Here is a 53,862-nt window from a genome sequence, read left to right as displayed (position 1 = left end):
CGAGGAGATCGGCGGCAACTCATCACCGAATACCTCGCGCACCGCACCCAGCTCCGTAATGTCTCCCAACGGCGTCGAGGTGCCGTGCGTGTTGAGGTAATCAACGCGACGATCCAGACCTGACAACGACATCTGCATGCAGCGTACCGTGTGTCATGGAGCACTCAGTCGGTGCGCTTGCCTTCCATCATGCGGTCACGGTTGGCCCTGAACGGGTTGCCCGGGTACCAGTTGGGCCAGCTCTCACCACCGGCCAGTTCCCTGCCGACGCCATACAGCAGTTCGAGGTCCTCCATGGTGCCGTCGAGTTTCCAGGTGGCAGGGTCGTACGCGTCGCGGGGGCTGTGGTAGCGGTCGCGGCCATAGGCTTCGGCAGCTCTTCTGCCTGCCTCGATGCCGCCTTCCAGAAGATCCTGGCCGCCGCCGGCGTAGAGCGCGGGCACGCCGGCCTTGGCGAAGTTGAAATGGTCTGAGCGGAAGTAGAAGCCACTCTGCACCGAAGATTCTGCATGCAGGGTCCGATTCTGCCTGGCCGCCAGCGGCTTGAGGATGTCCTCCAGCCCGGAGCTGCCATAGCCGGTGACGGTCATGTCGCGGGCGCGGCCGTTGACCGACATCGCATCGATGTTGATCACGCCAGCGATCTTGTCCAGCGGGAAGGTGGGGTGGTTGACGTAGTACTGGGAGCCGAGCAGGCCCGATTCCTCCAGCGTCACGGCGAGGAACACCACCGAGCGCTGCGGTGCCGGTTGCTGATGGGCCATGGCGTCGGCGATCTCGAGGATGCCTGCCACGCCGGTGGCGTTGTCCACCGCACCGTTGTAGATGTCATCGTCTCCATCGGTGCCGTGCGCCTCGCCCCCGTGCCTGCCCAGGTGATCCCAGTGCGCCATGTAGAGCACTGCCTCATCGGCGCGCTTGCTGCCGGGCAGGACGCCAACGACGTTGCGCGATTTCTTTTCGGCGATGTGGCTCTTCAGGTCGAGCGACAGCGTGGTGTGCAGCGGCACCGGCTTGAAGCCGCGTTTGCCGGCATCACGATAGGCCTTGTCCAGATCGAGGCCGGCACCGGTGAACAGCTGCCGGGCCGCTTCCGCGCTCAACCAGCCCTGGGCCTGCAGGCGCGGTTCCTTGTCTTCGGCTGCCGGCAGGTCGTATTGCGCGCCGCCCCAGGAGCTCCTGACCACGTCCCAGCCATACGAGGCGCCGGCGGTGTCGTGCACGATCAGCGCCGCAGCGGCGCCCTTGCGCGCGGCTTCTTCGAACTTGTAGGTCCAGCGCCCGTAGTAGGTCATGCGCTTGCCTTCGAACAAGCCGGCGTCATCCGCATGGAAGCCGGGGTCGTTGACGAACATCACCACGGTCTTGCCTTTCCAGTCCTGGCCGTCGTAGTCGTTCCAGTCCTGTTCGGGTGCGTCCACGCCGTAGCCGACGAACACCATGTCGCTGGCGTCGATCTTCACTTCCGGCTGGCCGCTGCGGGTGCCGATCACCATGTCGCCGCCGAATCCGAGTGTGCGGCTGGCATCGCCGTGGCGGAGTGTGAGCACGGTCGAGGGATCGGCGATGGTCTCGGTCATCGGCACATCCTGGAACCAGCTGTCGCCGTTGCCTGGCTGCAGTCCGATGCGCTGCATCTGGTCACGGATGTACGCGACGGTCAGCTCTTCCCCACGACTGCCAGGCGCGCGTCCCTCGAACTCGTCCGACGCCAGTGTCTTCACCAGCTCGGCGAAGTCCGCGGCGTTGATGTCGCTGGAGAAGATGTGCGCCGGCGGTGGCGCCTGCGCGGGAGCCGGAGGAGGAGCGGCCTCCGGCTGGCAGGCGGCCAGTGCCGCGCTCGCGGCGAGGCACAACAGGATCTTGCGGGACATGGAACCGGGCTCCGGATGAGGGGCGAAGCCCGATTCTAGGCAGATGCGCGGGGAAGCGCTCAGTCCTTCGGCGCGGCTTCGGTGTCGAAGCGGCGTACGGTGGCGCCGCTGACCGGGCCGATGGAGGCGCTGTCATGCACGTACAAAGTCACCTCCCGTTCGAAGTTCAGCGCTCCGTCGACCGTTGCGTTCGGGCCGATGATGATCCGCGGCTTGCGGGGAGGCGTCAGCGACAGGCTGAACGACGGCTTGGTCACGCGGATGCCGCCCTTCACGTGCGAACCAATGCCCACGGTGATGTCGCCATTGACGGTTTCGATATTGCGCCCGACCTCGGTGCCGACCAGCCCGATCCCGCCATTGACGGTTTCCACGCCGCCGCCGATGCGGCCGCCCTGGTCGATGAAGATGCTGCCGTTGACCGTCTCCACGCCGCCGGACAGGACCAGCCCGCGTCCGGCGCGGACGGCGCCATTCACGGTTTCCAGGCTGCGCGCCTGCACATCGTCGTCGGCATTGATGCTGCCGTTGACGGTCTCCACGCCGCGCGCCTGCACGCCCTTTGCCAGATGGATGCTGCCGTTGACCGTGTCCAGGTCGCGGTAGGCGGTGCCGGCTTCGGTGTGGATGCTCCCGTTCACCTTGCTGATGTCGTCAGACGCCATCGCCAGCGGGCTGGCCAGCCCCAGGGCTAGCAGAAGAAGGAATCGTTTCATCGCGCGTCTCCGTCGGGAATTCCTGTGGACGAGGATGGATGGCAGCATGGCTGGGTACAATCCGCATCTGCCTGAAGTCACTGGAATGCCATTGCGACAATACCGCCGCCACCGTCAGCCCGTCCGCTCTCCGGCATTGCCGGCCCGGGTTGCCGGCTGTCTGTTGGCATTGTCGCTGGTCGCCCCCCTCGTGCAGGCGCAGAGCAACTCCCGCGATGCGGAGAAGAAGCTGCAGCAGGTGCGTGGCGAACTGAAGAACGTGGCGCAGGAGCGTCAGCGCCTGGAAAGCGAACGGGACGCGGCGTCCCGGCGCCTGCGCGAAGCCGACCAGAAGGTGGCACGCAGCGGCCGGGCAGTAGCCGATACCGAGGCGGCAATGCGTCGTGAGCAGCAGACGCTGGTCGAACTGCAGCAGCGCCGCGCCTCCCTGGAGGCGAACCTGGGGCGGCAGCGCCAGCAGCTCACCGCGCTGCTGCGCGGGGCCTACCAACTGGGCAACCACGCGCCGTTGAAGCTGTTGCTGTCGCAGGACCGCGTGGCCGATGCCAACCGCGACCTGGCTTATCACCGCTACCTGCAGCGCGAGCGGGCGCGGACCATCGCCTCGCTCACCGGCGATCTGCAGGCGCTGTCGTCGAACGAGCAGGAGATCCTGGCGCGCAGCCGCGAACTGGAACAGGCGCGCGCACAGCAGCGCGAACAGGCCACGGCGTTGGCCGAGGATCGCCGCAAGCGGGCGCAGGTGGCGACGGAACTGGACCAGCGCTACCAGGATCGCAGCGAGCGGGAGAAGGTGCTGGGCAAGGACGCGCGGGCGCTCGAGCAACTGCTGTCCAGCCTGCGCGCGGCGGCCGCACGCGCCGAGGCCGAGCGCAGGGCGGCCGCGCGCCGCGCCGAAGCCGAGCAGTCGCGCCAGGTGGCCACGGGGGCGGCGAGGCCCGCGCCGGGCAAGGTGCCGCCGCGGGTCACTGCGAACGCGCCCGCACCGAAGGTCGGGGGGCTGGGCTGGCCGCTGTCGGGCAACCTGCTGGCGCGTTACGGCGGGCGCCTGCCGGACGGCCGCACCAGCAGTGGCGTGCTGATCGGTGCGCCTCCCGGCACCACGGTGACCGCGGTCGCCGACGGTACGGTGGTCTTTTCCGACTGGATGACCGGTTACGGCATGATCCTGATCGTGGATCACGGCAATGGCTACATGAGCCTGTACGCCCACAACGACACGCTGCTGCGCGACTCGGGGGTGCGCGTGCGCCGCGGCGAGGCGGTCGCGCGGGTCGGAAACTCCGGCGGGCAGGGCGTGACGGCGCTCTACTTCGAGCTGCGCCGCAACGGCCAGCCGGTGGACCCGGCCACCTGGCTGCAGCGCCAGTGACCGCCCGCTGAGCGGGCGGTGCGGCCGATGCCCCGCGTTCAACGGGAATTCGGCCGGGCTTCGCGCATAATCGACCCGACGCGCATGGTGCGCATCCGTTTTTCATGGAGTGGTTCATGCGTGTAGCCGGCCTTGCTGCTGCCCTGCTGTTCGCACTGTCGCCGGCCGTCGGCCTGGCGCAGAGCGCCCCGGACAAGACGCCGAAGGCGGACGACCCCGATGCCAAGGAATCGGTCACCTCGCGCGTGCCGCTCGAGGAAATCCGCCGCTTCGTCGCCGTCTACAACGCGGTGCGCGCAGCCTATGTCGATCCGGTGGATGACAGGAAGCTGATGCAGTCGGCCGTGCGCGGCCTGCTGCTGGACCTGGACCCGCACAGCACCTATTTCGACAAGGAAGACGCCGAGGCTTTCGACGAGCAGGCCACCGGTGCCTATGAGGGCATCGGCGTGGAACTGCTGCAGCAGGATGGCGCGCTCAAAGTGGTCTCGCCGATCGACGACACGCCCGCCGCCCGCGCCGGGCTGCGTGCAGGCGACCTCATCGTGGCCATCGACGGCAAGCCGATCAGCGCGATCGAGGCGATGGAGCCGCTGCGTGGTCCGGCCGGCAGCGAGGTGGTGCTGACCATCGAGCGCGGCGAGGACAAGCCGTTCGACGTCACCGTCACCCGCGAGACCATCCGCGTCACCAGCGTGCGCAGCAAGCTGCTCGAACCGGGTTATGGCTATGTGCGCATCAGCACCTTCCAGGCCGATACCGGCGCCGATTTCCAGAAGCATGTCGCGCAGTTGCAGGCGCAGGCCGGTGGCAAGTTGAAGGGCCTGGTCCTGGACCTGCGCAGCAATCCGGGCGGCCTGCTCACCGCGGCGGTACAGGTGGCCGACGATCTGCTGGAGAAGGGCGTGATCGTGAGCACGCGCGGCCGCATCTCGGTCAGCGATGCAAAATTCGAGGCCACGCCGGGCGACCTGATGAAGGGTGCGCCGGTGGTGGTGCTGGTGGACGCAGGTTCGGCCAGCGCCTCGGAAGTGCTCGCCGGCGCGTTGCACGACAACCGGCGCGCGCGCATCGTCGGCAGTCGCACCTTTGGCAAGGGCTCGGTGCAGACCGTGCTGCCGCTGGACAACGGGGATTCGGTCAAGCTGACCACCGCGCGCTACTACACGCCCAGCGGCCGATCGATCCAGGCCACCGGCATCGTGCCGGACGTGGAGCTGGCGCCGGATCCGGCCAATGCTGTCAAGGACATGCCGGCTTCCATCGCTGACTTCAGCGAGGCCAAGCTGCCGGGCCATCTGCGTGGCGACGACGAGGCCAGCGGAGGCGCCACCGGCGTGGTGCTGCCGGGCGACGGGCCGATCCAGTCGGCCTTGCGCGAACTCAAGCAGCCGGGTTCGCTCGCCGCAAAGGCTGCGGCCGCACCGCGGCCGGCAGCTCCAGCGAAACCGGAAGTGGCTCCGGCGCCTGCGGGCGTGACCGTGCCGGCCAAGCCGCAGGAGCCCAGGCCGGAAGCCGAGGACAGCGGCAAGTAACGACGTCTGCCTGGCGGCGGCGGGTCACCTGACTTCGTTGTCGCGCGGCAGGGCGCCCGCACTGGCGGCGTTGAGGAAGTCCCTCTTCCGCCGGGAAGGCGTTGGTGAAGCCTGGTGACAAGTAACGGATGTGCGAGCTTCGCCCAACCTTCATGCCGCGCTTCACGCCACTGCATGGATGCAGGCAGGGCGTACCGGGCAAGCGCGCGCCGCGCCCCGGAAGAAACCCTCAGCGCGGCCTGGCAGGCATCGGGAATGGCGTGACCACCTTCTCCCCGGTGGTCGCATCGCGGATGGCCGACTGGCCCTTCTTCTCCACTTCCTCGATGCGCACGATGCTCTGCATCGGCAGGTGCAGCACCCTGGTGTCGCCGAATTCTTCGCGCAGCCGCTCCTCGGTGGGATCGACCACCAGGCCGTCATGAAGATCGAACACCAGCTCGGCGATTTCGTTGAATCCCCACAGGTGACTGCTGCCCACGCGCCGGGCATACAGCTCGTAGACCTTGCCGTGGTTGAGGAACGTGATCTTGTACAGGGGCTTGTTGCTCATCGCCCGATTATAATTATAAGGACGGCGCGCAGGCGCGACCGCGCCTAGAAGCCATGTCGCTTGCGCAGCCGCCGGGCGATCGCGGCACGCACGTACAACCCATAGACGATGCCGAACAGAAAGCCGGCGACGTGCGCCGACCAGGCGACCATGCCGAAGCTCGGGCCGATATAGGCGAATACCACCTGCAGCGCCGCCCATACCCCGATCAGCAGGTAGGCAGGGGCGCGCACGAACTCCAGGAACAGACCCAGCGGCACCACCACGCCCAGCCGCGCGCCCGGGAACAGCGCCAGGTAAGCCCCCAGTAGCGCCGACACCGCTCCGCTGGCGCCGATGATGATCTGGTCCGGCGATCCCATGGCATACAACGCGGCAAGGTTGGCCGCGGCGCCACCCAGCAGGAACAGCAGCAACAGTCGCCATGGTCCGAGCACCCTTTCGGCCGGCAGCCCGAAGATCAGCAGGAACACCAGGTTGCCGAGCAGGTGCGACCAGTCCGCGTGCAGGAACAGGGCGGTGAACAGACGCAGCACGCTGCCGTCGCGCAGCGCGGCCCACCAGTCCTGGGGATTGCCCAGGCCGGTGGACAGTGCACCCCAGTCCATCCACAGCGACCGCCGGGCCTCGTCCGGCCGTGAGATCGACCAGAGGAAGGCCAGCCAGATCGCCGCGAACAGCAGCGGTACTGCCCAGCGCAGTCCGGGTTTGTTGCGGGAGGGAAGGGAAATGAACATGGGCGCGCAAGCCTACCCCGTGACAGCCCCGGACAGGGTGATGGAGCGAGCGGAAATGAATGCGGGCAGCGTTATTGTTTAGTTAACAAGCTTGATGGATACTGCATACGGCGTCGTATGTCGGGAGGGGAATCCGGCGCACCGCAGGGCCGCTTGGCGGTACTGGGGTGCAGGCGCACCAACGAATCACCACCGTCCTACGGAGAGAGCATCCAACATGCATACCGCTTCCACCCTCGCACGCGTCACCGCCCTGGCCGTCGGCATCGCTGGTGCCCTGGCTTTCAGCCACGCTGACGCTGCCGCGTTCCAGCTCAAGGAAAACAGCGCCAAGGGCCTGGGCCGTGCCTTTGCTGGTTCCACTTCCGCCTGGGACGACGCTTCCGTGGTCGCTACCAACCCGGCCTCGATGCGCCTGCTCAACGGTCGCCAGTTCCAGGCCGACCTGAGCGCGATCAGCTTCTCGGCCAAGATGGAAGACATCTACAGCGCCCGCAATGCCGGCCCGACCGGCGCAGGCAAGGGCTCGCCGATTTCCGGCGGCAACGGCGGCGACGCCGGCATGATCGCCCCGGTTCCGGCCGCATACTTCCACGTGCCGTTCGGCGAGAACGACAACATGCACTTCGGCCTGTCGCTGACCGCGCCGTTCGGCTTCAAGACCGACTACGACCGCAACTGGGTGGGCCGCTACCACGGCACCAAGACCGACCTGAAGGCCGTCGACCTGGGCGCGGCGTTCTCGTATGACGTCAACCCGTACGTGTCGTTCGGCGCCAGCGTGTTCGTCGAGCACCTGACCATCGAACTGGGCCAGGCTGTGGACTTCGGCGCCGTGGCTTTCAGCGCCAGCAAGGGCGCGAGCGCCGGGCTGGGCATCGTCCCGGGCAGCGCGGATGGCTCTTCCACCATCGAGGGCAACAACAACGCCGTCGGCTATGTGATCGGCGGCACCTTCAGCCCGACCGAAAACACCAACATCGCGCTGAGCTATCGCTCCAAGGTCGAGCACAAGATCACTGGTGGCAAGGCCCGCTTCGACGTGCCGGGCAATGTCGAAGCCCTGCTGCACCTGAAGGCTCTGGGCCAGTTCGTCGACACCAGTGGCAAGGCCACCGTGACCCTGCCGGCTTCGGCCACCCTGAGCGTGACCCACAAGATCAACGACCGCTGGATGGTGATGGGCGACGTGTCGCGCACCGCATGGGCACCGGCGTTCGATACGGTGACCGTGGACTTCGCTTCCAACCAGGCGGACAGCGTGCTGGCGTTCAAGTACAAGGACACCACCTTCGGCTCGCTGGGTACCGAGTACAAGCTGTCCGACACCATCACCCTGCGTGGCGGTGTGGCCTATGACGAATCCCCGACCAGCTACGCGCACCGCGACGTGCGCGTTCCGGACGTGACCCGCAAGTGGCTGTCGTTCGGCCTGGGCTGGACCCCGAAGGAGAACACCGAGTTCAACTTCGGCTACACCCACCTGTTCACCAACGAGCCGGCGATCAATGCCACCACGGCCACCGGCAATGTGCTGCAGGGCAAGTACAAGGTGGCTGGCGACATCCTGGCCGCTTCGATCAACTACAAGTTCTGATCCTGGCCTGTACTTGATGCCGTAACCTGGAAGGCCCCGCGCAAGCGGGGCCTTCTGCGTTGATGCCGGGCGCACACCCGGCTTCATCTGCGTGGCCCTGTGCTGCGCCGCGGGCGACAATAGGGCATGAACCTGTCCGATCCCGCCTTCCAGCTCGAGCTGGCCGCCAATATCGCCGTCGCCGGCTCGATCCTGCTTGCCGGCCGCAACAACGTGCACACCTGGTGGCTGGGTATCGTCGGCTGCGCGCTGTTCGCGCTGGTGTTCGAGCAATCGCACCTGTACGCGGACATGGTCCTGCAGTTCTTCTTCATCGCTGTCAGCGTGCTGGGCTGGTGGCAGTGGCTGCGGGGCGACCATGGCACACCGCTGCCGATCAGCCGCCTGCCTCCGCGATCCTGGATATGGCTGGTGCCGCTGGCGGTGCTTGCCACCTCCGGCTACGGCTGGATGCTGACGCGGCTGACCAATGCCTATGCGCCCTATGTCGATTCGGCGGTGCTGGTGCTGAGCATGATCGCGCAGCTGCTGATGATGCGGCGCAAGCTGGAATCGTGGTGGCTGTGGCTGCTGGTGAACAGCATCGCGGTGCCGCTGTACTACAGCCGTGGGCTGCACCTGACCTCGATCCTCTATGTCGGCTTCTGGATCAACGCCCTGGTGGCGCTGCGCCATTGGCGGCATCTGATGCGCGACGAGGCCGGAGCGCGGGCGGCCGATGCGGTCGCCTGAGCGGATTCCACGTGGGCTGGTGGTCGGCAAGTTCTGCCCGCTGCATCGCGGGCATGAACGCCTGATCGAATTCGCCGCCGCGCGTTGCGGGCAACTCCTGGTGATCGGCTGGTCGCAGCCCGGCTTCGCCGGTTACAGCGCGGCGCACCGCGAGCGCTGGTTGCGTGCGCGCTTCCCGCAGGTCCAGGCGACGGTGCTCGACGACGCGAGGCTGGCGGTGCTGTGCACGCGCCACGGCGTGCCGGTACGTGCACTGCCGCCGGACGACGCCAGTGTCCACTTGCAGCGCGAATTCACTGCGTGGCTGTGCCTCGCGCTGTTCGGCGGACCGGTGCAGGCGGTGTTCACCGGCGAGGACTATGGCGACGGTTTCGCCCAGACGCTGGCCGGATTTTTTGGCGCGCGCGTGGTGCACCAGCGGTTGGACCGTGCACTCGACCAGGGCCAGGCCAGCGGCACGCAGCTGCGTGGCGATCCGCATGTGCATCGCGACAGTCTTGGCCCTGGCGTATATGCCGACCATGTGCGGCGTGTGGCCTTCATCGGCGGAGAATCCACCGGCAAGACCACGCTGGCACGGACAATGGCGGAGCGTCTGGAGACGGCATGGGTGCCGGAATACGGCCGCACGCTGTGGGAGAGGCAGGGTGGCATATTGCAGCCACAGGACCTGGCGCGGATCGCCACTACGCAACTGCAGCATGAAAGCGCCACCGTCCTGCGCGCCCATCGTTGGCTGTTCTGCGACACCACGCCGCTGGTGACCCTGGGCTACAGCGGCTGGATGTTCGATGGCAGCGCCCGGGAGGTGCTGCGACAAGCGGCGGCGCGTCCCTACGATCTGCTGTTCCTGTGCGCGCCGGATATTCCGTTCGAGCAGGACGGCACCCGCGTTGGCACCGGGTTCCGGGAGCGGCAGCACGCGTGGTACCAGCAGCAACTGCGCGAGCGTGGCGTGGAATACGTGTTGTTGGAAGGTCCGCTGGAAGCACGCATCGCACGCGTGCAGGCGGAGCTGGCGCGCGTGCCGACGAGTGGTTTGAGCGCGGCAGCGGGCTTCTGAATCCCGTACTTTCCTGACCCTGCCGGTTCCGCGGGTCGCACCGCGTCGCCCGCGGAACGGCCGTCCTCACGGCGAAGCCGCCGAAAGGGCGGCGCACACGGATATGCGCCATGAAAAACCCCGCTTTCGCGGGGTTTTTCGCTTGTCGCAATGGGGCGTCCGGAATCAGTCGCCGAGGGTAAGCAGCGATGCATTGCCGCCGGCCGCGGTGGTGTTCACCGTCACGGTCTTCTCGGTGGCGAAACGCAGCAGGTAATGCGGACCACCGGCCTTGGGGCCGGTGCCGGACAGGCCCTGGCCGCCGAACGGCTGCACGCCGACCACCGCGCCGATCTGGTTGCGGTTGACGTAGACGTTGCCGACATTGACGCGCGAGGCGATGCGGTCGACGGTCTCGTCGATGCGCGAATGCACGCCCAAGGTGAGGCCGTAGCCGGTGGCGTTGATCTGGTCGATCACCGCGTCCAGCTGGTCGGCCTTCCAGCGGATCAGGTGCAGCACCGGTCCGAAGATCTCTCTGTGCAGCTGGCCCAGGTCCTTCAGCTCATAGGCGCGCGGCGCGAAGAAGGTGCCGTGCGCGGCGGCATCGGACAGCGGTGCGGCGGCGATCAGGCGTGCTTCCTTGTCCATGCGTGCGGCGTGGTCTTCGAGGATGCGCAGCGCATCGGTGTCGATGACCGGGCCGACGTCGGTGGAGAGTTCGCCCGGGTTGCCGACCTTCAGTTCGGCCATCGCGCCGGACAGCATGCCCATCACCTTGTCGGCGATGTCGTCCTGCACGAACAGCACGCGCGCGGCCGAGCAGCGCTGGCCGGCGGAGGTGAAGGCCGAGCCGATCGCGTCCTTGACCAGCTGTTCCGGCAGTGCCGAGGAGTCGGCGATGAAGGCGTTCTGGCCGCCGGTCTCGGCGATCAGCACGCCGATGGCGGCATCGCGCGCAGCCATGGCGCGGTTGATGGCGCGGGCGGTCTCGGTGGAGCCGGTGAAGGCCACGCCGGCCACGCGCGGGTCGGCAGTGAGCGCGGCACCGACGGTGGCGCCGTCGCCGGGCAGGAACTGCAGTACCTCGGCCGGCACGCCGGCGTCGTGCAGCAGCTTCACTGCGTAATAGCCGACCAGGTTGGTCTGCTCGGCCGGCTTGGCGATGACGCTGTTGCCGGCGGCCAGCGCGGCGCTGACCTGGCCCAGGAAGATCGCCAGCGGGAAGTTCCACGGGCTGATGCAGACGAACACGCCGCGGCCATGCAGCTGCAGTTCGTTGCTCTCGCCGGTCGGGCTCGGCAGCTTCTCGGCGTTGCCGAACTGCTCGCGCGCCTGCTTGGCGTAGTAGCGCAGGAAGTCCACCGCTTCGCGCACCTCGGCGATGCTGTCCGGCAGGCTCTTGCCGGCTTCCTTCACGCACAGCGCCATGAACTCGGCGATGCGGGCTTCCAGCTGGTCGGCGGCGTGCTCAAGGATGGCGGCGCGGCTGGCGGCCGGGGTGCGGTTCCAGGCCGGCTGCGCGGCGGCTGCATTGGCCAGCGCCTGCTGCACGGTGGCGCTGTCGGCGGCCTGCCAGTGACCGACCACTTCGCGGGTATCGGCCGGATTGGTCACCGCCTGCGATGGGCCGGTGGCGTTGGCGCCGGGCACCAGCGGGGCGGCCTGCCAGGGCTTGATCGCGGCGTTGAGCTGCTCGGCGAGGGCCCGCAGTGCGTTGTCGTTGGCGAGGTTGATGCCCATGGAGTTGTTCCTGTCGTGGTTCTGGCTGCGCAGCAGATCGACCGGCAGCGGGATCTTGGGGTGAGGAATGGATGCGAACGAGGACACGGCTTCCACCGGGTCGCGGATCAGATCGTCGATGGACACGTCTTCGTCGGTGATGCGGTTGACGAAGCTGGAATTCGCGCCGTTCTCGAGCAGGCGGCGCACAAGGTAGGGCAACAGGTCCTCGTGCGAACCGACCGGCGCGTACACGCGGCACGGCACATCCAGGCGGTCGGCCGGAATCACTTCGGCATACAGGTCGTCGCCCATGCCGTGCAGCTTCTGGTGCTCGTAGGTGCGGCCCTGCGCGATCTGCCTGATCGCCGCAATCGTCGCCGCGTTGTGCGTGGCGAACATCGGGTACAGCATGTCGCGGTGGCCGAACAGACGCCTGGCGCAGGCGAGGTAGGACACGTCGGTATTCTGCTTGCGGGTGAACACCGGGTAGCCGGGCAGGCCGTCGATCTGCGCGCGCTTGATCTCCGCATCCCAGTACGCACCCTTGACCAGGCGCACCTGCAAGCGATGGCCGATGCGGCGGGCCAGGTCGGCGAGGTAGTCGATCGTGTACGGGGTGCGCTTCTGGTAGGCCTGCACCACGATGCCGAAGCCTTCCCAGCCCTTGAGCGAGGGATCACTGACCACGCGCTCGATGATGTCCAGCGACAGCTCCAGGCGGTCGGTTTCCTCGGCGTCGACGGTGCAGCCGATGCCGTAGGACTTGGCCAGCTGGGCCAGCTCCAGCACGCCGGGGACCAGGTCCTTGAGCACGCGCTCGCGCTTGGCATGCTCGTAGCGCGGGTAGAGCGCGGAGAGCTTGATCGAGATGCCGTGCGATTTCGTCACGTCGCCATCGGACTTGCCGCCACGGGCGATGTTGTCGCTGCCGATGGCGTGGATGGCGCGCTTGTAGTCTTCCAGGTAGCGCAGCGCATCCTTCATCGTCAGCGCGCCTTCGCCGAGCATGTCGAAGGAGTAGCGGTAGTTGCTGTTGTCGCCCTTGTGCGAGCGCGACAGCGCTTCGTCGATGGTGCGGCCCATGACGAACTGGTGGCCCATGATCTTCATGGCCTGGCGCACGGCCAGGCGGATCACCGGCTCGCCGACCCGGCCGATCAGCCTTTTGAACGCACCATGCACGTCGCGCTTGGTGGCGTCGGCCAGGTCGACCAAGTGGCCGGTCAGCATCAGGCCCCAGGTGGAGGCATTGACCAGCACCGAGTCGGACTGGCCCATGTGCTTCTTCCAGTCCGCTTCGCCGAGCTTGTCGCGGATCAGCTTGTCGGCGGTTTCCTGGTCGGGGATGCGCAGCAGCGCTTCGGCCACGCACATCAGCAGCACGCCTTCCTCGCTGCCCAGGTCGTACTGGCGCATGAAGGCCTCGATCGCGCCCTGGTTCTTGGCGCGGGCGCGCACCCGGCGCACCAGGTCGGCGGCGGTGGCCTGGACCTGGGCCTGTTCGGTGGCGGGCAGGCGGGCCTGTTCGAGCAGTTCGCGGACGTGGCTGGCCTCGTCCTTCAGCCAGGCATCGGTGATGGCCTGGCGCAGTGCGGCCGGTGCCGGTGGCAGTTCGGGCGAGAGCAGCGGCTGGGCCGCGGCGGTGTGGGTGGACGGTGTTGCATTCATGGGCATGACCACATCGGGACACGTTGGGATTCGGCCATTTTAATCCTTGGCGACGGATTTCCCAGCCTTTCCGGCAACCACCTGATGGTCGTGGAACCATTGGTACACGGGCGATCCGCCCAAAAATACCAGGTGCATTCAATTTGTGCTGAATCCGGCAAATTATCCGCCGATGTCGATTTGGTCGGTCACGAATCCTGTGTGCGGTGCAACAATCACGACAATGATGAATGAGAGCTTGCCGGGGTGATTGGGCGGGGCTACCATCGAAGCCGTTTTCCGCGGTACGGACGCGGTTGCGACATGATCGAGATGCTTCGGCTGGTTGAAGGCGGCTCACGTGCGCAGCTGGTGCTGCATCCACCACGGGCGCTCAGCGCCCGGCAGTTCGTCCTTTTGTTCGCCGCGTTGGCAGGGTTGATGGCGTTCTCGGCAGGCTTGGGCTGGCTGTCTGGAAACGTTTTCGCCCCGGCCTTCGCGTTATTGCATTGCTTCCTGGTGGGAGCCGCCCTGCGCGCGTCATGGCGCAGCGGCGAACGCCGGGAAGAGATCCGGGTTGGACCGGACTGCGTGGAAGTGATTCCCGCGGCCGGATGTCCGCCGGTCTTCCGGGCCCACCCTTACTGGGTGCGCCTGGTGGTCGAGGACGAACGGGTCGCGCTGGTCTCCAGCGGGAAGTGGGTCGAAGTGGGGAGTCTCCTCGCACCCGCCGAACGCAGGGAACTGGCGGCGACGCTGGAAGGCTTGCTCGCGGCAAATGAAGGCCGCAACCGATGACGTCAAGGGTCTAGGCAATGAAGCAAAGCAACAGATGGGGAATGTGGTGCAGGCAAGGTCTCGGGCTGGCGGCGCTGGCGCTGGCGGCACCGATGGCATGGGCCCAGGCGGGTGATCCGAAACCCTGGCAGCTCAACATGGGCAAGGGCGTCACCCATACCGCGCGCATGGCGTGGGACGCGCACATGGTGGCGCTGTGGGTGTGTACGGTCATCGGCGTGATCGTATTCGGCGCGATGGGCTATGCGATCCTCAAGTTCCGCAAGTCCAAGGGCGCGGTGGCGGCGCAGTTCTCGCACAACACCAAGGCCGAGATCATCTGGACCGTCATCCCGATCATCATCCTGGTGGTGATGGCGTGGCCGGCCACGGCCAAGCTGATCGCCATGTACGACACCCGCGATTCCGAGATGACGGTGAAGATCACCGGTTATCAGTGGATGTGGAAGTACGAGTACCTGGGCGAGAACGTCGAGTTCACCAGCCGCCTGGACCGCAAGTCCGACCAGGTGCGGCAGAGCGGCGCCGTGCCGACGATGGCAACCGACCCGCACTACCTGCTGGACGTGGACAACCCGCTGGTGCTGCCGGTGGACACCAAGATCCGCTTCGTCATCACCGCCGACGACGTGGTCCACGCCTGGTGGGTGCCGGCGCTGGGCTGGAAGCAGGACGCCGTGCCGGGCTTCATCAACGAGCGCTGGACCAACATCGAGCAGGAAGGCGTGTACCGCGGTCAGTGCGCCGAACTGTGCGGCAAGGACCATGGCTTCATGCCGATCGTGGTCAAGGCCGTGTCCAAGGACGAGTTCAAGACGTGGCTGGCCTCGCGCAAGCCCGTCCCGGCACCGGCGGCCGGACCGGCGCCTGCCGCTGAACCCGCCACCGACGCCCCGCAGCCGGAGGCCGCGCCCGCCGCGGAACCGGCGCCCGCGGCGGCCGGCGCCTGATACCGCTGCGCGCCGGCACTGGCCGGCGCGATGCCTGGAAACTGGATAACGAGGTATAGCTGCAATGGCGAACTCCGCAGTGGGCCACTCCGACCATCACGGTCACCGGCAAAGCTTCTTCGAGCGTTGGTTCTTCTCCACCAACCACAAGGACATCGGTACGCTGTACCTGCTTTTCAGCTTCCTGATGTTCATCGTCGGCGCCTTCATGTCGGTGCTGATCCGCTGGGAGCTGATGGAGCCCGGGCTTCAGCACATGAAGCCGGAATTCTTCAACCAGATGACCACCGTGCATGCGCTGGTGATGATCTTCGGCGGCGTGATGCCGGCCTTCGTGGGCCTCGCCAACTGGATGATCCCGCTGCAGATCGGCGCGCCGGACATGGCGCTGCCGCGCATGAACAACTGGTCGTTCTGGTTGCTGCCGGTGGCCTTCACCCTGCTGCTGCTGACCCTGTTCCTGCCCGGCGGCGCGCCCGCCGGCGGCTGGACCATGTATCCGCCGCTGTCGCTGCAGGGCGGCTACAACGTCGCCTTCAGCGTGTTCGCCATCCACGTGGCCGGCATCAGTTCGATCATGGGCGCGATCAACATCATCGCCACCGTGCTCAACATGCGCGCGCCGGGCATCGACCTGCTGAAGATGCCGATCTTCTGCTGGACCTGGCTGATCACCGCGTTCCTGCTGATCGCGGTCATGCCGGTGCTGGCAGGCGCGGTGACCATGCTGCTGACCGACAAGTTCTTCGGCACCAGCTTCTTCAACGCCGCCGGCGGCGGTGACCCGGTGATGTACCAGCACATCTTCTGGTTCTTCGGGCACCCCGAGGTCTACATCATGATCCTGCCGGCGTTCGGCGTGATCAGCGAGATCATCCCGACCTTCAGCCGCAAGCCGCTGTTCGGTTACCAGGCGATGGTGTACGCCACTGCGGCCATCGCGTTCCTGTCGTTCATCGTGTGGGCGCACCACATGTTCACGGTGGGCATGCCGCTGGGCGGCGAGATCTACTTCATGTTCGCCACCATGCTGATCTCGATCCCGACCGGCGTGAAGGTGTTCAACTGGGTCAGCACGATGTGGAAGGGCTCGCTGACCTTCGAAACCCCGATGCTGTTCTCCATCGCCTTCGTGGTGCTGTTCAGCATCGGCGGCTTCTCCGGCCTGATGCTGGCCATCGTGCCGGCTGACTTCCAGTACCACGACACCTATTTCGTGGTCGCGCACTTCCACTATGTGCTGGTCACCGGCGCGGTGCTGGCCCTGATCGCCGCGGTCTACTACTGGTGGCCGAAGTGGACCGGTCGCATGTACAACGAGTTCTGGGGCAAGGTGCATTTCTGGTGGACGATGGTGTTCGTCAACCTGCTGTTCTTCCCGCAGCACTTCCTCGGCCTGGCCGGCATGCCGCGCCGCATCCCGGACTACAACCCGGTGTTCGCCGACTGGAACCTGGTCAGCTCGATCGGTGCGTTCGGCATGTTCGTCACCCCGTTCCTGATGGCCGGCATCCTACTGTCGTCGCTGCGCAGCGGCAAGCGCGCCGAAGCGCGCGCGTGGGAAAGTGCCAAGGGCCTGGAGTGGACCGTGCCGTCGCCGGCACCGGCGCATACCTTCACCGTGCCGCCGGTGATCCAGCCGGGCGATCTGGCCCATGACGACGTCACCCACTGAGGCGCGTGTCGATGAGCCGTCCCGATTGGCAAGCCGATGAACTGGCCCTGCGCCGCCGCCGTTCGCGGCGCACGGCGCTGGTGGTGGGCGTGATCGCGGTGGCGATCTACGCCGGCTTCATCCTGTCCGGAGTGCTGGCGCATTGACCACGCCCGCGCCCCGGCCCGAACGCAGCGCCGGTATCGTCCGGCTGCTCGGCGTGGCGCTGGGCGTGTTCGTGCTGACCTTCTCGCTGGTGCCGCTGTACCGCATCGCCTGCGAGAAGGTGTTCGGCGTCCGTCTTGAGCGCGGCGCCAGCCAAGTGGCTGCCACCGGGGCGACGACCGACAGGCGCGTGGTGCGGGTCGAGTTCGACGGCGGCGTCAACTCCAAGCTGCCGTGGGCCTTCCATCCGGAAAAGCTGACGATGGACGTGGTGCCGGGCGAGTTGAACGAGGCGCTGTACTTCGCCCGCAACGAAAGCGAGCACGCGCTGGTCGGCAGCGCGGTGCCTTCGGTGGCGCCGGCGCGCGCCTCCGGCTATTTCAACAAGACCGAATGTTTCTGTTTCACTGCGCAGACCCTGCAGGCCGGCGAGCAGCGCGAGATGCCGGTGCGTTTCATCGTCGATCCGGACCTGCCCGCAGACGTCCGCACGATCACCCTGTCCTATACCTTCTACAAGAACGACGCGCTGACGGCGCAGCTGGCACCGGCTTCGGCCGCTGGCTCGTCGCACGCGGCCCCCTGACCACGGATCCGGAAGCAAGCCATGGCCCACAACACGCCTGATGCCAACGTCTACTTCGTGCCGAGCCAGAGTCGCTGGCCTTTCGTCGGCTCGATTTCCATGCTGGTGCTGATGGTCGGAGTGGCCAGTTGGCTCAACGACGCCAGCTGGGGCCGCTGGACCTTCTTCCTCGGCCTGGCGATGCTGGTGTTCACCCTGTTCCTGTGGTTCGGCGACGTGATCCGCGAATCGGTCGGCGGCAACTACAACCGCCAGGTCGACGGCTCGTTCCGCATGGGGATGGTCTGGTTCATCTTCTCGGAAGTGATGTTCTTCGGCGCCTTCTTCGGCGCGCTGTTCTACACCCGCGTTTACGGCCTGCCCTGGCTGGGCGGCGAGGGCCATGGCGTGGCGACCAACGAGATCCTGTGGGACGGTTATTCGGCCGCTTGGCCGAGCAACGGCCCGGGCAGCGTCGGCGGCATGTTCCAGACCATCCCGGCCTGGGGCCTGCCGCTGGTCAACACCCTGATCCTGCTGACCTCCGGCGCGACCCTGACCATCGCCCACCACGCGCTCAAGGCCGGTAACCGCCGCCAGCTGCTGATCTGGCTGGGCGCCACCGTGCTGCTGGGCTGCGTGTTCCTGTTCTTCCAGGCCGAGGAATACATGCATGCCTACGGCGAGCTCAACCTGACCCTGGGCTCGGGCATCTACGGTTCCACCTTCTTCATGCTCACCGGCTTCCACGGCGCGCACGTGGCGCTGGGTACGATCATGCTGATCGTCATGTGGCTGCGCTCGGCCAAGGGCCATTTCACCCGTGACAACCACTTCGGCTTCGAGGCCGCGGCGTGGTACTGGCACTTCGTCGACGTGGTGTGGCTGATGCTGTTCCTGTTCGTCTACGTGCTGTAAGCGGCGGGAAGAAAACAGGGAGCGGAGCATCGGGGATCTACCCCGGTTCTCCGCTCCCCTTCACTTGATGGGCTCGCCCGCTTCGCGGGTCTGCCCGCTTCAGGGACACCCCTGGCTTCAGCCGCCGACACCATGCGGCTTGATCCAACCGCTGTAGATGCCCAGGACGACCAGCAGGATCAGCACTACCGACAGCACGATGCGCCGGGTCAGCGCATTGACCGTGCGCTTGGTCTGGCCACGATCGATCATCAGGTAGTACAGCCCGGCGCCAAGATTCCAGACGATGACGATCAGGAACGCGATCACCAGCAGTGTCTTCAGCGAATCATTCATGCACGGCTCTGAGTGTGGGAAGGCGGTGCTATATCACCTGCTCGCGGCGCGCTTGTCATGACGCGACAGCACACGGGCATCTTCGGTTGGTTGCTGGCGCTGGTAGTCGCCGCCGCGTTCAGCGCGCTGGGCGTATGGCAGCTGCAGCGCATGCACGATAAACAGGCGCTGCTGGCGCAGGCGCCGCCGGACCGCAGTGGCGCGATGGCGCTGACGCAGGCGATGCGCGCGCCGGAAGCGCTGCACTGGGTGCATGACCAGCTGGAGTTCCTGCCCGCCACGGTGCTGCTGGACAACCAGCTGCGCGAAGGCCGCGCCGGGCTGAAGGTCTACCAGGTCGCGCGCGCGGATGGCGGCGCGGTGCTGGTCGATCTGGGCTGGTTGCCATTGCCGGCCGACCGCCGGTTGCCGCGCATCACGCCCCTGCAGGGCCGGATCGAGGTGCAGGGCCTGTGGGCGCCGGCGCCATCGTCCGGCATCGCGCTGGGGCCGGCGCTGGCCGATACCCCGCAGCCGCAGGTGTGGCTGGCCACGCGCCTGGACTTCCCCGCCATCGCCGCGCAGCTGCGGCTTCCGGCCGCAGGGTTGGCTGGCCATGTGCTGCGGCTGGATCCGGCTTCGCCGCTGGGCTACACCCGCGACCTGGACCTGCTGCCCAATACGCTGCCGCCTTCGCGCCATCTCGGCTATGCGGTGCAATGGTTCGCCATGGCGCTGGCGGTGCTGGTGATCGCCGTTGTGCTGCACCGGCGCCGCCGCCGTGGGCGCTGAACGCCAAGCCATGGGAAAATGCCGCACATGAATGCCCTGACTCCGGAACAACTCGTCATCCGCAAGCGCGGCCGCCGCGTGCTGCTGCTCATCTTCGCGATGTTCTTCGGGTCGATGGCGCTGGCGGGCATCCTGCGCTTTTCCGGCTGGATGCCGCAGGTGAACCGCAACCACGGGCAGTTGTTCGAACCGCCGCTGGACCTGCGCCAGGAGCAGCTGCGCCTGGCCGACGGCAGTCCATACGAATGGAATCCGGCCGCCCGCCACTGGCGCATCGTGCTGGCACCGGCGGCGGACTGCGCGCCGGCCTGCGTCACTTTGTCGCAGCAGCTGGACACGGTGTGGCAGCTGTTCGGCCATAACGCGGATAATGTCGAGGTACTGTGGCTGGGCCAGCCGCCGGAGCAGGTGGCCGCCTCGCCGGCGCTGAAGGTGCTGCAGGCTTCGCCTGCGTTCCGGGCGAAGCTGCCGGGGGTGGACGACCCCGCCGGCATCCCGGTGTACGTGATCGATCCCAACGGCTTCGTGGTACTGCGTTACGCGCCGGGCTTCGACCCCGGTGGCCTGCGCACCGATCTTTCCAGGCTGTTGAAACTGAAGTGAGTCCCGTTCGATGAATGCCCCCGCGCGTCCGGCGCTGTACCGCAATTTCCATCGCCTGGCGTGGTTCGCGCTGATCATGACCGCGAGCACGATCATGTTCGGCTCGTTCGTGCGCCTGTCCGATGCAGGGTTGAGCTGCCCGGACTGGCCGACCTGCTACGGCCGCATCACCTGGCCGCAGACGCAGGTGGAAGCCGCGCAGCATGTGGCCAGCGAGATCCGCCCGCTGGAAAGCCACAAGGCCTGGCGCGAGCAGGTGCACCGTTTCCTGGCCGGGCTGCTGGGCGTGGAGATCCTGACCCTGGCGCTGCTGGCCGCCCGCCGTCACCGCTGGGGCGTCGCGCAGGTGGTCACCGCCTCGGTGCTGGTGGCGCTGGCCATCCCCCTGTACATGCGCGGCGAACATGTCGCCTCCAGCGTGCTGGCCATCGGCGGCGAGGCGATCCTGCTGCTGGCGGCGCTGCGCTGGTCCAACATCGACCTGTCGCGCGCGGCGGTGCTGACCCTGGCGGTGGTGATCTTCCAGGCGCTGCTTGGCATGTGGACGGTAACCTGGCTGCTCAAGCCCATCGTGGTGATGGGGCATCTGCTCGGTGGCATGCTGATGTTCGGCCTGCTGGTGTGGATGGCATGGAAGGCCACGCACCTGCCGATCACCCTGGCGCAGGCGCCGCGCCTGCGCTGGTGGCTGCGCGCCGGGCTGGCGCTGCTGGTGCTGCAGATCGCGCTGGGCGGCTGGGTCAGCGCCAACTACGCCGCGCTCGCCTGCGGCGGCGGCAGCGCCTCGCTGGACAATTTCCCGCGCTGCGTGAGCCAGTGGTGGCCGCCGCAGAACTACACCGAGGGCTTCACCCTGTGGCGCGGCATCGGCGTGGACTACGAAGGCGGCGTGCTCGACGGCGCCTCGCGCATCGCCATCCAGATGGCGCACCGGATGGTGGCGGTAGTGGTGGCGCTGTACCTGCTGGTGCTGTCGGCGCGCATGTTCCGCCTGCCGGGCATGCGTGGCTGGGCCAGCGCGCTGGGCGTGCTGGTGCTGCTCCAGGTCGCCCTGGGCGTGCTCAACGTCAAGCTCGCGCTGCCGCTGGCGGTGGCGGTGATGCACAACGGCGGTGCCGTATTCCTGTTGTTCGTGCTGGTCTCGCTGCTGGCGCGGCTGCGTGCCCCGGAGTGAGCCGATGACGACGACCGTGCGCGATTACTGGGATCTGACCAAGCCCAAGGTGGTGGCTCTGATCGTGTTCACCGCGCTGGTGGGCATGTTCCTGGCGATTCCCGGCTGGCCGACCGCCGCGCAGGCGACGACCGGCGCGCTGGGCTTCATCGGCATCTGGCTGGCGGCGGCGGCCGCCGCAGCTATCAACCAACTGCTGGATGCGCGCATCGACGCGAACATGGCACGCACCTCGTGGCGCCCGCTGGTGGTCGGCAAGGTGTCCTCGCGCCAGGTGCTGGTGTTCGCTGCCGCGCTCGCCGCGCTGTCGATGACCATCCTGGTGCTGTGGGTGAACGTGATCACCGCGGTGCTGACCTTCGCCTCGCTGATCGGCTACGCGGTGGTCTACACCGTGTACCTCAAGCATGCGACCTCGCAGAACATCGTCATCGGCGGCCTCGCCGGCGCCACGCCGCCGCTGCTGGGCTGGGCCGCGGTCACCGGCATGCAGGGCGCGTCGGACTGGGCCTATGCCTCACTGCTGGTGCTGATCATCTTCGTATGGACGCCGCCGCACTTCTGGGCGCTGGCGATCTTCCGCCGCGCCGACTACGCCAAGGCGGCGGTGCCGATGCTGCCGGTCACCCATGGCGTGCCGCATACGCGCCGGCAGATCCTGTTCTACTCGGTGGTGCTGGTGGTGGTGACCCTGCTGCCGGTGGCGCTGGGCATGAGCGGCGTGTTCTACCTCGGCGGCGCCACCGTGCTGAACCTCGTGTTCCTGTGGTACGCGTGGAAGATGCAGGACCCGCCGGACGAGATGTTCAACATGCAGATGTTCGGCTACTCGGTGGTCTACCTGATGGCGCTGTTCGCCTTCCTGCTGGTGGACCACTGGTTGCTGCCCGGGCTTTGACGCACGCGCACGAGCGCACCAGGGGGCGCTCCTACCGTTCTGCCGTCCGCGCATAACGCTGCGCCACCACGGCGCAGACGATCAGCTGGATCTGGTGGTAGATCATGATCGGCAGCACGATCGCGCCGAGGCTGCCGCCGGCGAACAGCACCTTGGCGATCGGCACGCCGGTGGCCAGGCTCTTCTTGGAACCGCAGAACACGATGGGGATCTCGTCCTGGCGGCTGAATCCCAGCCGCCTCGCCAGCCAGGTGATGCCGGGCATGGCGATGGCCAGCAGCGCCACGGCCACCCCCACGGCGGCGAGCAGCGAACCGATCGGGGTCTTGTGCCACAGGCCTTCCACCACCGATTCACCGAAGGCGCCATAAACCACCAGCAGCACCGTGCCCTGGTCGGTGTAGCGCAGCAGCGCGCGCTGCCGCTCCACCCAGCGTGCGATCCACGGCCGCAGCAGATGGCCGGCGACGAAGGGCACCAGCAGCTGCAGCATGATCGCGCCGACCGCGTGCAGCGGGTCGGCCATGCCGCCCTGGCTGCCGGCCAGAAGGCCCATCAACAGCGGGGTCAGGAATACACCGAGGCTGCTCGACAGCGAGGCCGCGCAGACCGCCGCCGGGATGTTGCCGCCGGCCATCGAGGTGAAGGCGATGGACGACTGCACGGTGGACGGCAGCGCGCACAGGAACAGCACGCCGATGTAAAGGTCCGGTGTCAGCACCCGCCCGTCGAGCGGCTTGAACGCCAGTCCCAGCAGCGGGAACAGCACGAAAGTGCAGGCCAGGATGACCAGGTGCAGGCGCCAGTGCAGCATGCCGGCGACGATGGATTCGCGCGGCAGGCGCGCGCCGTGCAGGAAGAACAGCGCGGCGATGGCCAAATCGGTGAAGCGATCCAGTCCGTGCGCGGCATTGCCGGTCATCGGCAGCACGGTGGCCAGGGCCACGGTGGCGAGCAGGGCGAGGGTGAAGTTGTCCGGTCGCAGGCGCGACCACCAGCGGGTCATCGGTGGGGGTGTCCTTGTGGGCATGAAGCCGGGTTCAGGGCTTCGCGGGGGTCTCCAGCGCCGCGCGCACGGCCGGTTCCAGCGAGGTCAGGCCGGCATCGCGGCCGAACTGCAGGGCGGCATCGACGGGCGCGCCATGTACCCGCGCCTGCGCCAGGGCCAGCAGCGCGCCGGCGCGGTTGCCCGAGGCGCAATGCAGCAAGGTGGTGCCGGTGTCCTGCCGGAGCAGGTGGTCGAGCGCGCGCGCGTTGGCCTCGCTGATGCCGCCGGCGCCGTCGATGGGCAGACGCACGTAGCGCAGGCCCAGCTTCTCGGCGGCGGCCGCTTCGTCGTAGCCGCGATCTTCCTGCGGCATGCGCAGATCGATCACGGTGGTGACGCCGGACTGCGCCGCATCGCGCAGCTGCTGTGCGCTGGGCTGGCCGCCGGTGAACAGGCCCGGGCGCGGCTGCTTCAACGCGTGCTCGGCGGCATTGGCGGTGCCGGCGCAGGCCAGCAGCAGGAACAGCAGTTTCGGCAGATGCAGGTTCATCGCTCTTCTCCGTCCGCGCATCAGCGCATGGTCGCGCGCGTCTTCAGCAACTCGCGCAGTTCGTATTTGTCGGTCTCGTCCAGGCCCTGCTGGCGCTGCTTGGCCTGCAATTCGTCCAGGCGCTGCTGCAGCAGCTGCTTTTCCAGCTGGACGATGGCGTCGTGCAGTTCCTGGGACCAGCTGGCCTCGTCGCCGGGCAGGGCCATGGCCGCCAGGCGGTGCAGCGCGGCTTGTTCTTCGCGGCCATCGAAATGCTGCAGCAGCGCGCCGGTGCTGATGTCCGGGCGCTGCTGCACCAGTTCCAGCAGTTCCAGCAGCAGCTCGATGCCGGGCAGGCGCAGGCCGGTGATGGCGTGGTGCCCCTCCAGGCTCAACGCCAGCGAAGGCTGCTGCAGCAGGAGGGCGATGGCTGCGCGCACCAGGCTCCGCTTCTGCACCGGCGCGACCGGCGCGCGGCGCATGGGCGCGGCGGCCGGCGCGTTGCCGCCGGGCGCGCGGCCCACGCCGGTCAGGCGCTGCAGTTCCTGTTTCATCAGATCGCCGAAGGCGCCATCGGGAATCTGCGCCAGCATCGGCTTCGCGCGTTCGGCCAGGCGCGCCTTGCCGTCGAGCGTGCCCAGGTTGATCTCGCGGGTGAGCTCGTCGAAAAAGAACTGCGACAGCGGCGTGGCCTGCCTCAGGCGCGTGTCGAAGGCCTCGGCGCCTTCCTTGCGGACGATGGTGTCAGGGTCCTCGCCGTCGGGCAGGAACAGGAAGAACGCCTGGCGCCCGTCCTTCATCCGCGGCAGCACCGATTCCAGCGCACGCCAGCCCGCCTTGCGCCCGGCGTTGTCGCCGTCGAAGCAGAAATACACGTCCGGCGCATTGCGGAACAGCAGCTCGGCGTGGTCGGGCGTGGTCGCGGTGCCCAGCGTCGCCACCGCCTGGGTGACGCCGAACTGGAACAGGCTGACCACGTCCATGTAGCCCTCGACCACGATCAGCCGCTCGATCTTCTGGTTGGCCTGACGCACCTGCCACAGGCCATACAGTTCACGGCCCTTGTGGAACAGCGCGGTCTCGGGCGAGTTGAGGTATTTGGGGCCGTCGTCCTTCTGCATGACCCGGCCGCCGAAGGCGATGACGCGGCCGCGGCGGTCGAAGATCGGGAACATCACCCGGTCGCGGAACTTGTCGTAGACGTGGCCGCGGTCGTTCCTGGAGAACAGGCCGACGCGCTCGAGCAGCTTCATGCGCCGTTCGTCCTTGCCCAGTGCGTCCTTCAGCGCGCTATAGCCGTCCGGCGCGTAGCCGATGGAAAAGCGGGAGCGGGTGTCGGCGTCGACGCCGCGGCCGTCGAGATAGGCCAGTGCCTTGTCGCTGCCTTCCAGCTGCTTCTGGAAGAAGCGGGTGGCGGCATCGAGCGCCGAATACTGGTCACGGCTGTCGTCTTGTTGCTGCGGGCTGCGGGGGTTGGTCTCGCGCGGCACTTCCATGCCGGCGCGCTTGGCCAGTTCCTCCACCGCGTCGAGGAACTCGAGGCGGTCGTAGTTCATCAGGAAGCTGATCGCCGTGCCGTGCGCGCCGCAGCCGAAGCAGTGATAGAACTGCTTGGTCGGTGAGACGGTGAACGAAGCCGAACGCTCGTCGTGGAACGGGCAGCGCGCCGCGTATTCCTTGCCCTGGCGCTTGAGCGGCACGCGCGAGCCGACCACTTCGACAATGTCGGAGCGGGCGAGCAGGTCGTCGATGAACGCGTCGGGGATTCGGGCCATGGCAGACGCATAGGATGCCATGCAGTGGCATGGCATGTAGGAGCGCACTTCAGTGCGCGATGTGGCCTTCCCGGTAGAGCCCCCTCGCGCACTGAAGTGCGCATCCTACGGATGCGCGCGCTCGTCGATGACCGCGGTGACCAGGGCGCCGGCGAAGAACACCACGCTGGCGTAGTACACCCACACCAGCATGATCACCAGCGTGCCCATCGAGCCGTAGGCGCTGCCGGGCGCGGCATTGGCGATGTACAGGCCGATGCCGTAGCGCCCCAGGGTGAACAGCACCGCGGTGATCGCGCCGCCGCCGAAGGCCTGGGGCCAGGCTACCGGCCGGTCGGGCAGGTAGTGGTAGAGGAAGGCGAAGCCCAGCGCGTAGAGCACCAGCGTGGACAGGTAGCCCACCGCGGGCAGCAGTGAGGGCAGGTGTGCGAACACCACCTGCAGCGCGGTGGTGGCGACCATCGACACGATCAGCAGGAAGCCCAGGGCCAGCACCACGCCGGCCGAGAAGATGCGCTTCTTCAGCCAGCCGGGCACGCCGTCGAAACGCTGCAGGTCGGTGTGGAAGATCCGGTTCAGCGCGCCCTGCAGCTGGGCGAACACCACGGTGGCGCCGACGAACAGCAGCAACAGGCTCCAGACGCCGGCCAGCGAGCCCAGGTCGGGTCGCGCGGCGGCATTGGCGATCACCGTGTCGGCCACCTCTGCGACGCTGCTGCCGGCCAGGTCGCCAATCTGGCCGATCAGCGCCTGCTGCGCGGGCGGGTAGAGCGAGGCGGTCAGCCACAGCAGCAGCACCAGCAGCGGTGCCAGCGAGAGCAGGGTGTAGAACGCCAGCGAGGCCGCCTGGGTCATCACGTCCGCTTCGGTGAAACGGCGGGCCAGGGCGGCCGGCAGGCTCTGCTGCAACCGTTCCAAGCGGTGTTTCATGTCCGGTGACAGGGGCGACATGGCGCGCAGGATCGCATGGCCGTCCCGGTAGGCGCCGTGATGGACGGTGCCCCGCCGGCCCGCGGGATGCGACGGAATCAGCCCACCAGGGCCTGCTTGACCAGCTTCGATACCAGGCCCATGTCGGCCTGGCCGGCCAGCAACGGCTTGAGCACGCCCATCAGCTTGCCCATGTCGGCCGCACTGGCGGCGCCGGTCTGCGCGATGGCGGTGTTGATCGCGGCCAGGATCTCGGCCTCGCCCATCTTGGCCGGCAGGTAACGCTCGATCACCACGATCTCGTCGCGCTCGACCTTGGCCAGGTCCTCGCGGTTGGCGGCTTCGTACTGGGTCACCGAGTCCTTGCGCTGCTTGACCATCTTGTCCAGCACCGCGATCACGGCGGCGTCGTCCAGCTCGATGCGCTCGTCCACTTCCCTCTGTTTGATCGCCGCGTTGATCAGGCGGATCACGCCGAGGGAGTGCTTGTCGCCGCCCTTCATGGCGGCCTTCATGTCGTCGGTCAGTTGCTGTTTCAGGCTCATGGATCACCTCTTGCGGGATCGGAATGCGGGGGTGCGCAATGGCGCGGGAACGCAAAAAGCCGGCTACGCTCGCGCGTGCCGGCTTTCACTCCAGTTACGGAAGGCCGAAGCCTCCGTTCAGGAGTTGCGTCCGATCAGTACAGGCGCTGACGCTTGGTGACGTCGCGCGAGGAACGACGCAGCTGGCGCTTCACGGCAGCAGCGGCCTTGCGCTTGCGTTCCTGGGTCGGCTTTTCGTAGAACTCGCGCTTGCGGGTCTCGGCCAGCACGCCGGCCTTTTCGCAGGTGCGCTTGAAGCGGCGGAGCGCAAACTCGAAAGGTTCGTTCTCGCGGACTTTGACGCTGGGCATGGAATCTCCGGGACACAGTGAGACCGGGTCACGCCCGGTGAGCCGCGCATTATAGCCGCTTTGAATCCGGGCGCAAGTGGGCGGGGAAGGCGGGGCCGCGGGGAAGCGGGTGGGTGGCGTCCTCCGGGCAGGACATCGGCTCCGGGACGGCAGTCGCAGGAAGCGGCCCGCCGATGGCGCCGCGGCCCCGCCGGCGGGGCTTCGTGGCGGGCATGCAGGCGCCCGCGCGGTTCGTAAACGCGCGCCTTGGGGTTCACAATACCGGCATGAAAGTCCTCGGCATCGAATCCTCCTGCGACGAAACCGGCGTGGCGGTGTATGACACCGCGCTGTCGGGCGTCGACGCCCTGCGCGCCCATGCGGTCTACAGCCAGATCGCGTTGCATGCCGAATACGGCGGCGTGGTGCCGGAACTGGCCAGCCGCGACCATGTGCGCAAGACCCTGCCGCTGATCCGGCAGACCCTGGACGAGGCCGGCATCGCCGTCTCCGAGCTGGACGGCGTGGCCTATACCGCCGGCCCCGGGCTGGTCGGTGCGCTGCTGGTCGGCGCCGGGGTGGCGCGTTCGCTGGCCTGGGCGCTGGATGTGCCGGCCATCGGCGTGCACCACATGGAAGGCCACCTGCTCGCGCCGCTGATGGAGGACGACCCGCCGGAACCGCCGTTCGTGGCCCTGCTGGTTTCCGGCGGGCATACCCAGCTGGTCGCGGTGGACGCCATCGGCAGCTACCGCCTGCTCGGCGAAACCCTGGACGACGCCGCCGGCGAGGCCTTCGACAAGACCGCCAAGCTGATGGGCCTGCCGTATCCGGGCGGTCCGCAGCTGGCCCGGCTGGCCGAGGCTGGTACGCCGGGCCGGTTCAGGTTCGCGCGGCCGATGACCGACCGGCCGGGACTGGACTTCAGTTTCTCGGGGCTCAAGACCCAGGTGCTGCTGGCCTGGCGCGACAGCGACCAGAGCGAGCAGACCCGCGCCGATATCGCGCGCGGCTTCGAGGACGCGGTGGTCGATACGCTGGCGATCAAGTGCGACCGCGCGCTGGAGGCGGCCGGCTGCGACGTGCTGGTGGTGGCCGGTGGCGTCGGCGCCAACAAGCGCCTGCGGGCGAAGCTGCAGGACGCCGCGCAGCGCCGCGGCGGCCGCGTGTGCTTCCCGCGCCCGGCGCTGTGCACCGACAACGGCGCGATGATCGCCTTCGCCGGCGCGTTGCGCCTGCAGGCCGGCCAGCACAGCCCGGCCGAGGTGAAGGTGGTGCCGCGCTGGGACATGGCCACGCTGCCGCCGGTGTAGGAGCGCGCCAAGCTGCGTTCCTGCGCAGAGCATAAGGAGCCTTGTGCACGGCAGGCTCAGCAGTGGCTCGTTACCATGTCCGTTCATTCACCGCGACGGACGCAATGGACAAGGTATTCATCGAGGGCCTCGAAATCGACGCCCTGATCGGCATCTATGACTGGGAGCGGCGCATCCGCCAGACCCTGGTGTTCGACCTGGAGATGGGGTTCGACAACCGCAGGCCGGCGGCGACCGATGACATTGCCGACACGCTCAACTACAAGGCGGTCAGCAAGCGCCTGCAGGAATACGTGCGCGAATCGGATTTCGGTCTGGTGGAAACCCTGGCCGAGCGCTGCGCGGGGATCGTGCTGGATGAATTCGACGTGTGCTGGCTGCGCCTGAAGCTGAGCAAGCCCGGCGCGGTGCGCGGCGCGCGCGCGGTGGGCGTGATCATCGAGCGCGAACGGGCCTGACGGACGTAGTGCCGGCCGCCGGCCGGCAAGCTCGCCAATCCGGGATGCCGGCCAGCGGCCGGCGACTTCAAGAACAACGGAATACACAGGAGACGATCGATGGTGGATGCGGTGGTGGCGGCACAGTGGCTGGAGCGGCTGCAGAACACACTGGAACCCTATCCCGGCGCCTACCTGGCATTGATGGTCTCGGTCCTGCTGGTCGCGGCGGGCCTGGCCAACTGGATCACGAAGCGCATCCTGCTGCGCGGCCTGCGCCGGCTGCTCAGCCGCCTGCCCGGCGCCGAGACCGGGCGTGGCAGCCATCTGATGCGGGTGATCGCGCGCCTGTCCAACGTGGTGCCCAGCCAGGTGATCGCCGCAGGCATCAAGGTGGTGCCGGACCTGCCGCCGGGCGTGGTGGCCTTCATCGTCGGCGCCTGCCAGGCGTGGGCGGTACTGACCATCGCGCTGGCGGTGTCGCACGCGCTGGACGCGGCCAACGATCTCTACGAGCGGCGTCCGGATGCGCGCGACAAGCCGATCAAGGGCTATCTGCAGGTGGCCAGGATCGTGATCTTCGTGGTCGCCGGCCTGTCCATCGTCGCCACCCTGGCCGGCGTGGACCTGCGCTACCTGGTCACCGGGCTGGGCGCGGCCACCGCGGTGCTGATGCTGATCTTCCAGGACACGATCCTGTCGCTGGTGGCCAGCGTGCAGATCAGTGGCGACGGCCGCGTGCGCATCGGCGACTGGATCGAGATGCCCAGCCAGAACGCCGATGGCGACGTGGTCGACATCGCCCTGCATACGGTGACGGTGCAGAACTGGGACAAGACCATCACCACCATCCCGACCAAGAAGCTGGTCACCGAGTCGTTCAAGAACTGGCGCGGCATGCAGGAATCGGGCGGGCGGCGCATCAAGCGCGCGGTTTTCCTGGACCAGCACAGCGTGCGCTTCCTCGACGCGGCGGGGCTGGCGCGGCTGGACCGGTTCGGCCTGCTCGACGCCTACCTGGCCGGCAAGCGCGCCGAACTGGAGCAGTGGAACGCGCAGGTGGCGCAGGCGCATCCGGAAGAGGTCAATGCACGCCGGATGACCAACCTCGGCACCTTCCGCGCCTATGTCGAGCGTTACCTGCGCAGCCATCCGGGCATCCACCAGGACATGACCCTGATGGTGCGGCAGCTGGCGCCGACGCCGCAGGGCCTGCCGCTGGAGATCTACTGCTTCACCGCGTCGGTCGCCTGGGGGCAGTACGAGGCCACGCAGTCGGATGTATTCGACCACCTGCTGGCGATCCTGCCCGAGTTCGGCCTGCGCGTGTTCCAGGAATCCAGCGACGCGATGCTGCTGGCGATGCGCGGCGGGCCGGTGTCCGCCTAGCGGTACGCAAGGGTGGGCCGGCTTCCCGGGCTTCACGGCGACGGCGCTAGAATCCGCGCTTTGTAAGCGTTTCCATACAAGGGCCGCCGTGGCAGACCGTATCGAATCCCTGATCGCCCGCATGACCCTGGAGGAAAAGGTGGGCCAGTTGGGGGTCTTCGCCGACATGGTCCGCCCGTTCGCGCCGGACGTGAACCCCGAAGCCAACGTGCGCAACGCCGCGCAGGTGCTGGAACAGGTGCGCGCCGGCCGCGTCGGCTGCCTGTTCAACGGCGTCGGCGCCGCGCAGGGCCGCGAAATCCAGCGCGTGGCGGTGGAGGAGAGCCGGCTCGGCATCCCGGTGGCATTGGCCGCCGACGTGATCCACGGCATGCGCACGGTGTTCCCGATCCCGCTGGGCGAGGCGGCCAGTTTCGAGCCGGAACTGGCCGGACGCACCGCCCGCGCCACCGCCATCGAGGCCACCGCCGCCGGCATCCACTGGACCTATGCGCCGGCGGTGGACATCGCCCGCGACCAGCGTTGGGGCCGTGGCGCGGAGTCGGCCGGCGAGGACGTGGTGCTGGGCTGCGCCTTCGCCGCCGCGCGCGTGCGCGGTTTCCAGGGCGGGGATCTGGCCGCCGCCGATTCGCTGCTGGCCACGCCCAAGCATTTCGCCGCGTACGGCGCGGTCGCGGCCGGCATGGAGTACGCGCAGGTGGACATCTCGCCGCAGACCCTGCACGACGTGCACCTGCCGCCGTTCAAGGCGGCGCTGGCGGCCGGCGCGCGCGCGCTGATGAGCGCCTTCAACGACATCAACGGCGTGCCGGCCAGCGCCAACCGCTGGCTGCTGACCGACCTGCTGCGCGGGCAATGGGGCTTCGACGGCGTGGTGGTCTCCGACTACACCGCCGACATGGAGCTGATCGCGCACGGTTACGCCGCCGATGAAGTGGACGCCACCTGCAAGGCATTCAGCGCCGGGCTCGACCTGAGCATGCAGAGCGGCTTCTACGCCGCGCACCTGCCCGGGCTGGTGGAAAGCGGACAGGTGCCGATGGCGGCACTGGACGCGTCGGTGCGCCGCATCCTGCGCCTGAAGGAAGCCATCGGCCTGTTCGATGATCCCTACCGTTCGCTGGACCCGGCGCGCGAGGCCGACACCTCGCACATCGCCGCGCACGATGCGCTGGCCCGCGACGCGGCGCGGCGTTCGATCGTGCTGCTGAAGAACGAAGGCGCACTGCTGCCGCTGCGCAGGGGCGGGCAGAAGATCGCGCTGATCGGCCCGCTCGCCCAGGACCGCGACAACATCGAAGGGTGCTGGACGCTGTTCGGCGACAAGACGCGCTACGTGACGCTGGAAGCCGGCGTGCGCGCGGCGCTGGGCGACGACGCGCTGCTGGAAGTGGTGCCCGGCTGCGCGTTGGAAGAGGCGTTGGAAGGCGGCATCGAGGCAGCGGTCGCCGCGGCACGACGCGCCGACGTGGCGGTGCTGGCGCTCGGCGAACCGCAGCGCTACAGCGGCGAGGCGCAGTCGCGGGTGGAGATCGTGCTGCCGCCGGCACAGCAGGCCCTGGCCGAAGCGGTCGCCGCCACCGGCACGCCGGTCGTGGTACTGCTGCGCAATGGCCGCGCGCTGGCGCTGCATGGCGCGGTGCGCGACGCGCAGGCCATCGTGGTGACCTGGTTCCTCGGTACGCAGACCGGCCATGCCGTGGCCGATGTGCTGTTCGGTGCCTACAGCCCGTCCGGGCGCCTGCCGGTGAGTTTCCCGCAGCATTCCGGGCAGCAACCCTACTTCTACAACCACCCGCGCACCGGGCGCCCGGAACTGCCGGAGATGTCCGAGTTCAAGGCGCGCTGGCGCGAGATCCCCGACGCGCCGCTGTACGCCTTCGGCCATGGCCTGGGCTACGCCACGTTCGCCTACGGGGCGCCGCGCCTGAGCGCACCGCAGCTGGACTGGAACGGCGGACTGGTCATCACCACTACCATCACCAACACCGGCGTGGTGGCCGGCGAAGAGGTCGTGCAGCTGTATGTGCACGACCGCGTCGCCAGCCGCGTGCGCCCGGTGCGCGAGCTCAAGGCGTTCGAGAAGGTGCTGCTGGCGCCGGGCGAGGCGAAGGACGTGGTGTTCCGGCTCGACCGCGGGCAACTGGCCTTCACCAACAGCGAAGGCGTGTTCACCGCCGAACCGGGCCTGTTCGATCTGTGGATCTGCGCCTCGTCGGCGAGCGGCGAGCCGGTGCGGTTCGAACTGCTGGCGCCCTGATCTCGTATCTCCGGCCCGCCTGCCGGGCGGCGAGGGGTGACGACCGGCATCTTGCTGCGGGCGGCGGGCGTGCGATGCTGTCGCCGCGCCCGCTGGAGACCCGCCGATGCCTGCACCGATGCCCACCTACCTGCCGTGGCTGATGACCGCCGGTTTCGGCTGGATGTACTACCGTCGCCTCCGCCGCCACTTCGGCTGGCAGCCCTGGCAGCCCTGGCAGCCGCGCCGCACCCTCGTGCGCATCGTGATCCTGGCGCTGGTGGCGGCGATGCTCGGACTGGCCGCGGCCTTCGTGCCGCACGTGGCCGCCGGCATGGCCGTGGGCGTGCTGGCCGGCATCGGGCTGGCGTGGTTCGCGCTGAAGCACACGCGCTTCGACGAGCGCGAGGGCCGGCCCGGCTATACGCCCAATCCGTGGATCGGCGGCGCGTTGTCGCTGCTGCTGGTCGCACGGCTGGCGTGGCGCTGGCATGACGGTGCCTTCAGCCAGGGCATGGCGCCCGGTGCCGCCAACGCCAGTCCGCTGACCCTTGGCCTGGCCGCCGCCCTGGTCTGCTATGGACTGGTGCAGGCCATCGGCCTGCACCTGCGCATGCGCCGGAAACCGTAGGAGCGCACTTCAGTGCGCGATGGGGCTTTGCCGGGAAAGCTTCATCGCGCACTGAAGTGCGCTCCTACAGGCGCTCCTGTGATGCGCTTCTACATGGGGTTTTGGCGTGGCGTCAGCTTGAGCAGCCGCGCGCCGCTGCCGTCCTCCAGCAGCCACAGCGCGCCCTCCGGACCCTGCACCACCGCGCGGATGCGCTTGCCCATGTCGAAGCGCTCGGCTTCGCGCGCGCTGTCGCCGTCGAAGGCGATGCGTACCAGCGACTGCGAGGACAGGCCGCCGATGAAGGCGTTGCCGCGCCATTGCGGGAACAGCGCACCGCTGTAGATGATCAGGCTGGACGGGGAGATCACCGGCGTCCAGCTGACCTTGGGCGCGACGAACTCCGGCCGGGTGTCGTGGTCGGGAATGTCGCGGCCGTCGTAGTGGTCGCCGTTGGAGACCAGCGGGTAGCCGTAGTTGCCGCCACGCTGGATCAGGTTCAGCTCGTCGCCGCCCTTCGGACCCATCTCGTCTTCCCACAGCCGCCCGCGCGCGTCGAAGGCCAGGCCGAGGATGTTGCGGTGGCCGAGTGACCACACCTGGTTGGCCGGCGAGCCCTGCACGGCGAACGGGTTGTCGGCCGGCACGCTGCCGTCGTCGTTCAGGCGGATGATCTTGCCGAGGTTGCCGCCCATGTCCTGCGCCGGGTCGAACTTCTGCCGTTCGCTGGAGCTGATCCACAGCTTGCCGTCGGGCCCGAACAACAGCCGGTGCCCATAGTGGCCGTTGCCGCTCACCTTCGGCGTCTGCCGCCAGATCACCTGCGCATCGACCAGGCGGCCACCGCCCTCGGCATCGAGCACCAGTTTCGCGCGTGCCACCGCGGCGCCGCGGGTGTCGTTCGTCCCTTCCTCGGCGTAGCTGTAATAGACCAGCCCGTTGTGGGCGAAATGCGGATGCGTGGCCACGTCGCCGAGGCCGCCCTGGCCGCCGTAGGCCACCTTCGGCACCCCGGTGATCTCATGGCGGCGGCCGCTGGCCGGATCGAAATGGACCAGCTTGCCGGCCTTCTCCGTGACCAGCAGGCTGCGGTCGGGCAGGAACGCCATCGCCCACGGTTCGTCGAAGCGGGCCACCTCGGTGGCGGCGAACGGCCATTGCGCCGGCTTGACCGCCGCCTCGGCGGCCGGATCCGCGGCGCAGGCGGTGGTGAACAGGACGGGCGTCAGGGCAAGGGCCAGGCTGAGCAGCAGGGGGCGGGGCATGGCGTACTCCAGGGCGGAAAGCGGTGGAGCCCACACCTTAGGCGAAGCCGGCGTGCGAGGCACGCCGGCGGCGTCGGCAGGGAGCGGTCGCGTGTCCCCTGCCGACCACCGGGTCAGGCCTCGTCCGCCGGTGCCATGCGCTTGGCGACGATCGACGTGGCGGTCATGTCGCCGGTGGTATTGCCGATGGTGCAGAACACGTCGGGAATCGTGTCCACCGCCAGCAGTACGCCCAGCGGTTCCACCGGCAGGCCCATGCTCTGCGTGACCGGCATGTTGTTGGTCATGAAGTTGGCCTGGCCCGGCAGGCCGGTGGAGCCCATGCTGATGGCCGCGGCCAGCAGCACCGCCACCGCATACTGCGAGAAGGAGATGTCGATGCCGTACAGCCAGGCGATGAAGCTGGCCACGGCGATGTACTGCGCAGGGCTGGTCACGCGGAACAGCGAGACCGCCATCGGCAGCACCAGCGAGGTCAGCGCGGTGGGGTAGCCCAGCCGGTTGCGCGCGCTGTCGATCATCGCCGGAAGCGAGGCCAGCGACGACTGCGTGCTGCCGGCGATGACCTGTACCGGCACCAGCGCCGAGGCGAAACGGCGCAGGCCCTCGCGCGCGGCCAGCACCGCCACCACGTACAGCAGCAGGGTGATCAGGATGTAGACCGTGCACATCAGCAGGATGTAGTAGCCGAGGATGCCGAGCACGCTCATGCCGACCTCGGCGCAGACCACCAGCACCAGCGCGAACACGCCCAGCGGCGCGGCCCACAGCACCCAGCGCACGATGGTGATCATGGTGTCGCCGACGATCTTGATGATCTCCAGGATGCGGTCGCGGCGCTCGGCGTCCTGCCGGCTCAGCGCGAAGCCGAAGAACATCGCGAACACCACCAGCGGCAGCATCGCATTGGCCGAGGCCACGGCCAGCACGTTGCTGGGGATCAGCGAGGAGATCCACTGCGCCGCGGTGGGCGCCTTGGACAGCGTCTCCGGTGCGTGCAGGGCGGCGCGGAAGGTCTGCATGGTGGCGCTGTCGTGTGGCACCAGCCCCAGCAGTGCCGGCGTGATCACCGCCGAGAAACTGGCCGCGGCGACCAGCAGCACGATGAACACCAGGATCGCGTTGCGCGCTGTGCGTCCGGACGCAGCGGCGTTGCTCGCGGTATTGACGCCGACGATCACCAGCGCGGTGACCAGGGGCACCACCGTCATCTGCAGCGCGTTGAGCCACAACCGGCCGATGGGCCGGGCGAACTCGGCGACCTGCAGTGCGAGCACCGGGTCATGGTGGGTGAGCGAGAGGCCGACCACCGCGCCGACCAGCAGCGAGATCAGCACTTTGACGGGAGCGGAGAGCCGGAAGCGTCGGGTGGATGTGGTCATGGATGGCCAGTAAAGTGGTGGAAACGCACTGCGGTGCGTGGCGGGGCTTCATGCAGATCGCTCTGCCATGGCCGCACATCCATGCGCGGGATCTGGAACGGAAACACGTCAGGGTCTGGCCGGATCGTTCCTACGGCGTGCGCGCAGGCAGGCCCCAGCTTCCCTGCAGGCGCGCGTAGTCCGCCTCGGGCAGCAGCACGAACAACGGATGCGCTGCCGGGTCCAGCCAGCCGAGCAGGGCCTCCATGCGCGCCGGTTCCATCGCGGTGCAGCCGGCTGTCGCCTCGCCGCTCTGCCGCCACAGGTGGGCGAAGATGCAGCTGCCCTGGCCGGGCTCGGCCCGGGGGTTGTGCTCGATCACGAAGCCCTCGCGATAGCGGCGGTCTCCCTTGTTGTGCAGGTCCAGCCGCATCGGTTCGCTGGAGCCCTCCACGGCCTCGCTGCCCACCGCCTCGGCGTCGACGATGCGGTTGTACAGCGGCGAGTCGGGCACATCCATGCAGTAGCTGGTGGCCAGCATCGGCTGGTAGGGCATCGCGCTGTCGATGCGCGGCGCGTAGCCGAACGCCTCGCCGATGCCGAACACGCCGGCCGGGCTGCGGCCGTCGCCCTCGCGCTTCTGCGGGCCGTCCTGCTGTGACGGATGCCGGCCCAGCCCCCAGGCGCTGCCGTTGCGGCCAAGCGCCACGTCGAAGGCGGCTCCGTGCGCGCGCCAGCCGTCGGCGGTGCGCTCGTAGGCCTGCAGGTGGCCCGAGGGCGTGTCCCACGATGGGGTGGTGACGACCACCAGCTGGCGCGCGTCGTGCACCGGCGTGTCCAGCGGCGCGGCGGAAGCGGTGCCGATCAGGGCCATGGCGGACAGCGACGGCAGCAGGCGCCGGGCGAAGGAACGTAACAGGGAGGACATGGCGACGGCTCCGGCAATCAGTTGTCGATCAACTGCTGGATGCGTTCCTGGTTCAACGCCAGTTGGCGCTGGCGATCAGGGTTGGCATGGCACAGCAGCACGAACACGAAGTCCAGCAGGTACTGCAGCGAACAACGGTACAGCAGTTGCGCCACCGGCGGCTGCGGATCGTGCGCGCAGATCGCCAGCGAGGCGTCGGCGTGCGCGCGCAGCGGGTTGGCGGTGTGGCGGGTGATCGAGACCACCTTGCCGCCCATCTCCTGGAACTGGCGCGAGAGCTGCCACAGCTGCGGCAGCTTGCCGAACTCGGAGAACACCAGCAGCACATCGCCGGGACGCGCGGCCGACAGGTTGGCGGTCATCAGGATCGGGTCGGCGTGCTGCACGGTGAGGATGCCCAGCAGCGCCAGACGCATGGCGAACTCGCGCGCATACAGGCCATCGTCGCCCAGGCCGTAGACGAACACCTTGGGCGCGGCGTCGATCAGCGCGATCACCGCCTCGACCTCCTCCTGCGGATTGGCGACGCGGGTCTCCTCCTCGGCCGCGGCCTTGCTGCGGCGCAGGCCGTCGGCGACCTGCAGGTAGCCGTGCGGGTCGCTTTCCGGCGGCCATTCGGTGACATCGCCGTTACTGTTGTTGGCCAGCGCCACCGCCGCGCCGACCGAGTACTTCAGGTCCGGGTAGCCCTTGAACCCCAGCTTCTGGCTGAACTTGACCACGCTCGACTGGCTGATGCCCAGGGCGTTGGCCAGCTGCTGGGACGAGTAGTCGCGCAGCAGGTGGGCGTTGTCGAGGATGAAGTCGGCGATGCGCCGTTCGATCGCCGACATCTGTTCGCGTTCGGAGCGGATTTTTACCAGGGGTGGCATGGGTGGGTCGTCGGCTGCGATGGGGTGACTCTAAAAGGATTTTGCGGGGGCGGTAAGGCTTGGCATTCAACCGGGACGTTACGTTGGCAAGGCAGCCGGGGGAAGATCGGCTGTTGCTCTTGATAGTTGCATGTGCTTTTGACTTCCCGGGCCCCCTTCCGCAGCGACGGAGCCGGCGGACAAGACCCCGCAGGGGCGACGTACATGGATGCACGTCGTTTTTCTACGAGACATGGATGTCTCGTAGAAAAATCCCGCCGGCGGAGTGGACCCGCGGCACGTAGTGCCGTGGGCGCGGAGGCAGGGGCGTGCTTGACCAGCCATTCGGCTGTTGGAAAGGCATTTCTCTTGGTTACTTCTCTTTGCACGAGCAAAGAGAAGTAACTCGCTCCTGCGAAGCAGGGGCGAAAGCTCTGCTTCATGCCTTGGCTGCTTCGCGCTGTGGCTGTTGCTTCTTTCCAGAGCAAAAACCCAAGCAACGGCTGAAGCAGGATCAAGGGCTTTCGCTCCCCTCCGGGGAGCGAGCCACCTTTCTTTGCTCGTGCAAAGAAACGTGGCCCAAAGAAACACGGGCCGGGACGCGATCCGTCGGGCTGCGCCCGCCAGTCCCCTGCGCTCCTCGCGTGCCGAGGGGACGGCGCACAACTCGCTTCGCTCAAACACGTGCGCCTCTTCGCCCCCTGCCCCGCTGCGGTGCTCGGCTCGCTCTACGGCCGGGGAGGTCAAAAGCCGAAGAGCAAAATCACGGGCAACGGCAACGGCAACGGCAACGGCAACGGCAACGGCAACGGCAGAAACAGAAGCGACGGCAGAAGCATTCCCCATTGCTTCCTCGGATGCGGCACACCCGGGAGGAAGGGCGACAGCAACAGGGTCGGTTGCCGTCGCCATGCCGGTCATGCCTTCAGCATCTCCAGCCCGCGCACCTCGGTGATGCCCAGCCCCGGTGCATCGGTGATGCTGATCTCCGACTCGTTGAAGATCACCCCGCCGTTGACCGGGTTGAACAGGCTCAGCGACGGCCCGTCCAGGTCCACCTTGGTGATCGCGCCGGCCTTGGCCACCGCCAGGTGCACCGCGGCGGCTACGCTGATGCTCGACTCGAGCATGCAGCCGATCATGCAGGGGATGCCGTACAGCGAGGCGATGTCGGCGACCTTGATCGCATTGGAAATACCACCGGTCTTCATCAGCTTGATGTTGATGATGTCCGCCGCGCGCTGGTGGATCAGGTCGAACACCTGGTGCGGGCCGAACACGCTCTCGTCGGCCATCACCGGCGTATTGACCCGCTCGGTGACGTATTTCATTCCGTCGATGTCGGCGGCCTTGACCGGCTGTTCCAGCAGCTCCAGCACCACGCCGGCGTTCTCCAGCGCGTTCATGGCGTAGACCGCCTGCTTGGCGGTCCAGCCCTGGTTGGCATCCAGGCGCAGCAGGGCGCGGCCCTCGACCGCGGCATGGATCGCCTTGACCCGCTCGATGTCCAGGCCGATGTCCTTGCCGACCTTGATCTTCAGCGACTCGAAGCCGCGTTCGATCGCCGACAGCGAATCGGCCACCATCTTGTCGATGTAGTCCACGCTGATGGTGATGTCGGTGGTGATCACCGGGTCGCCGCCGCCGAGCATCTGGTACAGCGGCGCGCCGTGCAGCTGCGCCCACAGGTCGTAGATGGCGATCTCCACCGCCGCCTTGGCGCTGGTGTTGCGTTCCAGCGAGGACTGCACCAGCCCGCAGATGCGGTTGAGGTTGGCGATGTCCTCGCCGATCAGGCGCGGCTTGATGAAGTTGTTGATGGCTTCGATGATCGAGCCGTGGGTGTCGCCGGTGATCACCGCGGTGGCCGGCGCCTCGCCGTAGCCGGTGTGGCCGCTGTCGGTGCGCACCAGCACCACGATGTCCTCGACCGATTCGACGGTGCGCAGCGCGGTCTTGAACGGGGTTTTCAGGGGCACGCGCAGCATGCCCAGTTCGATGTCGGTGATCTTCATTTGGCGGTATGCGGGCGGATGCGCTGGATGTTGGTGATGCGGTCGACGTAGCTGGCGGTGTCGCTGGCCATCATCGGCTGCAGCGGCGTCACCGAGACGCCATTGAGATGGGCGGGAATCCGCTTGCCGTCGGCGCCGAACCAGCTGCCACCGGAGGTGTCGTGGATCATCCAGGCCATGCCGTCGGCATGGCCGATGGTCATCATCACATGGCCGGGGATATAGACCAGGTCGCCGACCTGCAGCGCGTCCACCGCTGCGTCGCGCCTGGCTTTGCCGTCCTTGTCGCCGAAGGCGATGCGGTCCAGCGCCGGGCTCACCGCCTGCGCGCTGGTATTGCGCGGCAGCAGCACGCCGAAGCTGCGGTAAACCTCGGAGACGAAGCCGCTGCAGTCGCGGGTGTCGTAGGAATGGCCCCAGCCATAGCGTTCGCCGAGGAACTTGAAGGCCTGGGCGAGCAGGTTGCGGGGGGTCAGCGCCAGGTAGTCGTCGCTGCTGTCCTGCGAGCGCGGCAGCAGCGCCGGCACCAGTGCCAGGCGGCCGTCGTCGTTGCGTACCGGCAACTGGATGACGTGGGCGGCATGGCCTTGCTGGCCGTTGACCGGCTGCAGTGCCGGCCAGTCGGCGAGCACCGGCACGCGCACACCCATGTCCAGCTGCAGGCGCGACACGCGCGGTTCTTCCGGCGTATAGGCGGTGGTGGCGGTGGCGCCGGTGATCACCCGGTGCGGGCCGCTGGCACCGTAGCCGAACACCTGCGCGGCGTCGCCGATGCCGACGAATCGCTTCTCCACCCAGGCGACGTAGCGTTCGCTGGCGACGAACAGCCAGTCGCCGTCGGCGCTTTCATGCAGCACCGCCACGGCGTCGCCGGGGAACAGCGCCGACTCCTGGAAGCGGTCGATGTCGGTGTCGTCGCTGCTGGAGAAGGCGCGCAGTCCGGTGGGGAAGGCGCGCAGCGCGGCGCGGTGCACGACCAGGCCGTATCGCAGCGGGCGGTTGTCGGCGATGCGCTCCAGCGCGAGGTTGTCGGTGATCGCGCGCAGCTGCGCCGCGCCGATCGCCTTGCCCTGCACGTCGTACAGGGCGCGGGTCGGCAGGCGCGAGATCGCTTCGATCTGCTCGCGCACGAAGCTGCGGGTCACGCTGGCGGGCAGGGTGCGCAGATCGTGGATGGAGCCGTCGAGCTGGCGCATGCGCGCGTTCTGCGCGGCGATGCCGGCGCGGTCCAGGATCACCCGGTCCGGATCGGACAGTTGGGCGATCCAGTGCGCGGCTGAGAGGTAGTCCTCGCGCAGGCCGATCACGCCGGCGTAGTCCTGCGGCGAAGCGGTGACCGCGCCGAGCGCGAAGGCCGGTCCCGCGCACAGCGGCGCGGCAAGCAGCAAGGACCAGCAGGCCCGGGCGAGGTGCCGGCGGCGGGGCCGGGCGGGAATAGCGTTCATGAGGACTCCCTCTGGATGCATTGGAATACTTATTCCTTTCTTCCGTGAAATCAAGAATAAATTATTGACCCACTGTCGCATGCGTGTTACACAACCGTTATCCCGCGTGTTCGTGGAAGTGTTGCCGTGGATCCAGCATTGCGCCAAGTCCCAGTCGCTTTCAGGCCTGCCCGGTACCGGCTCATGGCCGGCCTGCTGTGCCTGTTGCCGGCCGCCGCGGGCGCTGCCGACACGCTGGAACAACTGGCCGCGCGCGTGGATCGCGGCGACTTCGCCGGTGCGCGTGCGCAGATCGACGCTGCGTTGCAGCAGCCGGCACTGGGCGATGCGCAGCGCGACGCCTGGCTGTTCCAGCGCGAGCGCATGCACCGCATGCAGCTGGATTTCAGCTTGGACCGCGAGCGCGCGATGGCTGCCGTGCGCCGCTCCATCCCCGACCTGCGCGAAGACGAATTCCGCGCCTGGGACGAGGCCGGGCTGATCGAACACCTGGACATCGACGGCCAGCGCCGCTGGTTCAACCGTGCGCCTTCGAACCTGTTCCTGGTCAGCGATGCCGCGGCCGCGCGGCGCGCGCCGACGATCAAGCCGCCGGCGCCCGGTCCTTTCGAAGTGGTCACGCCGCATCACCTGGAAGTACTGAAAGCTGCGCAGGCCGGCGCCACCAGCATCGCGCCGCGGCGGGTGCGGGTCACCCAGTCGCTCAAGGTCAGGGCCGATGCGGTGCCGGCCGGCGAGACCGTGCGCGCCTGGATCCCGTATCCGCGCGCCATCCCCGGCCAGCAGCAGGACATCCGTTGGCTGGGCAGCGTGCCGGCCGGCGCGCAGATCGCGCCGGAAGCGACGCTGCAGCGTACCGCCTACCTGGAGCGCAAGGCGGTGGCCGGCACGCCGACCGAATTCTCGGTCAGCTACGAAGTCACGATCCATGCGCGCCATTTCGCCATCGACCCGGACGCGGTCCAGCCCACGCCGGACGATCCGGCGCTGGCGCCCTACCTGGCCGAGCGCACACCGCACATCGTGTTCACCCCGGCGCTGCGCGAGTTCTCGCGACGCGTGGTGGGGGATGAGACCAATCCCTACCGGATCGCACGCAAGCTGTTCGACGCGGTCGACCGCATTCCCTGGGGCGGCGCGCGCGAGTACTCGACCATCGGCAACATCAGCGACTACGCCCTGCATTCCAACCACGCCGACTGCGGGCAGCAGACGCTGCTGCTGATGAGCCTGCTGCGCCTGAACGGCATCCCCGCGCGCTGGCAGTCGGGCATGGTGTATTCGGACGACGCGGTGGGCTACAGCAACCTGCACGACTGGGGCGCGCTGTACCTGGCGCCCTACGGCTGGGTGCCGATGGACGTGACCACCGGCGCGCTCGACAGCCCGGTGCCGGCGGTGCGCGACTTCTACTTCGGCGGGCTGGACGCCTACCGCATCGCCTTCAACGACGACTACGCGCAGCCGCTGGTACCGGCCAAGCAGCACTTCCGCTCCGAAACCGTGGACTCGCAGCGCGGCGAGGCCGAATGGGCGGGCGGCAATCTCTATTTCGATCAATGGGACTACGACTTCCAGTGGCAGGTACTGGCGCCACCGAAGGATTGAGGGCCCGTCACACCGCTGTATTCCACAACACTGCAGGAGAGGGCAGGGGATGAACAGGAAAATGCTGAAGAAGGCGGCGCTCAGCGTCGCATTGGGTGCGTGCCTGGGGGCGCTGGCGCCCACGGTCATGGCGCAGAGCGTCACGGGTGCCGTTGCCGGCCGCGCCAGCGCCGGCGACACCATCACCATCACCAACAGCGCAACCGGTCTGAGCCGCACGGTCACCGTGGGCAAGGACGGCAGCTATCGCATCGGCCAGTTGCCACCTGGCAACTACAATCTGACCGCCGGCGACGCCGCGCCGGTGTCCGTAAGTGTCTCGCTGGGCGGGACGACCACGGTCAACCTGGGCAACGACGGCGCGGTCAACCTGGATGCCGTACAGGTGGTGGGGTCGCGCGTGGTCAATCGCGTGGACGTACGCTCCACCGAGAGCGCCACCAACATCAGCCGCCAGGAACTGGCGAGGCTGCCGGTGGACCAGAGTGTGGCGGCCGTCGCCCTGCTCGCACCGGGCGTTGTTTCGTCCGGCGCCACCTTTGGCGGCCTGAGCTTCGGCGGCTCATCGGTGGCGGAGAATGCGGTCTATATCAACGGCCTCAACGTGACCGACCCGTATCGCCGGCAGGGCTTCTCGTCGGTACCGTTCAATTTCTACGAGGAGTTCCAGGTCAAGACCGGTGGCTACTCGGCGGAGTTCGGCCGTAGCACGGGTGGCGTCATCAATGCCATCACCCGTTCGGGTACGAACGATTTCCATGGTGGCGTGGAAGTGACCATGGAACCCTCGGCCTGGGCGGCGCCGAAGAAGGATCACTTCCACAGCGATGGCAGCATCGACGAACGCGATCGCACCAGCCGCGACAGGAGCCCGTTGTTCAAGACCAACCTGTGGGCATCGGGTCCCATCGTGAAGGACCGGTTGTTCTTCTTCGCGATGTATGAGAAACGCGACGCCGATTCCCGCGACATCGACACGGTCGAAGCGTGGAAGACCGTCAGCGACAACGACTTCTGGGGCGCCAAGCTCGACTGGAACATCAACAACGACCATACGCTGGAATTGCTGGCGTTCTCCGACAAGGCCGATTCGGTCACCAGCAGCTACGACTATGACTGGGACACGGCGACGTTCGGCGACAAGCTGGGTGAAAGCACGGGGGGTTCAGGTGGCGACAACTGGTCGGCTACCTATACGGGCCATTTTGGCGCCAACTTCACCGCCAAGGCGATGTACGGTGTGAACAAGCGCAGCGCCACCAGTGGCAGTCCGCCCTGGGACAGCTATTGCAGCCGGGTCGGTCGGGACAGCACCTACAGCGAACTGTTCGGCGACAGGACGCAGAAAGAGGGCTGTCATCCGACCAACAGCAGCATCAGCAGCCGCTACGACAAGCGTGAAGCAGCGCGCCTGGATTTCGAATGGGCGCTGGGCGACCACCTGCTGCGCTTCGGCCTGGACCAGGAAATCATGGACTCGCGCAGTTCCGTGCTCTATCCGGGTGATGGCGTGGGCTACACGGTGCTGGGCATGAAGCCCGACGCGACCGATGAAGATCGCGAGCTTCCCAACGGCGCGATGGTTCCCGTGGGCGTGACGGCTTACGTCGACGCCCGTCGTTACATCACCGGTGCCCCGGTCTCGGTCAAGGCACAGGCGTTCTACGTGGAGGACAACTGGAACGTCACTCCGAACCTGCTGCTCAACCTCGGCGTCCGCGCCGACAAGTTCGAAAACACCCTCGCCTCGGGCGCGACCTTCGCCAAGGCCGACTTCAGCGACATGATTTCTCCACGCCTGGGCTTCAGTTGGGACATGCGTGGAGACGGCTCGACCAAGGTGTTCGGCAACGCCGGCCGTTACTACATTCCGCTGACCAACAAGATTACCGACTACTTCGGTGGCGGTACCACCGACGAGCACACCTACTATGTGCTCAACGGCTGGAGCGAACAGGTGGACCAGACCACCGGCGCCAAGTATCTGCGGCCGGAACTCGGTGCGCAGCTCGGCCCGGTGGACACCAGCATGAACGCGCCGGCGCCTGATGATGTCCGCACCGCGGTTGCCCGCGATCTGAAGCAGGTTTTCCAGGACGAGTACATCCTGGGCTTCCAGCAGATGATCGACCAGGCATGGTCGTACGGGATCAACGCCACATACCGCAAGATGACGCGAGCGGTGGAGGACGTGAGCATCCGCCACGTGGAAGGCTGCGACTGGTACTCCGGCGACTGGCCGATCCTCAACCCTGGCGAGACGAACACGCTGTGGTGCCCGGATACCAACAGCTGGGTCACTTTCGACAATTCCAAGGATGGCTACATCACGTCGGGCAGCAACGTGGTCATGGGCTACAAGAAGCCGCGCCGTACCTACAAGGCGATCGAATTCCAGATCGATCGCGCCTGGGACGGAAAGTGGGCCTTCAATGCCAGCTATCTCCTGTCCAAGAGCGAAGGCAACATGGAAGGCCCGGTGAACTCGGGTACCGGGTATAACGACACCAATCTGGTTCAGTACTACGACCATCCGGCTGTAAACGAGCGCTACGGCGTCCTGTTCAACGATGCGCGCCACCAGATAAAGCTGCGTGGCAGCTACAAGCTCAACGAGATGTGGAGCTTTGGCGCCACCCTGTCCGCGCGCTCCGGTGGGCCCATCACCGCTTACGGCGTGCGCTGGCCCAACGACAACCGCAGCGCGGGTGGACCCAGCGAGTACAGCGGTGGCGGCTCGGGCTGGCTGTGCGTGGCCAACTGCTCCGATTACAAAACGCGGGAACTGGTGTATTCGCCGCTCGGCGCGTTCGGCCGCATGCCGTGGGTCTATGACCTCGGCGCGAACGTGACGTGGACCCTGCCGGTGGAAGGCATCGACCTGAAGGCGCGCTTCTCCGTCTACAACCTGCTCAACCGGCAGGCAGTGGTCAACGTGCACTCCCGTTACGAAAGCACGCCCGGCAACCAGATGCCCTACTTCGGCGAAGGCACGGTGTGGCAGGCGCCGCGCTACATGAACCTGGTCGTGACCTGGAACTTCTGATCCAGCCACGACGATGACGACGCAACTGCGGTACTGAGTTCCTCCTCTGGCGGCCCGTGCATGGGGCCGCCATCTTTTTGGAGCAATGCCTTGGATCAGGGATTTACACGAAGTGGCGGGCACGCTTTGCCGGACGCGTTCCGGCAGGCGGACCTGCCAGGTCTGGCCGCCCGCGAGGGCACGCCGCTGTATGTCTACGCGGCGCCCGCCCTCCGCCAGCGGGTGCGGGCGCTGCGCGATGCGCTCGCCGGCCTGGATGCCGGCATCCGATATGCGGTGAAGGCCAACGGCAACGGCGCGGTGCTGCGCCTGCTGGCCGAGGAGGGCGCGGGCGCGGATATCGTGTCCGGCGGCGAGCTCGAACGCGCGCTGCGCGCCGGCATCGCCGCGGCGGATATCGTTTTTTCCGGCGTCGGCAAGTCCGACGCGGAGATCGCGCTCGCGCTGGATGTGGGCATCGGCCGCTTCAACATCGAGTCCCGCGCCGAGCTCGACGCCATCCAGCGCATCGCTGCCGCGCGCGGCGTCACCGCCGTCGCCTCGGTGCGGATCAATCCGGACGTGGACGCGAAGACCCACGCCAAGATCTCCACCGGCAAGGCCGAGAACAAGTTCGGCGTATCGATCGCCGAGGCGCGCGCCTGGTTCGACGCGAAGGCGCAATGGCCCGACGTGCGCCTGGACGGGCTGCACATGCACATCGGCTCGCAGCTGTTGAGCCTGGATCCGGTACGCGAGGCGCTGGCGCGCATGGCCGCGTTCTGGAAGGAACTGGCGGCCGCGGGCCACGCCATCGCCAGCATCGATGTCGGCGGCGGACTGGGCGTGCGCTACCGCGAGGGTGAGCAGGCGCCGGATGCGCGCGAATACGCCGATGCGATCCGCCAGGCGCTGGCCGGCTTCGGCGGGCGCATCCTGGTCGAGCCCGGGCGCTGGCTGGTGGCCGAGGCCGGCATCCTGCTGACGCGCGTGCTGCTGGAAAAGCATGGCCAGGCGCGCAGCTTCCTGGTGCTGGACGCGGCCATGAACGACCTGCTGCGCCCCAGCCTGTACGACGCCTGGCACGACATCGTGCCGGTAGGCGCCGCGGCTGGCCGCGAAACCGTCGTCTACGACGTGGTGGGGCCGGTCTGCGAGACGGGCGATACCTTCGCCACCGCGCGCGGACTGCCGCGCTGCGAGGCCGGCGACCTGGTCGCGATCCTCGGTGCGGGCGCCTATGGCGCGTCGATGGGATCGACCTACAACTCGCGCCCGTTGCCGGCCGAAGTGCTGGTGGACGGCGAGCGTTATGCGGTGGTGCGCCGCCGCCAGAGCTTCGATGAAATGCTGGCCGGCGAGCAGCCGGCCACGGATTGGAGAAAGGCATGAAAAAGCGAGGAACGGAGGAACGGGGAGCGAATGAGGGCCAGGTGACGGGCAGGAGGCGGGTTTCCCGCTCCCTCTCGCTCTTCGCTCTTCTCCTCTCGTTCCTGCTCCTGAGTGCCTGCGCGCACCACAATCCGCTGGCGAAGTGGGAGCGCTCGCCGAACTTCGACACGCGCCGGCCGGTGGTGGTGGTGCTGCACTACACCGCCGGCAAGACCGCCGAGGGCAGCCTGCGCACGCTGCAGACCGCCAACAGCAACGGCCCGGTCAGCGCGCACTACCTGCTGGGCAAGGACGGCACGCTGTACCAGCTGGTCACCGAGGACAAGCGCGCCTGGCACGCGGGCGATGGCCGTTGGGGCACCATCACCGACCTGAACTCGGCGTCGATCGGCATCGAGATCGACAACGACGGCTACACCCCCTACCCGGACGTGCAGATCGAGAAGCTGATCGTGCTGCTGGATGACGTGACCCGGCGCCTGGGCATCCCGCGCGAGCAGGTCATCGGCCACGAGGACCTGGCGCCGGGACGCAAGATCGATCCGGGCCCGTTGTTCCCTTGGAAGCGCCTGCACGACGCCGGTTTCGGCATCTGGCCCGACCCGGCCGCCGGCGATCCGCCGCCGGAGTTCGATGGCTGGCTGGCGATGGCCGCCATCGGCTATCCGCTCGACGACCGCGCCAACGCGCTTCAATCCTTCCGCCATCATTTCCGCGGCATGCGCAGCCAGGGGGCCGAGCTCGATGCCGAGGACCTGCGCATCCTTTACGGCCTGAGCCGTCCGCTGCTGCGAACGCGGGACTGAACCGGGCCCGGGCCGCACGGCCCGGCGCCATGTACAGGAGAGATCCGGCCAGGGACTGGCCTGCATCGCCGCCACACCTCGCTGAACCTCCACCCTTCCACCACACCGGGAAAACCGGAGAGAGGTCGTAATGCCTGTCCGTCATGCACCACCGCAGCGGTGCCGCCTCGTCGCGGCCATCATCGTCGGGCTGGCGTTGCCTGCCCTCGCCGGCGCCGCCGCTGCGGCCCCTGTTCCCCAGTCCGCCGATACCGAACCCGCGCCGGCCCCGGAACCGGCCCGCAACGCCCGCACCCTCGACAAGGTCGAGGTCACCGGTTCGCGCATCAAGCGCTCGGAAGTCGAAGGCCCATCGCCGGTGGTGGTGATCACCGCCGAGGACATCAAGAAGGAAGGTTTCACCACCGTCGCCGAGGCGCTGGGCACGCTGACCCAATACACCGGTGCCGTGGTCGGCGGCGAATGGAACTTCGGCAACCAGGCGCCGGACGCCTCCTATCTGAACCTGCGCGGCCTCGGCGTCGGCTACCAGCTGATCCTGCTCAACGGCAAGCGCATGGCCGACTATGCGGCGGCCTCCACGCCTTCGGATACCGGCATCAGCGTCGGCAGCATTCCCGCCGCCGCGGTGGCGCGCATCGAAGTGCTCAGCAGCGGCGCATCGGCCATCTATGGCTCGGATGCGGTCGCCGGCGTGGTCAACATCATCACCAAGGACAACTGGGAAGGTAACCACCTGCGCATCCGCGGCGGCACCACCACCGCTGGCGGCGGCGATACCGGCAATCTGCAGTTCAGCGGCGGCAAGGCGTGGGAGCGCGGCAGCATCACCTATGCGTTCGAGCAGCTGAACCGCGAGCCGGTCTATGCCTGGCAGCGCTACGACAAGGGCCTGGGCGACCCGCGGCACGCACCGCAGCAGAACAGTGACCCGAACCATCCCACCTATACGCCGACCCGCGGCCTGGCCTTCTATCTGTATGACACGCCGGGTGGCTACATGCACTACAACACCTGGATGAACCAGGCCGGCCAGCTGGTCACCGCATCGCCGGCATCGCCGGATGCCGGCGGTGCGCTGCAGTACAGCTGCGGCAACGCCAGTTCCGTCTACATGCCGTATTACCCGTTCGCGGCCGACGGCAACACGCCGTCCAGCTGCGCGGCGATGAACTACTACGACTGGGCCACGCTGTCGAACAAGTACAACAAGACCTCGGCCTACATCGCCGGCAACTACCGCTTCACCGACAACGTCGAAGGTTACGGCCAGCTGCTGGTGACGCATTCGCGCGACCAGATGACCAGCCGCGCCAGCCTGTACGTGTTCAACCAGGGCAACGCCACCGATGTGAACCTGGGCTGGTTCGAATACCAGCGTGTGCTGGATGCCAACCAGATCGGCGGCATGCCGCAGCGCATGTATGAGGATACGGCGCTGAGCGCGAACCTCGGCCTGCGCGGCAGCGTGTTCGATCGCTTCGACTGGGATGCCAGCATCACCGTTTCCCGCGACGACATGCGCAGCTCGTGGCGGCAGGGCCTGACCAACAAGGTGCACACTTGGTTGTTCGGCGAGGCGATCGGCACGGCCAACGACGGGCCGCTGTACAACCTGGGGCCGGAACAGCTCCAGCACATGTTCGGCCCGACCTCGGCGGCGGACTACGCGGCGATGACCGACATCGTCCGCAACAAGAACACCTCCTCCGCGACCTCGGCGCAGTTCGTGTTCAGCGGCCCGCTGTTCAAGCTGCCGGCCGGCGAGGTGGAGATGGCCTTCGTCGCCGAAGCTTCGCATTCCAAGTACGAACTGGCGCCGGACGTGCGCTCGCGCAACTCCTACGAGGGCGAGGACCACACGTTCAACTACAACGCCACCTGGGGCGGCGGCTCGCGCGACCGCTACGGCACCGGCCTGGAGCTGCGCGTCCCGGTGCTGGACAGCCTCACCGCCACCGTGGCCGGCCGCTACGACAAGTACGACGACATCTCCAACATCAGCGGCGCTTTCACCTGGGCCGCGGCCATGGAGTGGCGGCCGCTGCGGAGCCTGCTGATCCGCGCCAACCACCAGACCAGCTTCCTCGCACCGAACCTGATGTGGGTGTATGGCGGACCCGTGTCGTCCTACGGCAATTTCATCAACGACTACCAGTGCCGTCGCGCCGGAATGGACCTGTCGACCACGGCCGGCCGGGACCAGTGCGACAACAGCGATTATGTCGATGGGCTGTGGTGGCTGGCCGGTGGCAAGAACACCCAGCTGCACGAGGAAACCGCCAAGTCCGACGGCATCGGTTTCGTATGGGACGTTGCCGACCGGCTTTCGATCAGCGCCGACTACTGGAAGATCAAGCTCAGCGGCAAGAGCACGCTGTTGAGCGTCTATGACATCCTGGATGGCAACACCGACTGCCTGATGGGTTCCAAGCCCAACGGCGAGCAGGTCGATCCGAACTCCGGAAAGTGCGCCATGTACGCCGGTTACGTCCAGCGCGATGCGGAAGGTCACATCACCGGCCTGAGCGCAGGTGCCATCAACCAGGCTGGCGTACGCACCGATGGCTTCGACGCGAGCGTCAAGTACGCATGGAGCGGCGGACGCTGGGGCGACTTCAGCCTCAATGCCGGATTTACCCGCGTACTGGGCTATGAGGAACAGGTCGCCGCCGGCGACGCTTGGGACGACGCGATGAACTGGACGTCGCGCGTGGCCTTCCGCACCCGCACCAACTGGACGCTGGCCTGGAACCGCGACGACTGGAACGTCAATCTGTACGGCTATCGCAACAGTTCGCGCATGAACTATTACGCGACCGCGAAGCTGCGCCCGTTCGTGCAATGGAACGCCAACGTGTCGAAGAAGATCACCGAGCACATGCGCCTAGGCGTGGACGTGGTGAACGTATTCGACAACTACGGCCCGAAGGACGACACCTACACCGCCTTCCCGTACTACCAGAGCATCTACGGCCTGATGGGACGCGCGGTGTACGTGAACCTCGACATCGATTTCTGATGCCGGACCGGGCTTTTCGGTAGCCGTTGCCGCAGCTCTCCCTGCGGCAACCTCCCGGCGGCGATTCCCGCCGCCGGGTTCTGGAACCATGCTGATGAAACGACTCCTGCTCTGCCTCGCCCTGCTGCCGGGCATCGCCCACGCCGCGACGACCTCCACGGACGATGCGGCGTTCTACGACAAGGCCGTGCAACAGGCCTTCGAGCACTACCGGCTGCCCGGCATCGCAGTGGGCGTGATCGAGGACGGCAGGATCGTCCGCACCATCACCCGTGGCGAATTGGTTGCGGGCGAGGGCGTGCCGGTCGATGCCGATACGCTGTTCAAGATCGCCTCCAATACAAAGGCGATGACCGCGGCGGTACTGGCGCGGCTGGTGCAGGCCGGGCGCCTGCGCTGGGACGACCCGGTGACGAAGTACCTGCCGTCGTTCCGCATGTACGACCCGTGGGTGACGCGCAACATGCAGGTCCGCGACCTGCTGATCCACAACAGCGGCCTGGGCTTGGGCGCCGGCGACCTGATGCTGTGGCCGGAGCCGAACCATTTCACCCGCCAGGACATCATCGCCGGGCTGGCGCATCTCAAGCCTGCGGGCAGCTTCCGCGCCGACTACGCCTACGACAACCTGCTGTACGTGGTGGCGGGTGAAGTGGCCGCGGTCGCCGGCGGCAAGCCCTATGCGGCGCTGGTGCGGCAGGAGATCTTTGCGCCGCTGGGCATGGACCGTTGCCAGGTTGGCGAGTGGTCGCCCACGGCAGTGGGCGACGTCGCCCAGCCGCACTACCGGCAGGACGGGCGCAACGTCGTGGGCGGACGCGACGGCGATGTCGCCGTGGATTTCCCGTCGATGGCCGCCGGCGGCGTGCGCTGCAGCCTCCACGACATGCTGCGCTGGATGCAGGTGCTGCTCGACCCGGCGCAGGTTCCGGGCTGGCTGGACGCCACCCAGCGCCGCGCACTGTGGACCGCGCACATGCCGATGCCCATCGGCCAGCGCCTGCGCGACTGGGACGACACCCACTTCCTCGCCTACGGCTACGGCTGGCGCCTGTCGGACATGGATGGACAGTGGAAGGTGGCGCATACGGGCACGCTGTCGGGCATGTATTCCTCGCTGGCGCTGCTGCCGGACCGGCGCAGCGGCGCGGTCATCCTGATCAACGGCGAAGGCGAGGACGCGCGCACCGCCCTGATGCAGGCCCTGCTCAAGCGCCAGACCGCGCCTGCCGCCGGCCATGATGTCCTCCATTACGCGGAGCTGCTGGAGCGGGAGCGGGCGCAGCGCCGCTCCGACGGTCATGCACGCCCGGCCATGGCGCCGGCCGTCGCGGTCGCGTCGCGGAGTTTCGGAACCGATGCCGGCGTGTGGGCCGATCCCTGGTTCGGGCAGGTCACGTTGTGCCCGGCCGGGAAAGGCATCGCTTTCGCATCGGCGAAGTCGCCGGCCATGCGCGGCCGGGTCATGTCGTCCGCTGGCCGCTCCTGGGTGCAGTGGCAGGGGCTGGGCGAGGACGCGGAGGCGTGGCTGGAGTTCTCCGGGGAGGGCGCGCAACGCATCCTGCGCATGCGCGCCGTCGATCCGGACATCGATTTCAGCTACGACTACCAGGACCTGGAATTCCACCGGGTCGGCGATTGTCCGTGAGTGCGTACGGGACCGAAGCAGGCCGCATGCCGCGAACCGCAGGCCGCGCATCCGCCGCGGTCATGCGCGATGGCAATGGAGGACGCGGCGCGTGTTGTGCGGCGCATCACGAAAATATTTTATTTCCATAGCCTTAGGGTATGGGGAATAGTTTATTGACCGCCGGATTCGGCACGTGTTAAACAGCTGTGAAGCCGGGTTGGACCGGGCGCGGATGCGCGGCCGGTGCTTCTTTCCAAGGGTCCGCACGATGCGGCCCGCGGAGGAGGAAATCCCGGCGGACAGGCCTGCAGTCGGGCTTGGCATGGTGCAGGCCGGCAGACAGGGAGGCTACCCGGCGCAGTGCAACCACGGAAGGAAAGGTGCGGCCGCCGGGGAGGTGGCGCGCATCCTGGTTGGATTGGCGGAATCGTGCCGCCCTTGAGGATGGACCGATGGATGGTCGCCGTACCCCGCCGAGGCGGGCATGGAAGTGGGCCAGCATCGTTCCCGAAACATCCCCCCGTTACGCGTTCCCTTTGGAGAGAGAGAGCATGTCCGCCTTGTCACGTACCCCGCGGCTTCACCACCTGAGCGCCGCCCTGCTGCTGGCGCTCGGCAGCCCGTTCGCCGCCTTCGCCCAGACCCAGCCCGCCACCGGCAGCACCTCGCCCGAGGCGCGCACCCTCGACCGCGTCTCGGTCACCGGTTCGCGCATCCAGCGCACCGATGTCGAAGCCGCCTTGCCGGTCACCATCATCCAGAAGGCCGAGATCGAAGCCCAGGGCATCACCTCGGCCGAACAGCTGCTGCAGCAGCTGAACATCGCCAGCAGCGGCCCGGACAGCCTGGCCGCCAACAGCGGCATCGCGCCTCCGGGCACGCGCGGCAACAACGGCGTCTCCGGCGCCAACCTGCGTGGCCAGGGCGCCGATGCGACCCTGGTGCTGCTCAACGGCCGCCGCGTCGCCGCCCATGGCCTGGCCGGCCAGGTGGTGGACCTGAACTCGATTCCCTTCGCCGCGATCGAGCGCGTGGAAGTGCTGCGCGACGGCGCATCGGCCGTGTACG

45 protein-coding genes and 1 pseudogene (1 of these 46 cut by a window edge) are annotated in these 53,862 nt (G+C 67.6%); 27 read left to right on the top strand and 19 right to left on the bottom strand.

Annotated elements, in window-relative coordinates; translation table 11 throughout:
• The 3 genes and pseudogenes from AC1DGW_RS10910 to AC1DGW_RS10900 form a co-directional block, all read right to left on the bottom strand.
• Positions 1-147, bottom strand: a pseudogene (locus AC1DGW_RS10910) (beta-ketoacyl-ACP synthase I); the annotation flags it as partial.
• Between the two features lie 17 nt (positions 148-164).
• Positions 165-1,874, bottom strand: a complete 1,710-nt coding sequence (locus tag AC1DGW_RS10905) for a M28 family metallopeptidase (RefSeq protein ID WP_478022695.1) — start codon at positions 1,872-1,874, stop codon at positions 165-167.
• A gap of 59 nt (positions 1,875-1,933) precedes the next feature.
• Positions 1,934-2,590 (bottom strand): DUF4097 family beta strand repeat-containing protein, encoded by a 657-nt coding sequence (locus AC1DGW_RS10900; protein WP_478022693.1) that lies wholly within the window; start codon positions 2,588-2,590, stop codon positions 1,934-1,936.
• A gap of 160 nt (positions 2,591-2,750) precedes the next feature.
• Between AC1DGW_RS10900 and AC1DGW_RS10895 the strand changes: the two genes are divergently transcribed.
• Together AC1DGW_RS10895 and AC1DGW_RS10890 are read left to right on the top strand one after the other, a co-directional pair.
• The gene (locus tag AC1DGW_RS10895) at positions 2,751-3,962 is read left to right on the top strand and encodes a murein hydrolase activator EnvC family protein (RefSeq protein ID WP_478022722.1); all 1,212 of its coding nucleotides are present in this window, start codon (positions 2,751-2,753) and stop codon (positions 3,960-3,962) included.
• A gap of 116 nt (positions 3,963-4,078) precedes the next feature.
• Entirely contained in the window at positions 4,079-5,497 is a 1,419-nt protein-coding gene (locus AC1DGW_RS10890; RefSeq protein ID WP_478022690.1) for a S41 family peptidase, read from the top strand.
• Positions 5,498-5,726: 229 nt separating this feature from the next.
• Here AC1DGW_RS10890 and AC1DGW_RS10885 read toward each other — a convergent pair whose 3' ends face one another.
• Both AC1DGW_RS10885 and AC1DGW_RS10880 read right to left on the bottom strand, forming a co-directional pair.
• Positions 5,727-6,050 (bottom strand): DUF1820 family protein, encoded by a 324-nt coding sequence (locus tag AC1DGW_RS10885; RefSeq protein ID WP_478022688.1) that lies wholly within the window; start codon positions 6,048-6,050, stop codon positions 5,727-5,729.
• A gap of 44 nt (positions 6,051-6,094) precedes the next feature.
• Positions 6,095-6,787 (bottom strand): rhomboid family intramembrane serine protease, encoded by a 693-nt coding sequence (locus AC1DGW_RS10880; RefSeq protein WP_478022686.1) that lies wholly within the window; start codon positions 6,785-6,787, stop codon positions 6,095-6,097.
• Positions 6,788-7,004: 217 nt separating this feature from the next.
• Here AC1DGW_RS10880 and AC1DGW_RS10875 point away from each other — a divergent pair, with 217 nt between their 5' ends.
• From AC1DGW_RS10875 to AC1DGW_RS10865, 3 genes are all read left to right on the top strand, one after another.
• A complete protein-coding gene (locus tag AC1DGW_RS10875; protein ID WP_478022684.1) occupies positions 7,005-8,384 on the top strand; it encodes an outer membrane protein transport protein in 1,380 nt (459 codons plus the stop codon).
• A gap of 126 nt (positions 8,385-8,510) precedes the next feature.
• Positions 8,511-9,116 carry a nicotinamide riboside transporter PnuC gene (pnuC, locus tag AC1DGW_RS10870; RefSeq protein ID WP_478022682.1) on the top strand — a complete coding sequence of 202 codons (606 nt, stop codon included), beginning with the start codon at positions 8,511-8,513 and terminating at the stop codon, positions 9,114-9,116.
• Positions 9,103-10,179 (top strand): AAA family ATPase, encoded by a 1,077-nt coding sequence (locus tag AC1DGW_RS10865; RefSeq protein WP_478022680.1) that lies wholly within the window; start codon positions 9,103-9,105, stop codon positions 10,177-10,179. The genes pnuC and AC1DGW_RS10865 overlap by 14 nt, the downstream gene beginning before the upstream one ends.
• A 165-nt stretch (positions 10,180-10,344) precedes the next feature.
• Here AC1DGW_RS10865 and putA read toward each other — a convergent pair whose 3' ends face one another.
• Positions 10,345-13,551 (bottom strand): bifunctional proline dehydrogenase/L-glutamate gamma-semialdehyde dehydrogenase PutA, encoded by a 3,207-nt coding sequence (putA, locus tag AC1DGW_RS10860; protein WP_478022678.1) that lies wholly within the window; start codon positions 13,549-13,551, stop codon positions 10,345-10,347.
• A gap of 303 nt (positions 13,552-13,854) precedes the next feature.
• Here putA and AC1DGW_RS10855 point away from each other — a divergent pair, with 303 nt between their 5' ends.
• The 6 genes from AC1DGW_RS10855 (at position 13,855) to AC1DGW_RS10830 (ending at position 18,580) form a co-directional block, all read left to right on the top strand.
• A complete protein-coding gene (locus AC1DGW_RS10855; protein ID WP_478022676.1) occupies positions 13,855-14,328 on the top strand; it encodes a DUF2244 domain-containing protein in 474 nt (157 codons plus the stop codon).
• A 17-nt stretch (positions 14,329-14,345) separates the two neighbouring features.
• Entirely contained in the window at positions 14,346-15,278 is a 933-nt protein-coding gene (gene coxB, locus AC1DGW_RS10850; protein ID WP_478022673.1) for a cytochrome c oxidase subunit II, read from the top strand.
• Between the two features lie 64 nt (positions 15,279-15,342).
• Entirely contained in the window at positions 15,343-16,953 is a 1,611-nt protein-coding gene (ctaD, locus tag AC1DGW_RS10845; protein ID WP_478022671.1) for a cytochrome c oxidase subunit I, read from the top strand.
• Positions 16,954-16,964: 11 nt separating this feature from the next.
• Positions 16,965-17,099 carry a hypothetical protein gene (locus AC1DGW_RS10840; protein ID WP_478022669.1) on the top strand — a complete coding sequence of 45 codons (135 nt, stop codon included), beginning with the start codon at positions 16,965-16,967 and terminating at the stop codon, positions 17,097-17,099.
• Positions 17,096-17,683, top strand: a complete 588-nt coding sequence (locus AC1DGW_RS10835) for a cytochrome c oxidase assembly protein (protein ID WP_478022667.1) — start codon at positions 17,096-17,098, stop codon at positions 17,681-17,683. Before AC1DGW_RS10840 ends, AC1DGW_RS10835 begins: the two co-directional genes overlap by 4 nt.
• Positions 17,684-17,704: 21 nt before the next feature.
• Entirely contained in the window at positions 17,705-18,580 is an 876-nt protein-coding gene (locus AC1DGW_RS10830; protein ID WP_478022665.1) for a cytochrome c oxidase subunit 3, read from the top strand.
• A 117-nt stretch (positions 18,581-18,697) separates the two neighbouring features.
• Here the strand turns inward: AC1DGW_RS10830 and AC1DGW_RS10825 are convergent, their stop codons facing one another.
• The gene (locus tag AC1DGW_RS10825; protein WP_153190704.1) at positions 18,698-18,916 is read right to left on the bottom strand and encodes a twin transmembrane helix small protein; all 219 of its coding nucleotides are present in this window, start codon (positions 18,914-18,916) and stop codon (positions 18,698-18,700) included.
• A 57-nt stretch (positions 18,917-18,973) separates the two neighbouring features.
• On the opposite strand from AC1DGW_RS10825, the gene AC1DGW_RS10820 reads away from it, so the two are divergent.
• From AC1DGW_RS10820 to cyoE, 4 genes are read left to right on the top strand one after another with little or no spacing between them, the layout of a single operon-like run.
• A complete protein-coding gene (locus tag AC1DGW_RS10820) occupies positions 18,974-19,687 on the top strand; it encodes an SURF1 family protein (RefSeq protein WP_478022662.1) in 714 nt (237 codons plus the stop codon).
• Positions 19,688-19,714: 27 nt separating this feature from the next.
• Complete coding sequence (locus tag AC1DGW_RS10815; protein WP_478022660.1) at positions 19,715-20,290, top strand: hypothetical protein; 576 nt, start codon at positions 19,715-19,717, stop codon at positions 20,288-20,290.
• A 10-nt stretch (positions 20,291-20,300) separates the two neighbouring features.
• Positions 20,301-21,464, top strand: coding sequence for a COX15/CtaA family protein (locus tag AC1DGW_RS10810; RefSeq protein ID WP_478022657.1), 1,164 nt, complete (start codon positions 20,301-20,303; stop codon positions 21,462-21,464).
• 4 nt (positions 21,465-21,468) lie between these two features.
• Positions 21,469-22,362 carry a heme o synthase gene (cyoE, locus tag AC1DGW_RS10805; protein ID WP_478022655.1) on the top strand — a complete coding sequence of 298 codons (894 nt, stop codon included), beginning with the start codon at positions 21,469-21,471 and terminating at the stop codon, positions 22,360-22,362.
• Positions 22,363-22,393: 31 nt separating this feature from the next.
• Here cyoE and AC1DGW_RS10800 read toward each other — a convergent pair whose 3' ends face one another.
• From AC1DGW_RS10800 to rpsU, 6 genes are all read right to left on the bottom strand, one after another.
• A complete protein-coding gene (locus AC1DGW_RS10800; protein WP_478022653.1) occupies positions 22,394-23,368 on the bottom strand; it encodes a bile acid:sodium symporter family protein in 975 nt (324 codons plus the stop codon).
• A 34-nt stretch (positions 23,369-23,402) separates the two neighbouring features.
• Positions 23,403-23,900, bottom strand: a complete 498-nt coding sequence (locus tag AC1DGW_RS10795) for a protein tyrosine phosphatase family protein (protein WP_478022651.1) — start codon at positions 23,898-23,900, stop codon at positions 23,403-23,405.
• 20 nt (positions 23,901-23,920) lie between these two features.
• Positions 23,921-25,654, bottom strand: a complete 1,734-nt coding sequence (gene dnaG / locus AC1DGW_RS10790; protein WP_478022649.1) for a DNA primase — start codon at positions 25,652-25,654, stop codon at positions 23,921-23,923.
• Between the two features lie 105 nt (positions 25,655-25,759).
• The gene (locus AC1DGW_RS10785) at positions 25,760-26,605 is read right to left on the bottom strand and encodes a YihY/virulence factor BrkB family protein (RefSeq protein WP_478022646.1); all 846 of its coding nucleotides are present in this window, start codon (positions 26,603-26,605) and stop codon (positions 25,760-25,762) included.
• Positions 26,606-26,682: 77 nt separating this feature from the next.
• Positions 26,683-27,129, bottom strand: coding sequence for a GatB/YqeY domain-containing protein (locus AC1DGW_RS10780; protein ID WP_478022644.1), 447 nt, complete (start codon positions 27,127-27,129; stop codon positions 26,683-26,685).
• A gap of 134 nt (positions 27,130-27,263) precedes the next feature.
• The gene (gene rpsU, locus AC1DGW_RS10775) at positions 27,264-27,479 is read right to left on the bottom strand and encodes a 30S ribosomal protein S21 (protein ID WP_002808376.1); all 216 of its coding nucleotides are present in this window, start codon (positions 27,477-27,479) and stop codon (positions 27,264-27,266) included.
• A 266-nt stretch (positions 27,480-27,745) separates the two neighbouring features.
• Between rpsU and tsaD the strand changes: the two genes are divergently transcribed.
• From tsaD to AC1DGW_RS10750, 5 genes are all read left to right on the top strand, one after another.
• A complete protein-coding gene (tsaD, locus tag AC1DGW_RS10770) occupies positions 27,746-28,771 on the top strand; it encodes a tRNA (adenosine(37)-N6)-threonylcarbamoyltransferase complex transferase subunit TsaD (RefSeq protein WP_478022642.1) in 1,026 nt (341 codons plus the stop codon).
• A 104-nt stretch (positions 28,772-28,875) separates the two neighbouring features.
• On the top strand, positions 28,876-29,229 hold the full coding sequence (gene folB / locus AC1DGW_RS10765) for a dihydroneopterin aldolase (RefSeq protein ID WP_478022640.1): 354 nt from the start codon (positions 28,876-28,878) through the stop codon (positions 29,227-29,229).
• A 99-nt stretch (positions 29,230-29,328) separates the two neighbouring features.
• On the top strand, positions 29,329-30,597 hold the full coding sequence (locus AC1DGW_RS10760; RefSeq protein ID WP_478022638.1) for a mechanosensitive ion channel family protein: 1,269 nt from the start codon (positions 29,329-29,331) through the stop codon (positions 30,595-30,597).
• A 121-nt stretch (positions 30,598-30,718) separates the two neighbouring features.
• Complete coding sequence (locus AC1DGW_RS10755; RefSeq protein WP_478022720.1) at positions 30,719-32,857, top strand: glycoside hydrolase family 3 N-terminal domain-containing protein; 2,139 nt, start codon at positions 30,719-30,721, stop codon at positions 32,855-32,857.
• Between the two features lie 106 nt (positions 32,858-32,963).
• Positions 32,964-33,467, top strand: a complete 504-nt coding sequence (locus tag AC1DGW_RS10750) for a CcdC protein domain-containing protein (RefSeq protein ID WP_478022636.1) — start codon at positions 32,964-32,966, stop codon at positions 33,465-33,467.
• 89 nt (positions 33,468-33,556) lie between these two features.
• On the opposite strand, the gene AC1DGW_RS10745 is transcribed toward AC1DGW_RS10750, so the two are convergent.
• The 6 genes from AC1DGW_RS10745 to AC1DGW_RS10720 form a co-directional block, all read right to left on the bottom strand.
• On the bottom strand, positions 33,557-34,711 hold the full coding sequence (locus AC1DGW_RS10745; protein WP_478022634.1) for a PQQ-dependent sugar dehydrogenase: 1,155 nt from the start codon (positions 34,709-34,711) through the stop codon (positions 33,557-33,559).
• A gap of 113 nt (positions 34,712-34,824) precedes the next feature.
• Entirely contained in the window at positions 34,825-36,093 is a 1,269-nt protein-coding gene (locus AC1DGW_RS10740; protein ID WP_478022632.1) for a dicarboxylate/amino acid:cation symporter, read from the bottom strand.
• Positions 36,094-36,223: 130 nt separating this feature from the next.
• A complete protein-coding gene (locus AC1DGW_RS10735; RefSeq protein ID WP_478022718.1) occupies positions 36,224-36,946 on the bottom strand; it encodes a L,D-transpeptidase family protein in 723 nt (240 codons plus the stop codon).
• Positions 36,947-37,017: 71 nt separating this feature from the next.
• Entirely contained in the window at positions 37,018-37,872 is an 855-nt protein-coding gene (locus AC1DGW_RS10730) for a MurR/RpiR family transcriptional regulator (RefSeq protein ID WP_478022630.1), read from the bottom strand.
• 896 nt (positions 37,873-38,768) lie between these two features.
• Positions 38,769-39,866 (bottom strand): dipeptide epimerase, encoded by a 1,098-nt coding sequence (locus tag AC1DGW_RS10725; protein ID WP_478022628.1) that lies wholly within the window; start codon positions 39,864-39,866, stop codon positions 38,769-38,771.
• Entirely contained in the window at positions 39,863-41,311 is a 1,449-nt protein-coding gene (locus AC1DGW_RS10720) for a C40 family peptidase (RefSeq protein WP_478022626.1), read from the bottom strand. The genes AC1DGW_RS10725 and AC1DGW_RS10720 overlap by 4 nt, the downstream gene beginning before the upstream one ends.
• A gap of 126 nt (positions 41,312-41,437) precedes the next feature.
• Between AC1DGW_RS10720 and AC1DGW_RS10715 the strand changes: the two genes are divergently transcribed.
• The 7 genes from AC1DGW_RS10715 to AC1DGW_RS10685 all read left to right on the top strand — a co-directional run.
• Positions 41,438-42,919, top strand: coding sequence for a transglutaminase-like domain-containing protein (locus tag AC1DGW_RS10715; RefSeq protein WP_478022624.1), 1,482 nt, complete (start codon positions 41,438-41,440; stop codon positions 42,917-42,919).
• A gap of 49 nt (positions 42,920-42,968) precedes the next feature.
• Entirely contained in the window at positions 42,969-45,965 is a 2,997-nt protein-coding gene (locus AC1DGW_RS10710; RefSeq protein WP_478022622.1) for a TonB-dependent receptor, read from the top strand.
• Between the two features lie 126 nt (positions 45,966-46,091).
• Complete coding sequence (gene lysA / locus AC1DGW_RS10705) at positions 46,092-47,336, top strand: diaminopimelate decarboxylase (RefSeq protein ID WP_478022620.1); 1,245 nt, start codon at positions 46,092-46,094, stop codon at positions 47,334-47,336.
• Positions 47,337-47,377: 41 nt separating this feature from the next.
• Positions 47,378-48,142, top strand: a complete 765-nt coding sequence (locus tag AC1DGW_RS10700) for an N-acetylmuramoyl-L-alanine amidase (protein WP_478022618.1) — start codon at positions 47,378-47,380, stop codon at positions 48,140-48,142.
• A gap of 130 nt (positions 48,143-48,272) precedes the next feature.
• On the top strand, positions 48,273-51,164 hold the full coding sequence (locus AC1DGW_RS10695) for a TonB-dependent receptor plug domain-containing protein (RefSeq protein WP_478022616.1): 2,892 nt from the start codon (positions 48,273-48,275) through the stop codon (positions 51,162-51,164).
• A 94-nt stretch (positions 51,165-51,258) separates the two neighbouring features.
• Positions 51,259-52,812, top strand: coding sequence for a serine hydrolase domain-containing protein (locus AC1DGW_RS10690; RefSeq protein WP_478022614.1), 1,554 nt, complete (start codon positions 51,259-51,261; stop codon positions 52,810-52,812).
• A gap of 533 nt (positions 52,813-53,345) precedes the next feature.
• Positions 53,346-53,862, top strand: the 5' portion of a protein-coding gene (locus AC1DGW_RS10685) for a TonB-dependent receptor domain-containing protein (protein WP_478022612.1). 2,372 nt of this gene lie beyond the right edge of the window; the window shows 517 of its 2,889 coding nt (coding positions 1-517); the start codon lies at positions 53,346-53,348; its stop codon lies beyond the right edge, outside the window.

The organism is Stenotrophomonas sp. 05N423, assembly GCF_056397145.1.
This window is presented reverse-complemented; position numbering and strand designations above follow the sequence as displayed.

Excerpts from the sequence above, each read along its gene's own strand:
- AC1DGW_RS10725 (WP_478022628.1), bottom strand. The coding sequence starts at position 39,866 with ATGAAGATCACCGACATCGAACTGGGCATGCTGCGCGTGCCCCTGAAA.
- pnuC (WP_478022682.1), top strand. The coding sequence starts at position 8,511 with ATGAACCTGTCCGATCCCGCCTTCCAGCTCGAGCTGGCCGCCAATATC.
- AC1DGW_RS10875 (WP_478022684.1), top strand. The coding sequence starts at position 7,005 with ATGCATACCGCTTCCACCCTCGCACGCGTCACCGCCCTGGCCGTCGGC.
- AC1DGW_RS10830 (WP_478022665.1), top strand. The coding sequence starts at position 17,705 with ATGGCCCACAACACGCCTGATGCCAACGTCTACTTCGTGCCGAGCCAG.
- AC1DGW_RS10880 (WP_478022686.1), bottom strand. The coding sequence starts at position 6,787 with ATGTTCATTTCCCTTCCCTCCCGCAACAAACCCGGACTGCGCTGGGCA.
- AC1DGW_RS10885 (WP_478022688.1), bottom strand. The coding sequence starts at position 6,050 with ATGAGCAACAAGCCCCTGTACAAGATCACGTTCCTCAACCACGGCAAG.
- AC1DGW_RS10855 (WP_478022676.1), top strand. The coding sequence starts at position 13,855 with ATGATCGAGATGCTTCGGCTGGTTGAAGGCGGCTCACGTGCGCAGCTG.
- tsaD (WP_478022642.1), top strand. The coding sequence starts at position 27,746 with ATGAAAGTCCTCGGCATCGAATCCTCCTGCGACGAAACCGGCGTGGCG.
- dnaG (WP_478022649.1), bottom strand. The coding sequence starts at position 25,654 with ATGGCCCGAATCCCCGACGCGTTCATCGACGACCTGCTCGCCCGCTCC.
- cyoE (WP_478022655.1), top strand. The coding sequence starts at position 21,469 with ATGACGACGACCGTGCGCGATTACTGGGATCTGACCAAGCCCAAGGTG.
- putA (WP_478022678.1), bottom strand. The coding sequence starts at position 13,551 with ATGAATGCAACACCGTCCACCCACACCGCCGCGGCCCAGCCGCTGCTC.
- AC1DGW_RS10760 (WP_478022638.1), top strand. The coding sequence starts at position 29,329 with ATGGTGGATGCGGTGGTGGCGGCACAGTGGCTGGAGCGGCTGCAGAAC.
- folB (WP_478022640.1), top strand. The coding sequence starts at position 28,876 with ATGGACAAGGTATTCATCGAGGGCCTCGAAATCGACGCCCTGATCGGC.
- coxB (WP_478022673.1), top strand. The coding sequence starts at position 14,346 with ATGAAGCAAAGCAACAGATGGGGAATGTGGTGCAGGCAAGGTCTCGGG.
- AC1DGW_RS10735 (WP_478022718.1), bottom strand. The coding sequence starts at position 36,946 with ATGGCCCTGATCGGCACCGCTTCCGCCGCGCCGCTGGACACGCCGGTG.
- AC1DGW_RS10825 (WP_153190704.1), bottom strand. The coding sequence starts at position 18,916 with ATGAATGATTCGCTGAAGACACTGCTGGTGATCGCGTTCCTGATCGTC.
- ctaD (WP_478022671.1), top strand. The coding sequence starts at position 15,343 with ATGGCGAACTCCGCAGTGGGCCACTCCGACCATCACGGTCACCGGCAA.
- AC1DGW_RS10865 (WP_478022680.1), top strand. The coding sequence starts at position 9,103 with ATGCGGTCGCCTGAGCGGATTCCACGTGGGCTGGTGGTCGGCAAGTTC.
- AC1DGW_RS10890 (WP_478022690.1), top strand. The coding sequence starts at position 4,079 with ATGCGTGTAGCCGGCCTTGCTGCTGCCCTGCTGTTCGCACTGTCGCCG.
- AC1DGW_RS10815 (WP_478022660.1), top strand. The coding sequence starts at position 19,715 with ATGAATGCCCTGACTCCGGAACAACTCGTCATCCGCAAGCGCGGCCGC.
- AC1DGW_RS10800 (WP_478022653.1), bottom strand. The coding sequence starts at position 23,368 with ATGACCCGCTGGTGGTCGCGCCTGCGACCGGACAACTTCACCCTCGCC.
- AC1DGW_RS10720 (WP_478022626.1), bottom strand. The coding sequence starts at position 41,311 with ATGAACGCTATTCCCGCCCGGCCCCGCCGCCGGCACCTCGCCCGGGCC.
- AC1DGW_RS10810 (WP_478022657.1), top strand. The coding sequence starts at position 20,301 with ATGAATGCCCCCGCGCGTCCGGCGCTGTACCGCAATTTCCATCGCCTG.
- AC1DGW_RS10750 (WP_478022636.1), top strand. The coding sequence starts at position 32,964 with ATGCCTGCACCGATGCCCACCTACCTGCCGTGGCTGATGACCGCCGGT.
- AC1DGW_RS10755 (WP_478022720.1), top strand. The coding sequence starts at position 30,719 with ATGACCCTGGAGGAAAAGGTGGGCCAGTTGGGGGTCTTCGCCGACATG.
- AC1DGW_RS10745 (WP_478022634.1), bottom strand. The coding sequence starts at position 34,711 with ATGCCCCGCCCCCTGCTGCTCAGCCTGGCCCTTGCCCTGACGCCCGTC.
- rpsU (WP_002808376.1), bottom strand. The coding sequence starts at position 27,479 with ATGCCCAGCGTCAAAGTCCGCGAGAACGAACCTTTCGAGTTTGCGCTC.
- AC1DGW_RS10710 (WP_478022622.1), top strand. The coding sequence starts at position 42,969 with ATGAACAGGAAAATGCTGAAGAAGGCGGCGCTCAGCGTCGCATTGGGT.
- AC1DGW_RS10820 (WP_478022662.1), top strand. The coding sequence starts at position 18,974 with ATGACGCGACAGCACACGGGCATCTTCGGTTGGTTGCTGGCGCTGGTA.
- AC1DGW_RS10780 (WP_478022644.1), bottom strand. The coding sequence starts at position 27,129 with ATGAGCCTGAAACAGCAACTGACCGACGACATGAAGGCCGCCATGAAG.
- AC1DGW_RS10690 (WP_478022614.1), top strand. The coding sequence starts at position 51,259 with ATGAAACGACTCCTGCTCTGCCTCGCCCTGCTGCCGGGCATCGCCCAC.
- AC1DGW_RS10795 (WP_478022651.1), bottom strand. The coding sequence starts at position 23,900 with ATGAACCTGCATCTGCCGAAACTGCTGTTCCTGCTGCTGGCCTGCGCC.
- AC1DGW_RS10905 (WP_478022695.1), bottom strand. The coding sequence starts at position 1,874 with ATGTCCCGCAAGATCCTGTTGTGCCTCGCCGCGAGCGCGGCACTGGCC.
- AC1DGW_RS10730 (WP_478022630.1), bottom strand. The coding sequence starts at position 37,872 with ATGCCACCCCTGGTAAAAATCCGCTCCGAACGCGAACAGATGTCGGCG.
- AC1DGW_RS10900 (WP_478022693.1), bottom strand. The coding sequence starts at position 2,590 with ATGAAACGATTCCTTCTTCTGCTAGCCCTGGGGCTGGCCAGCCCGCTG.
- AC1DGW_RS10695 (WP_478022616.1), top strand. The coding sequence starts at position 48,273 with ATGCCTGTCCGTCATGCACCACCGCAGCGGTGCCGCCTCGTCGCGGCC.
- AC1DGW_RS10785 (WP_478022646.1), bottom strand. The coding sequence starts at position 26,605 with ATGTCGCCCCTGTCACCGGACATGAAACACCGCTTGGAACGGTTGCAG.
- AC1DGW_RS10740 (WP_478022632.1), bottom strand. The coding sequence starts at position 36,093 with ATGACCACATCCACCCGACGCTTCCGGCTCTCCGCTCCCGTCAAAGTG.
- AC1DGW_RS10840 (WP_478022669.1), top strand. The coding sequence starts at position 16,965 with ATGAGCCGTCCCGATTGGCAAGCCGATGAACTGGCCCTGCGCCGCCGC.